We start from the raw sequence: 55,073 nt of genomic DNA, 5'->3' as shown, positions 1-55,073 counted from the left end.
GAGGGGCGCGCCGTCGTGTTCGACGGGCCGGAGGACTACCACGCCCGCATCGACGACCCGGCGCTGTCCATCGACGAGACCTGCGTGCTGTTCATGCGCGGGGCCGGCCCCATCGGCTATCCGGGCGCGGCCGAGGTGGTGAACATGCGCGCACCCGACTATCTGCTGAAGGCGGGGATCGCGGCGCTGCCCTGCATCGGCGACGGGCGGCAGTCGGGCACCTCCGGCTCGCCCTCGATCCTCAACGCCTCGCCGGAGGCGGCGGCCGGAGGCGGGCTCGCCCTGCTGCGCAGCGGCGACCGGGTGCGCATCGACCTGAGGGCGGGCCGTGTCGACATGCTCGTCCCTGACGAGGAGCTGACGGAGCGCCGCAACGCGCTGGAGGCGGCAGGCGGCTACCCCTACCCCGACCACCAGACCCCGTGGCAGGAGATCCAGCGCAGCCTCGTCGGACAGCTCGAGACCGGGGCGGTTCTGGAGCCCGCGGTGCGCTACCGGCGCATCGCCCAGACCAAGGGGATCCCCCGTGACAACCATTGAGCGGGTCCCGGTGGCGGTCCTCGGGGAGCACCGCTGCCACCTGGGGGAGGGGCCGGCCTACGACGCGGCGAGCGACACGGCCTGGTGGTTCGACATCCTGGAGCGCCGCCTGTTCGAGGCGCGGCTCGGCTCCGGCGGGGTGGTCGTCCACACCCTGCCGGTGATGGCGAGCGCGCTCGCCTATGTGGACGATGGGAGCCAGCTTCTGGTGGCGGAGGACGGGCTGTACCGGCGCGATGTCGCCGGCGGTCGCCTGACCCTGTTCCTTCCGCTGGAGGCCGACAACCCCGCCACCCGCTCCAACGATGCCCGGGTCCATCCCTCCGGCACATTCTGGATCGGCACCATGGGGCGGCAGGCGGAGGCGGGGGCCGGCACCATCCACGCCTTGCAGGGCGGGGTGCTGCACCGCCTCTACGACCGGATCACCATCCCCAACGCCATCTGTTTCGCGCCCGACGGCGCCACCGCCTATTTCACGGACTCGCCGACGAACCGGCTGTTCCGGGTGGCGGTCGATCCGTCCACCGGGCTTCCGGTGGGCGAGCCGGCGACGCTCCACCAACACGACGGTGCGGGTGGCCTGGATGGCGCCGTGGTCGACGCAGAGGGGCTGATCTGGTGCGCCCGCTGGGGCGCGGCCTGCGTCGATGCCTACACGCCGGTGGGCGACCGGGTGCGGACGCTGGCGGTGCCGGCGCTCCAGGCGAGCTGCCCGGTCTTTGTCGGGCGCGACTTCGGCCGCCTGCTGGTCACCTCCGCCTACGAGGGCATGGACGCGGCGGCGCGCGAGGCCGACCCGCAGCACGGCCTGACCTTTCTTCTCGACCCCGGCGTCCGGGGCCGACCGGAACCGCGGGTCCGCCTGGGCGACGGCTGACCCAGGCCACCCGGCAAAAACGACAGCACAACGCCATCATAAGAAAATCGGGAGCAGAACCATGCGCACGCTCAAGACGCTGTTTTCCGTATTCCTGGTCGGCACCGCCCTTGCCGGCAGCGCGCTGGCCCAGGACAAGGGGACCATCGGCATCGCCATGCCGACCAAATCCTCGGCCCGCTGGATCGCCGACGGCGACAACATGGTCAAGGCGCTGAAGGAGCGCGGCTTCGCCGCCGACCTGCAATACGCCGAGGACGACATCCCCAACCAGCTCTCGCAGATCGAGAACATGGTGACCAAGGGGGTGAAGGCGCTGGTGATCGCCTCGATCGACGGCACCACCCTGTCCGACGTGCTGCGCCAGGCGTCCTCGCGCGGGATCAAGGTCATCGCCTACGACCGGCTGATCCGCGACACGCCCAACGTCGATTACTACGCCACCTTCGACAATTTCCAGGTCGGGGTGCAGCAGGCGGAATCCATCGTCAAGGCGCTGGGGCTGCCGGACGCCAAGGGGCCGTTCACCATCGAGCTGTTCGGCGGCTCGCCCGACGACAACAACGCCTATTTCTTCTACAACGGCGCCATGTCGGTGCTGAAGCCGCTGATCGACGGCGGCAAGCTGGTGGTGCGCAGCGGCCAGATGGGCATGGACAAGGTGTCCACCCTGCGCTGGGACGGCGCCACCGCGCAGGCCCGCATGGACAATCTGCTGAGCGCCTATTACAGCAACGCCAAGCTCGACGCCGTGCTGTCGCCCTACGACGGGCTGTCGATCGGCATCCTGTCCTCCCTCAAGGGCGTAGGCTACGGCAGCGGCGGCATGAAGATGCCGGTGGTCAGCGGCCAGGACGCCGAGGTCCCCTCGGTCAAGTCGATCCTCGCCGGCGAGCAGTCCACGACGATCTTCAAGGACACCCGCGAACTCGCCCGCGTCGCGGCCGACATGGTCGATGCGATGATGAGCGGCAAGCCGGTGCCGGTCAACGACACCACGACCTACAACAACGGGGTCAAGGTTGTCCCCTCCTACCTGCTGAAGCCGGTGGTCGTGGACAAGTCGAACTGGGAATCGGTGCTGATCGGCAGCGGCTACTACAAGAAGAGCCAGATCAACTGAATCCAGCCGCCGCGGCCGGCCGGTGCGGGTGCCGGCCGCGGCGGATCGCCGGAGAGGGGCCGACCGGAATGAACGCCATTCTGGAAATGCGCGGCATCAGCAAGAGCTTCACGGGCGTGAAGGCGCTGGCGGACGTCAGCTTCACCGTCGAGCGCGGGGAGATCCACGCGCTGGTGGGGGAGAACGGCGCCGGCAAATCGACCCTGATGAAGGTGCTGAGCGGCGTCTATCCGCACGGGAGCTACGAGGGGGCCATCGTCTTCGACGGGCAGGAGCGGCGCTTCCGCGACATCGTGGATTCGGAGGCTCTGGGCATCGTCATCATCCACCAGGAGCTGGCGCTGATCCCGCTCCTGTCCATCGCCGAGAACATCTTCATCGCCAACCCGCCGGCGCGCCGGGGGGTGATCGACCGCGGGGAGGTGCACCGGCGCACCAAGTCCCTGCTCGCCAAGGTCGGGCTGGACGAGGCGCCCGACACGCTGGTCACCGACCTCGGCGTCGGCAAGCAGCAGCTTGTCGAGATCGCCAAGGCGCTCGCCAAGGACGTCCGCCTGCTGATCCTGGACGAGCCGACCGCCAGCCTGAACGAGAAGGACAGCGCCGCCCTGCTGGATCTGCTGGCCGAGTTCCGCGCCCAGGGCATCGCCTCGATCCTCATCACCCACAAGCTGAACGAGGTGAGCCGGATCGCCGACCGCATCACCGTGCTGCGCGACGGCCGCACGGTGGACCGGCTGGACTGCCGCGCCGGGCCGGTCGAGGAGGACCGGATCATCACCAGCATGGTCAACCGCGACATGGAGCACCGCTACCCCAAGCGCAATCCAACCGCCGGGGCCACTATGGGCGACACCATCCTCGAGGTGTCGGGCTGGTCGGTGCACCACCCGGAACACGCCGACCGTCCGGTGATCCGGAACGTGGATTTCCGGGTGCGCCGTGGCGAGATCGTCGGCATCGCCGGGTTGATGGGGGCCGGGCGCACGGAATTCGCCATGAGCCTGTTCGGCCGCTCCTGGGGGCGGAGGATCAGCGGCGAGGTGCGGCTGGAAGGCCGCCCGGCGGATCTGTCCACCGTCCGCCGCGCCATCGACGCCGGTCTCGCCTACGTCACCGAGGATCGCAAGCAGCTCGGCCTGTTGCTGGAGGAGGACGTGCGGGCCAACGTGACGCTCGCCAACCTGCGCGGCGTCTCGTCCAACAGCGTCATCGACGACATGAAGGAGCTGAAGGTCGCCAGCGGCTACCGCGGGCGCATGCGCATCCGCTGCGCCAGCGTCTACCAGCCGGTCGGCCTGCTGTCGGGCGGCAACCAGCAGAAGGTCGTGCTGTCCAAGTGGCTGTTCACCGACCCCAAGGTGCTGATCCTCGACGAGCCGACGCGCGGCATCGACGTCGGGGCCAAGTATGAGATTTACTGCATCATCCAGGAGCTGGCCGACGCCGGGAAGGGGGTGATCGTCATCTCCTCCGAGATGCCGGAACTGCTCGGCATCTGCGACCGCATCTGCGTGATGCACGATGGCGTGTTCGTGGCCGATTTCCCCGCCGCCGAGGCCACCCAGGAAAGGATCATGCGCGCCATCATGCGCAAGGAGGAGCGACGGCCATGAGCGACAAGACCCTTCCCCTGCCCGAGACGCGGCAGCACGCCGGCCTTCTCAAGAGCAGCCTGCGCGAATACGGCATGCTGCTGTCGCTGTTCGCCATCATGATCTTCTTCCAGGTTGCCACCGACGGCACGCTGCTGCGGCCGCTGAACCTGACCAATCTGGTGCTGCAGAACAGCTACATCGTCATCATGGCACTGGGCATGCTGCTGGTGATCGTCACCGGGCACATCGACCTGTCGGTGGGGTCGGTCGCCGGTTTCATCGGGGCGGTGGCGGCGGTGCTGATGGTGCGCATGGGGCTGCACTTCGTCCCGGCGGCGCTGATCTGCCTGGCCGTCGGCGGCCTGATCGGGGCGGCGCAAGGTTACTGGGTGGCCTATTTCCGCATCCCGTCCTTCATCGTCACGCTGGCCGGCATGCTGGTGTTCAAGGGGCTGGCGCTGGCGCTGCTCCAGGGGCAGTCGGTGGGGCCGTTCCCGCCGACCTTCCAGAAGCTGTCGTCCGGCTTCATCCCGGAACTGCTGCCGGGGTTCGAAGGGCTCTACCCCACCTCGCTGGCCATCGGCGCGCTGCTGGCGCTTGCCCTGGTGTACCTCAACCACCGCGCGCGCGCGCTTCGGGAAAGCCATGGCGTGGAGACCGAGCCCTACGGCTTCTTTCTGGGCAAGAACCTGCTGGTGTTCGCCGTCGTCGTGTACTTCGCGTATCTCATCGCGTCGCACCGCGGGCTGCCCAACGTGCTGGTCATCATGACGGCGCTGATCGCGCTGTACGCCTTCGTCACCGCGCGTACGGTGGTCGGCCGGCAGATCTACGCGGTGGGCGGCAACGCCAAGGCGGCGCGGCTTTCCGGCATCAAGGCGGAGCGGCTGACCTTCCTCACCTTCGTCAACATGGGTGTGCTGGCGGCCCTCGCCGGACTGGTCTTCGCGGCCCGGCTCAACACCGCGACGCCGAAGGCGGGGCTGGGCTTCGAGCTGGACGTCATCGCCGCCTGCTTCATCGGCGGCGCCTCGGCCTATGGCGGCGTCGGCAAGGTCGGCGGTGCGGTGATCGGCGCCCTGATCATGGGCGTGATGAACAACGGCATGTCGATCCTCGGCATCGGCATCGACTACCAGCAGGTCATCAAGGGCCTCGTGCTTCTGGGCGCCGTCTGCCTCGACGTCTACAACCAGCGGCGGACTTGAGGAGGGCAGGGCGGCGGCCGGTCAGGGGGTCCCCGCCGGCCCGCCGGTCATCAGGGCGCGGCGCAGGCGCTCGTTTTCCTGGCGCAGCCCGTCCATCTCGGCCCGCACCGGCTCCAGCGCGGCCGCCAGTTCGCCCTCGGTGAAGCGCGGCGTGATGTGCTGCGGGCAGTTCCAGTCGAACGCCTCGACCGTGATCAGGACAATGCGTTCGATGTGCCCCGCATAGCCGGGCACCGCGAGCCGTTCCTTCAAGGCCGGATCATCGACCGGATCGACCACCCGCATGCGGCCGAAGATCTTCAGGCGGTGCCGGTGCGCGTAGTCCATCAGGAACAGCGACACGCGGTCGTTCGCCTGGACATTGCCGGTCGTGATGTACTGCCGGTTGCCGCGGAAATCGGCGAAGCCGAGCGTGCGGTCGTCGATCACCCGCAGAAAGCCGGCCGGCCCGCCGCGATACTGGACATAGGGCCAGCCGGTCTCCGAGACGCTGGCCAGATAGAAGCCGTCCCGCTCGCCGATGAAGGCCTGTTCGGGCGCGCCGAGCCGCAGGTTCCGGACGCTCTCATCCGGTGCCGGCGGTTCCTGCGCCTGTGTCCAACGGGCCGCGCTGCCATACCGCTCGCGCGCCGCCATCACCGAGGGGGTCGTCGCGATGTCGAGGTATCCGTGACGCATGATGGTGCATGCTCCTCGTGTTCAGGACCCGGCATGGCAGCCGGTTCGGTTCAGGTCTGCATCGCCCAGTCCGCGACCTGCCAGCGCAACTGCCCCCGGTCGGACACGATGCGGCCCAGCCCCGGGAAGGGCATATGGGTCGCCGCGATCAGCGCGCCCTCCGACGCGGCGGCCGGCAGGAAGCGGTCGCGCATGGCCTTCGCCGCCGCCGGGTCCTGTTCGAACAGGAAGCCGACGTCGGTGGCGGCCGGATGCACCACCGGGAAGAGCATGTCCGACACCATGATGAGGCTCTGGCCGGCATCCTCGATCCGCACGCCGATGTGGCCGGGCGTATGGCCGGTCAGGTCGACGATGGAGATGCCGCGAACGATCTCGCGTTCCCCGTCGATCGCCTGCAGCCGGGGATAGAGGCGGACCACCTCCGACGACATGCGGAAGCTGGTCTGGAGGTAGTCGGGCGCTCCCGCGCGCTTGGCCGGGTCGGTCCAGTGGGTGACGTCGCGGCGGTCGATGTAGAGCTCGGCGTTGGGGTAGTTGTTCTGCCCGCCGATCACCAGACCGCCCATGTGGTCCTGGTGCATGTGGGTGACGATCACCGCGTCGATCTGGTCGCGGCGCAGGCCGAGTGCTGTGAACGCCTGCGGCAGCGCCCCCGTTTGGCCGATGGAGCCGGCCGGCCCGGTGTCGAGCAGGACGCGGCGTTCGCCGTCCTCGATCAGATACTGGTTGAACACGAAGCGCACACCGCTCGGCCGCGCCGTGTGCTGCGTCTTCGCGGCCTGCTCGACCTGGGCGGCCGTGCGGCCGGGGAAGAAATTGTAGGGCATGTCGGCATAGCCGTCCGTGAGCGCGGTCACGGTGAAGCGCCCGATCCGGATCTGCGCCAGCGGCGTCACGCGAGCCGGGGTGGCAGCGGCCGTCGCGGCCGCGGCGGCGCTTGCGGCCGGGCCGAGGAGCGGCATCAGGCCGCCCCCGATGATGCCGAGGGAAACACCGCCCGCAAAGGCACGGCGGGACAAATCAGTCATGACGTCCTCCATCCGGTCACCGACGGGCCGGGAGACCGCTTCCAACCGGTCCCCCCCGTCGCCGGGTAAAGCTAGGACATTCGTACCCGTGCCAGTATTCTGCGGTTCTGGGAGTCATCCTCTCGAATTGCGGAAGGCGGGATGGACCGGTTCGAGGCAATGTCGGTGCTGCTGGCCGTCGTCGAGGCCGGCAGTCTTTCGGCCGGCGCGCGGCGGTTGCGGTCCCCGCTGGCGACGGTCAGCCGCAAGGTGGCAGAGCTCGAACAGCATCTGGGCACGCGGCTGGTCGTCCGCACCAGCCGCGGACTGGCTTTGACCGATGCGGGGCGGGCCTATGTCGCCGCCTCCCGGATGATCCTCAAGCAGGTGGAGGATGCCGAGCGCGAGGCCGCCGGCGAACGCACCGCACCGCGTGGCGCCTTGCATGTCACCGCACCGGTCGCCTTCGGTCAACGCCATCTCCTGCCCGTGGCGCTCGGTTTCCTGGCGGAGCAGCCGGAAATCAATCTGCGGCTCATGCTGGCCGACCGGCAGATCAGTCTGGCGGAGGAGCACATCGATGTCGCCCTACGCATCGGGCATCTGGCGGACAGCGCGCTGATCGCCACGCGGGTCGGCGCCGTGCGGCGGATCATCTGCGCCAGCCCCGCCTATCTCGCCCGGCGCGGCGTGCCCCAGCGGCCGGAGGATCTGGCCGAGCATGACGGCATCAGCTTCCAGGGCTTCGCCAACGCCCCGGAATGGCGCTACCGGCGGGACAGCGCCGCCTTCGCCGTCGAACCGCGCGCGAGGATGGCCGTCAACACGACGGAGGCGGCCATCCAGGCGGCCCTGGCGGATGTCGGCATCATCCGCGTCCTGTCCTACCAGGTGGCGGACGAGGTGCGGTCGGGCCGGCTGCGGGAGTTGCTGCCGGACTTCGCGCCGGAACCGCTGCCGGTCAACCTCCTCTACCAGGAGGCCGAACTGCTGCCGCTGAAGGTCCGCTGCTTCATGGACTGGGCCGTGCCGCGCCTGCGGGCCCGGCTGGCCGGGCTCGCCGCGGAAGGGTGAGCGCCGGAAGCTATGCCCCCAGCAGGCCGCGCGCCGCCAGATTGCGCATCAGGTGCGACGTGCCGAAGGTCCAGGGCGCGCAATCCTGCGAATGGTGGACCCGGTTGGACAGGGCGCCGAGCGTCGCGGTGGAGATGGTCACCACATCTCCGATCTTGTGGGTGAAGCCGCCGCCCGGCTCGTCGCGGTCCTCGACCGGCGCGTACATCGTCCCCAGGAAGAGGACGAAGCCGTCCGGATACTGGTGGTTGGCGTTGATGGTCGCGGCCACCAGATCGGCCGGATCCCGGCTGATCTGGCTGATCGAGCTGCCCCCGTCCAGCACATAGCCCTCGGGCCCCTCGACCCGCAGCGCCACCTCGGCCTTGCGGACGTCGTCGAGCGTGAAGGTGCCGTCGAACAGCCGCAGGAAGGGGCCGACGGAGCAGCTGGCGTTGTTGTCCTTGGCCTTGCCGAGCAGCAGGGCTGAGCGCCCCTCCACATCCCGCAGGTTCACGTCGTTGCCGAGCGTGGCGCCGACCACCGTGCCCCGGCTGTTGACCGCCAACGCCACCTCCGGCTCGGGGTTGTTCCAGGTGGAGATCGGGTGGATGCCGATGCGCGCCCCCGTGCCCACCGACGACATCGGCTGTGCCTTGGTGAAGATCTCCGCGTCCGGGCCGATGCCGACCTCCAGATACTGGGACCAGACGCCGCGCGCGATCAGCCGTTCCTTGATCGCCATGGCCTCCGGCGATCCCGGCTTGAGGTTGGAGAGGTCGTCGCCGATCAGCCGGCCGATCTCGCCGCGGATCTCCGCGGCCTTCTCCGGCGCGCCCTTGGCCTGCTCCTCGATCACCCGCTCCAGCAGGCTGACCACGAAGGTGACGCCGGACGCCTTGACCGCCTGGAGGTCGATCGGCGCCAGCAGCCAGGGCTTGCCGGGATCGCGCGCGGCCTCGTCGGCGTTCGCGGCGAGATCCGCGAAGGACCCCAGCGCCTCGCCCGCCGCGTCCCGGACCCAGGCGGCTGGGTCGTCCATCTCGCAGACGTCCCGCACGGTGGGCGCTTGCGCCGAGGTGATGTCGTAGACGACGCCGTCACGCACGGTGACCACGGCGGGTCCGCCGACCCGCGGGTTCCAGGCGCGGCCCAGAAGGACGGCGCGCGCCGCGTCTTCCGGCAGCCGGGAGGAGAGAGGGAGGGTTGTCATCGCACACGGAATCCAGGTTCGATGGATGGGCCGGCCGGCGCGGGGCCGGCCGCGGGATCAGTGGGAATGGCGCGGCGCGCCGCGCCGCACGACGATGTCGAGATAGGCGGTCGCCGGCTCCAGGCAGCCGCCGGTGGAGAGCTGGCCGACGCTGGCGCGGTAGATCTCCTGCCACGGCGTCTGGTTGCGCAGCTCCGGCGGGGTGTGGGCGGCGCGGCGCCGCTCCAGCTCGCCATCCTCGACCAGCAGGTCGACGCGGCCTGCGTTCAGGTCGACGCGCAGCCGGTCGCCGGTGCGCAACAGCGCCAGATTGCCGCCGACCGCCGCCTCCGGCGAGATGTTCAGGATCGACGGGCTGGCCGAAGTACCGCTCTGGCGGCCATCGCCCATGGTCGGAAGCTGATCCACCCCCGCCCGCACCAGGGCGTCCGGGGGCAGCATGTTGACCACCTCCGCGGATCCCGGATAGCCCACCGGGCCGCAGCCGCGGATCACCAGCATGCAGCGGTCGTCGATGTCCAGCGCCGGGTCGTTGATGCGGGCGTGGTAGTCTTCCGGTCCTTCGAAGACGATGGCGCGCAGCTCCATCACATTCTCCGCACCCGGCGTCGACAGGTAGCGCTCGCGGAAGTCGGGGTCGATGACCGAGGTCTTCATGACCGCCGCGTCGAACAGGTTGCCCGACATCACGATGAAGCCCGCCGACGCCATCAGCGGATCGTCCACGCTGCGGATCACCCGACGGTCGGGGGTGGGTGCCTTCGCCAGCGTCCCGGCCATGGTGGCGCCGCTGACGGTGATCGCCTCGCCGCGCAGCAGCCCGGCCCGGTGAAGTTCGGCGAGCACGGCCGGAATGCCGCCGGCCCGGTAGAACGCCTCCCCCAGATACTCGCCGGCCGGCTGGCAGTTGACCAGCAGCGGCACGTCGCGGCCGACCCGCTGCCAGTCGTCGAGCGACAGGTCGACACCCATATGGCGGGCGATGGCGATGAGGTGCGGGGGGCAGTTGCTGGAAGCGCCGATCGCCGACGCGATGAGGATGGCGTTCTCGAAGGCCGCCTTGGTCATCACGTCGCTCGGTCGCAGATTCTCCTCGACCATGCCGACGATGCGCCGACCGGTCGCATGCGCCATCTGGCCGCGCTCGCGGTAGGGGGCGGGGATCGCCGCGCAGCCGGGCAGCGACATGCCCAAGGCTTCGGCCAGGCTGTTCATCGACAGCGCCGTGCCCATGGTGTTGCAATGACCGATCGACGGCGCCGACGCCGTGACCATGTCCATGAATTCGTCGTAGTCGGCCTCGCCCGCCGCGTGCAGCCGGCGCGCCTCCCAGATCGCGGTGCCGGACCCCGCCAGCTTGCCACGCCAGTAGCCGTCGAGCATCGGGCCGCCAGACAGCACGATGGCCGGGATGTTCACCGTCGCCGCCGCCATCAGGCAGGCCGGCGTGGTCTTGTCGCAGCCGGTGGTCAGCACCACGCCGTCGAGCGGGTAGCCGTACAGCACCTCGACCAGCGACAGATAGGCGAGGTTGCGGTCGAGCGCCGCCGTGGGGCGCTTGCCGGTTTCCTGGATAGGGTGGACGGGGAACTCCAGCGGCACGCCGCCGGCGTCGCGGATGCCCTCCTTGACGCGCACCGCCAAGTCGATGTGGTGGCGGTTGCAGGGGGCGAGGTCGCTGCCAGTCTGGGCAATGCCGATGATCGGCCGGCCGGATTGCAGCTCCTGCCGGGTCAGCCCGTAATTGAGGTAACGCTCGATGTAGAGCGCGGTCATGCCGGGGTCCGACACGTCGTCGAACCACTGTTGACTGCGCAGACGCCGAATCTTCGTGGACATGACCGGTCCTTGGGGAAGCGATGAAAGGTGCGGGCATCACGCCCGCACCGGGTCGTTGACGCGGGTCAGCCGCGTGCCTTCTTGATCTCGGCCATCAGCTCCTTGGTCAGCTCCTCGCCGTATTCCTTGGAGAAATGGTCGATGACCGGTTGCACCTTGGCCCGCATGCGGTCCAGCTCGGCGTCGGAAACGGCGTTGATCTTCATGCCGGCCTTCTTCAGGGCCTCCATGGACGCTTCGGAGCCGGCGCGGTTGTCCTTGCGCTCGAAGTCGCGCGACGCGATGGCGGCCTTGCGGATCACGTCCTTCTCGTCGTTGGTCAGCTTGTCCCACCACTTCTTCGACGCCATGACCACCCACGGGCTGTAGACGTGCTTGGTCAGGGTCAGGTAGGGCTGGACCTCGTAGAACTTCGAGCTCTGGATGGTGGCGACCGGGTTCTCCTGGCCGTCGACCACGCCGGTCTCCAGCGCCGAGAACAGCTCGGAGAAGGGCATCGGCACGGCGTTGGTGCCCAGCGACTTGAACACCTCCAGCGCCACCTGGTTCTGCATGACGCGCAGCTTGATGCCGGACAGATCCTCGACCTTCTCGACCGGACGGCGCTTGTTGGTCAGGTTGCGGAAGCCGTTCTCCCAATAGACGAGCGCCACGAGGCCCTTGTCCTCCAGCTTGTTCAGCAGCTTGGTGCCGAACGGGCCGTCGAGCACGGCGTCGGCTTCCTTCTCGTTGTTGAACAGGAAGGGGAAGTCGAAGACGCCGAATTCCTTGACGGTGCCGACCAGGGTGGCGGTCGAGCCGACCATCATCTCCTGCACACCGCCGACAAGCGCGGTCTGCATCTGCATGTCGGATCCCAGCGTGGAAGCGCCGAAGCCGGACACCTTCATCTTGCCGCCGCTGAGCTTCTTCACCTCCTCGGCGAAGAAGGCGGTGGCGCGGCCCTGCACGCTGTCCTCGTTCAGGCCATAGCCGAACCGGATGTTGCGGTTGCCGATGTCGGCCGCCTGGGCGGCGGAGCCGACGGTGAACAGTCCGGTGGTGCCGACGACACACAGGCCGGCGGCCAGGAGAAGGCTTTTCGCAGTCTCGAACATGTTTCCTCCGCTTCGAAGCAGGTTTTGGTTAGTGCAGCCACCGTGCGGGCACGGTGATGATCTCCGGGAACAGGATGAACAGGATCGCCAGGCCGGTGTAGGCGGTGACATAAGGCAGGACACCGACGATGGCGTCCTCCATGCGGATCTTCGCGACGCCGCAGGCGGTGTTGAGAACCGTGCCGACCGGCGGCGTCAGCAGGCCGATGCAGCCGACCAGCACGAACATCACGCCGAAATAGACCGGATCGATCCCCGCCTTCACCGCCAGCGGCGTCAGCACCGGCCCGAGGATGAGAATGGTCGGCGTCAGGTCGAGCGCGGTGCCGACCAGGGTCAGCAGGATGACGATCATGAACATCAGGAGCTTGGGCTGATCGATCAGCGGACCCATCATTTCGATGATCTGCTGCGGCAGCTGCGCCAGCGTGATCATGTAGGACGTGACCAGGGCCGCCGCGCACAGGAACAGCACGACCGCCGTCGTCTTCGCCGACGCGATGAACAGCGGCAGCAGGTCCCGCACCCTCAGCTCGCGGTAGATGAAGAGGCTGACGACCAGCGCGTACACGGCGGCGACCACAGCCGCCTCGGTGGGCGTGAAGATGCCGCCGCGCAAGCCGCCGATGATGATCACCGGCAGCAGCAACGCCCATCCGGCGTCGCGCAGCGCCGCCAGCCGGTCCGGCCAGGACTGCTTGGGCTGGGTCTTCACGGTCATCGCGGTGCGCGACTTCCACGACCAGATGGCCACCAGCGTCAATCCCATGCACAGCCCGGGCACGATGCCCGCGAAGAACAGTTTGGTGATCGACACGTTGGTCGCGACGCCGAACAGGATGAACGGCAGGGACGGCGGGATGATCGGGGCGATGATGCCTCCCGACGCGATCAGGCTGGTGGCGGTGCCCGCCTCGTAGCCGTTGTCGCGCATCATCGGCACCAGCAGGGCGGCGAGGGCCGCGGTGTCGGCGATGGCCGAGCCGGACAGGCTGGCCAGTACCACGGCGGCGGCGATCACCACATAGCCCAACCCACCCCGCAAATGGCCGACCATGCTGACGGCCAGCCGGACGATGCGCTGCGACAGGCCACCGGCGTTCATCAGCTCGCCCGCCAGCATGAAGAAGGGCACCGCCATCAGCGGGAAGTTGTCGGCCCCGCTGATCATGTTCTGCGCCAGGAGCTGCGCGTCGAAATAGTCGAGATAGGCCATCATCGCCATGCCGCTCAGCATCAGAGCGAAGGCGATGGGCATGCCGAGCACCATCAGGCCCAGCAGGGAAACAAGAAAAATGGCGACGATCACGGCTTCACTCCCCGTGGCCGGCCGACGCGCTCACGTCGACCAGGGTGCCGGCGCGCCCGCTCAGGACCGCCCAAACGTCTGCGATGAGGATCAGCGACATGGTCACTGCCAGGAACACGCCGGCGGCTCCGAACACCGCGGTCGAGATGCCGGTCACCGGCAGGACACTGTCCAGCCCGATCATCGTCATCGTCCAGCTTCCTTCGCCGAGCATCCACAGCGCCCAGAGGACGAGCGCGTGGTTGACCAGCAGGCAGACGCGCCGGACCGCCGGCGACATCCGGCGCACCACCATGTCCACCCCGATGTGCCCGTGCTCGCGCACCGCCAGCGTCGCGCCGATGAAGATGAGCCAGACGAAGCAGAGACGGGCGAGCTCCTCGCCCTCGGCGATGCCGGTCCCGAACAGATAACGCATCACCACGTTGGAAAAGACGAGCACGACCATGGCGGCGAGGCACGCCGCGATCACATACTCCAACGCTCGGAAGAAAAGGCCGACGACTTGGCCGGCCGCCGATTCGGGCCTGGGCGGTTTGTCGATGTGCACGCTGGTTCTCCCTGCCGCTTGGTCGTGCTACCGCTAACATTCCCAGCACATCCATCGGCCCCTCGGATCCCCCGACGATGCAAGCGCTGGCACGACAACAAGGCTTTTTGCTGTTGGCGCGCATGTTAGCGGTGACATATCGTGTTGTAAAGCATCAATTCGGTGTGCATATTGATGGAAAGGGGATCGATTGATGCAGACGCGCAAGAGCAGGGCATCCTTCACCGGACGGGTGACCATGGCCGACGTCGCCAAGGAGGTCGGGGTCAGCGCCATCACGGTGTCCCGCGCGTTCCGCGCCCCAGGAAAGGTTTCGCCGGAGCTCCACAGCCGCATCGTGGAGGTCAGCCGGCGGCTGGGCTATGTGCCGAGCCGGGCGGCGAGCGCCCTGGCCTCGGCCCGCTCGATGACGATCCTGGCGCTCATCCCGTCCCTGACCAACAACGTGTTCGTCGATGTGCTGGTCGGCATCAAGGAGGTGCTGGACGCCGCCGACTACCAGATGCTGATCGCGATCACCGGCTATGACCAGCCCGACGCCGAGGAGCGGATGCTGCGCGCCCATCTCGGCTATGTGCCCGACGGCATCCTCCTGACCGGGGTCGACCAGAGCGAGGCGGTGCGGACGATGATCGACGGCCAGGGGCTACCTACCGTCCATATGATGGACCACAGCGACCGCGAGGATCTGTGGTGGGTGGGCTACTCGAACGCCGAGGCGGGGCGGGCGGTCGCCCGTTACCTGCTGGGCCGCGGCCGCCGGCGCATCGGCATCATCGCGTCGCAGCTCGACCCGCGATCGCTGCGGCGCTGCGAGGGCTGCCGCGAGGTGCTGGCGGAGGCCGGGCTCTATGATCCCGGACTCGACCTGCGGGTTCCCGACCACTCGTCCATACCGCTCGGGGCGGAGCTGGTGGAGCGCCTGCTGAACCAGGCACCGGACTGCGATGCCGTGTTCGTGTGCAACGACGATCTGGCGCAGGGCGCGGTGTTCCAATGCAGCCAGCGCGGTGTCGCGGTGCCGGACCGTCTCGCCGTGGTGGGCTTCCACGATCTGAACGCTTCCGCCTGGGCATCGACACCGCTGACCACCGTGCGCACGCCCCGCTACCAGATCGGCCGCGAGGCGACCCGGCTCCTGCTCGCGCGGATCGAGGGCACCCCGACCAGCGCGCGCCGCATCGACTTGGGCTTCAGCTTGGTGCGGCGCGCCAGCGGCTGACGGAGCGACCGACCCTGTGGCGACCGACCGCGGCCCCCGTCGTTGACGCTTCGATGCCCCTTCGATAGCGTGAGTTGTGTTGTCCGGCTCAGGAAAGCCCCGAAAGGGCGCTGCCGCACAGCCGGTGTCCGCATCCCGTGCGTGGCAATCAAAAAGGCGGCAAGGGCAATGGGCAAGCGCATCGCGATCATCGGCGCCGGGGCGGTGGGGGGCTATCTCGGCGGGCATCTGGCGCGCACGGGCCAGGACGTCACGCTGATCGACCCCTGGCCCGAACATGTCGAGACCATCCGGCGCCAGGGGCTGCAACTCTCCGGCATGACGGAGGCGGAGGACTGCACGGTCGCGGTGCCGACGATGCACATCACCGAGGTGCAGGGCCTGTCCAAACAGCGCCCCATCGACATCGCCATCGTCGCTGCCAAGTCCTATGACACCGAATGGTCCACTGTCCTCATCCGGCCCTATCTGGCGGCCCAGGGCTACGTGGTGTCGGCGCAGAACTCCATCAACGAGGAGACCATCGCCGGCGTGGTCGGCTGGGGCCGCACGGTGGGCTGCATCCTCGCCAACAACTTCGCCGTCGACCTGTACGAGCCGGGCCGCATCCGCCGGACCATGCCGCTCGACCTCGACCACGCCTCGATCATCGTCGGCGAGGTGCATGGGCGGGTGACGCCCCGGGTGGAGGAGCTGCGCGCCCTGTTCGCCCCCATCGACGGCGCCGCGGCCACGACCAACCTGTGGGGCGTGCGCTGGTCCAAGCTGTGCGTGAACGGCATGCGCAACGGGGTCAGCGCCGCCACCGGCATGGGCGGCAACGCGCGCGACGCCCACCCCATCATCCGCCGCGTCGTCATCCGGCTGGGCGGCGAGGCGGTCAAGGTCGGGCGGGCGCTCGGCTACGATCTGGAGCGCATCACCGGCATCGAGCCCGGCCTGCTGCTCGCCGCGTCCGAAGGGGACGAGGCGGCGCTGGTGGCGGTCGAGGCGCACATGGTGAAGGGCACCAGCGCCCAGGCGCGCAGCAACCTGCAACGCCCGTCCATGGCGCAGGACATGGCGAAGGGCCGGCGCACGGAGATCGGCGAGCTGAACGGCTTCATCGTCGCCAAGGCCAAGGAAGCCGGCGTGACCGCACCCACCCACGAACGGCTGGTGGAGATCGTGCGCCGCGTCGAGCGCGGCGAGGTGGCGCCTTCCCCCGAGCTGCTGTACGACGTGTGACCGGCCGTGGCCGGGCCGGGGGAGAGGGAGTGGGAAGGGTGATGAACGCCTTGGTGCTGACCGAACGCATGGGATCCATCCTGCGCGTGACCATCAACCGGGCGGACAAGCGCAACGCGCTGAGCCGCGACACGCTGGTGGCGCTGAAGGCCGCGTTCGAGGCCCATGCCGGCGACAGGACGCTGACGGCGGCGGTGCTGACCGGGGCCGGCGACCGCGCCTTCGCCGCCGGCGGCGACCTGCACGAATTGCAGGGGCTGGTGACGGCGGAAGCCATCGAGGAGATGACCCTCCTGGCGCGCGCGGCACTCGACAGCGTGCGGCGCTTCCCGGTGCCGGTGGTGGCGGCGCTGAACGGCGACGCCTTCGGCGGCGGAGCGGAGCTGGCGATGGCCTGCGACCTGCGGCTCGCGGCTGCCCACATCCGCATCGCCTTCCTTCAGGGACGGCTCGCCATTCCCACCGCCTGGGGCGGCGGCATCGACCTGATGCGGCTGGTCGGCACGGCGCGGGCGATGGAGCTTCTGGCGTCCAGCCGCATGGTGCCGGCGGCCGAAGCCGTGGGCCTCGGGCTCGCCAGCGCCGTGGCGCCCGCCGACATCGCCTTCGACGCATTCATCATGGGCTGGCTGGAGGGCTGGAGCCACCAGCGGCCGCAGGTCATGCGCGCCTTCAAGGCGCAGGCCCTGGCCGAACGGCTGGGGTTGCCGCGTGCCGAGCGCGAGGCGGCCGAACTCGCCGGCTTCGTCGAGAGCTGGCTGCACGAGGATCATGTCGACGCCGCCGCGCGGGCGATCGCCGGAATGCGTTCGGCACCACGCTCCACCGGCTGACCCGCGCCCGACCCTGTTGACAGGGTGGCACCGCCCGACCAAGTTACATGAAACCCGGCGGAGGTTGTCATGGGCGCGGTGCGGAAGTCGTCACGCGAGAAGGTCAGGGCGCACCGCGCGCGGCTGCGGGCGCAAGGACTGCGTCCGGTGCAGATTTGGGTGCCGGACGTTCGGGCTCCGGGGTTCGCGGCCGAGGCCCGGCGGCAGTCCCTGGCCGTCGCCAACAGCCCGCAGGAGGCGGACGACCAAGCGTTCCTCGACTCCGTCGGGTGGGGTTCCCTGGGCGACGACGAATGAGGCGGGGGGACATCTGGACCCTTGCCGGGGGCCCGGACTACGCGGGGAAACCCCGCCCCGTCGTCATCCTGCAGGACGACCGTTTCAGCGGGACGGCATCGGTCACCGTCTGTCCGCTGACGAGCAACGAAACGCCCGCCCCCCTGTTCCGGCGCGTGGTGGAGCCGTCCGAGGCGAACGGCCTTGCCCGGCCGTCGCGCCTGATGGCCGACAAGCTGACGACGGTGCCACGCGCGAAGCTCGGGCGGCGGGTCGGTCGGCTCGAGGCCGAGCATGTGGCATGGATCGGGCAGGCGATGCTCGTCTTCCTCGGGTTCGCGGGAAGCCAGCCCGCCGACGACCCGGCCGGTGGGTGACCGACGCCGTATCGCCAATCCGTCAAGGCCACCCGGCATCACCCTGGACGCCGCTTCAGGTGCTCGACGAGGACGCGGAGCTTCGGCGCGACGTTGCGGCTGGGATAGTAGAGATAGAACCCGGCGAAGTATGGGCAGTAGTCCTCGAGGATGGCCACCAGTTCACCCCGGTCGATCAGGCGGCGGAAACTCTGTTCCATCCCGAAGGTGATGCCGACGCCGGCGGTGGCGAGCTTGATCATGAGCGCCATGTCGTTCGTCGTGATCTTCGGCGCGACGGCGACGCTGAACTCCTTCCCGCCTTCGGCGAATTCCCAGCGGTACGGGGCGGCCTTCGGCGACGGCCGCCAGCCGATGCAGACATGCGTCGCGAGTTGCGCCGGGTGTGACGGCACCCCGCAGCGGTCGCGGTAGGACGGCGCACAGACGGCCAGTTGCCGCTCGTCCCCCGCCACCGGCACCGCGATCATGTCCTGCTCGATCACCTCCCCCAGGCGCACGCCGGCGTCGAAGCCTTCCGCGACGATGTCGAACTCCTCGTCGGTCACGGTGATGTCGAGCTCCACCTCGGGGTTGCGCTCGATGAAGGCCGCGAGAAACGGCCCGGAGAGGAAGTGTTCGGCGATCGACGACACGGCGAGCCGCAACCGTCCACGCGGGCGTCCCTTCACCAGCTCCGTCCGTTCGAGCGCAGTGCGGATGTCGGCGACCGCCGGAGCGATCTCCGCATGCAGCCGTTCACCGGCCTCGGTCAGGCTGACGCTGCGCGTCGTACGCAGGACCAGGGCGATGCCGAGCTCCTCCTCCAGCCGCCGGATCGTCTGGCTGACGGCGGAGCGGGTCACGCCGAGCCGGTCGGCCGCGGCCCGGAAGCTCCGCTCCTCGGCGACCAGGGCGAAGGTGGCGAGTGCGTTGAGATCGGGTTCCATTAGTTAGAGCTGCTTACCAAGATGGTTATTGATTGTCGTCTTATCACGACAATGGCGCGGGTCCATCTTCGGGGCAAGCGTTTGCCCGTACCAACGGAACCTGCAAGGAGCCAGACCGATGACCATCGACAAAGTCGTCCTCATCACCGGCGCGTCCAGCGGCATCGGTGCCGGGATCGCCCGTGAGCTCGCCGCCGCCGGGGCGAGCGTCATGCTGGGCGCGCGGCGGGTGGAGCGGCTGGAGGCGCTCGCCGCCGAACTGAACGCCGCCGGGGGCAGGGTGCTGGCGCGCCCGCTCGACGTGACCGACCGGGCGAGCGTCGCCGCCTTCGCCGACGCGGCGCGCGAGGCCTGGGGGCGCGTGGACGTGATCGTCAACAACGCCGGTGTGATGCCCCTGTCCCTGATGGCCTCGATGAAGGTCGAGGAGTGGGAACGGATGGTCGATGTCAACATCAAGGGCGTGCTCTACGGCATCGCCGCCGTGCTGCCGGAGATGACCGCCCGTGGTTCGGGCCACATCATCAACATCGCGTCGATCGGCGCGCTCTCGGTCGTCCCGACGGCCGCCGTGTACTGCGCCACCAAACACGCCGTCCGCGCGATCTCCGACGGGCTGCGGCAGGAGAACAGGGCGCTGCGCGTCACCTGTGTCCATCCGGGCGTCGTGGAGAGCGAGCTTGCCGACACCATCACCGACCCGGTCGCCGCCGAGGCGATGCGGAGCTACCGCGCGATCGCGCTCAAGCCGGACGCCATCGCCCGCGCCGTCCGGTTCGCGATCGAGCAGCCCGACGACGTGGACGTGAACGAGATCGTCGTGCGTCCGACCGCCAGCACCTGAGGAGGTGATCATGACCTTGACCATGCCGGCATCCCTTCGCGATGCCGCCGCGGCCCTGCTCATCGCCGTGGCACCGGCCCCCGCCATCGCCGACAGCACGGAGGAGCGGCGCCAGCGCGGCGACGCCGTGATCCGCAGCCTCAACCACGGCCAGCCCCAGCCGGTGCTCGAAAGCATGCGGCGGGAGTTCCCCTTCCTGGCCGACGCTACGGAGGCCTACGCGCTCGGCGATGTCTGGTCGCGACCCGGCCTCGACAACCGGACGCGGCAGCTCTCCGCAGTGGCGGCCTTCGCCGCCACCGGACAGACGGCGCTGATGAAGGTCCACGCCGGCTACGCGCTCAACATCGGCGTCCCCGCGGATGAGCTGAAGGAAGTCGTCTACATGGTCACCGTGGTGGCCGGCTTCCCACGCGCCATCGAGGCGTCGCAGACGCTCTCCGAGCTTTTCGCCGAGCGGGCAGCCGCCCGGCCCGGGGGTGGGGGGACGACACCATGAGCCGTCTCCGACAACTCGCGCTCGTCGTCGCGCTCGCCCCCGCCGTCCTCATCCAACCGAAAGTCCAGGCCGCCATGAACACGCACCAGGCCTCCGCCGCCGACGCGCGGCAGAACCACCCCTACGTCGGCATGTGGGTCACCGCCGACTGGCATGTCCGTCACAATCTGCTGCCGAACGGCCGCTACGACGAGGCCCGCGGCGATCGGGAAAGCGCCTATCAGGGGCGCTACGAGGTCCGGGGCAACCACATCGACTATTGGGACGACACCGGCTTCACCGCCGACGGCACGTTCATCGACGGCGTGCTCCACCACGGCGGCATGATCCTGCATCGCCGGAAATGACGGAGCGGAGCATCGCCCTCATCCTCCGGCCGTAACCACCGTGCCGTCGGGACGCGTCAGGTACGCGGTCGCCTGGGGAGTCGCGGCGAGGAGGGCGGCGACCCGCGCGGGGGGCAGGACGCTGAGCGTCGTGGACAGCGCGTCCGCGGTGGTCGCGGTCGGTGCCACCACCGTCACCGAGCGCCAGTGGCCGGGGGAGGCGCCGGTTGCCGGATCGAACAGATGGGTGAACCGCCCACGCGGGCCGAAGCCGGTTCCATACCCGGCGGATGTGGCGACCGCCGCGTCCTCGATGGTCAGGGCAGGGGAGGGCGATCCCGGCCTGCCCACCCGTTCCAGCCCGACCGACCAGGGGCGCCCGTCCGGATGCCGGTCGAGCGCCCGCACCTCCCCCAGGTCCAACAGCACGTTGCGCATGCCATGCGCGCGCAGCAGGTCGGCAACCCGGTCGGTGATGCAGCCCTGGGCGATGCCGTTCAGGGTCACGGCCATGCCGCGCCGGTCGAACCACACCCGGTCCGACGCGATCCGCAGCCCGCGGTGTCCGACAAGGCGCAGGGTGGCGGTGACCGCGGACGGGGGCGGCCCCGCGGGATCGGCGCCCGGACGGCCGAAATGCGTGGCGTGGAGCTGCCAGAGCGGCTGCACCGTCACGTCGAAGGCGCCATCGCTTTGTTCGGACAGCATGGCGGCCTCAGACAGCAGGCGCACCAGATCGGCCGGCGGGTCGCGCAGCTCGCCGTCCCGGTTCAGGCGGGCGAGCGCGGAATCCGCGCGGTACAGGCTGAACACCCGCTCCAGCCGCGCGATCTCGTCGAGGCACAGGGCGATCAGCCGGTCGGCTTCCGCACTGTCGGGGTGGTGCAGGGTGATGCTGGCGGAGGCTCCCAGCGCGGTGCCTCGCCAGACCCGGAGCGCCGCTCCGGCCGCACGCGCGCCATTGGGCAGCAGCGCCAGACCGGCCGCCGCCGCACCGATGGCCAGCACGCGGCGGCGGGACAGGAGGCGTGTCATGACGCCCCCGGTGTCGGGTGCGCGCCGTGCTTCATCCCGCCGTCGTCCGCGGTGGCGGCCGGCTCCGCCTCCGGCCAGAGGATCGCGGTGTCCGGCACCTCGGCGAAGCGGACGACCCGGCCGCCATGCGACGCGGCGAAGCTTTGTGCCGCCGCCTCGTCGGCGAAGGGTGCGGGTTCGCTGGCCCCCATGCCGCCACGGAAGCGGCTGCCCAGCACGTACCACGCCTTGCGCGCTTCCACCCAGGCGGTCAGGTCGGGGTTGGCGGGGTCGGCGGCGCGGCCGAGGTCGGTGACGTAGATGGCGCGGACGTCCTTCGGCTCCTCCGGCAGCATGGTGAAGGCGAAGGTGTCGCGCACCGACGACATCCAGACCGGCCGGTCGCTGCCCTTCAGGATGATCTGACCCTTCGGGCCGGGATGGTCGACCAGGGTCATGCCGCAGTAATGACCGACCGCATCCTCCGTCACCACCTGCGGCAGCGGAAGCTCGTCGGACCCGCGGTCCTCCATGCAGGCGGACAGCGGGAGCAACAGCGTGGCGGCGAGCAGCGCCGCGGACAAGGGAGAGCGCATCAGATCTGCCTCCGGGAGAAGAGGAAGGACGCCAGCGCCAGCGGCCCGGCCACCCAGGCGGCGAGCACGGCCAGCAGGGCGGCGGGGGGCACCTGCACCTGCGCGGCGAGCCCCGCGGTGCCGGCGTACAGGCTGACGTTCTGGAAACCGGTCAGGTTGAACAGGCGGTAGGTGTCGGCGGGGTTGGCAAGCAGCAGCCAGTTGACGACCTCGGCCGTCACCGTACGCCCGCCGTCGGCGACCAGCAGCCCCAGCAGCCCCATGTCGTACAGCAGGACGAAGAGCAGCCAGATGGCGACGGCAAGGCCGGCCGCCGTGCCGCGGTCGCGCACGGCCGTGCTGGCGAGGTAGCCGAGGGCGGTGAAGGCGGCCCCCAGCAGCACGCTCGACCCGATCATCCCGCCGAGCGCCCGCCAGCCCTCCGCGTCGATTTCCGTGCCGGACAAGCGCAGCGCCAGCCCGGCGGCGCCGTAGCCCACCGTGGTGGCGATGGCGATGACCGTCGCGTGGCCCAGGAACTTGCCGAGCAGCACCTGCCACCGGGCCACCGGGTAGGACAGCAGCAGCGTCATCGTCCCGCGGTCGATCTCTCCCACCACGGCGTCGAAGGACAGCAGCAGGGCGATCAGGGGCAGCAGGAAGATGGTCAGGCTGGACAGGCTGACGATCGTCACCTCCAGCCGCCCGACCCCCACGGTGCCGGTGGGGGCGGCACCCAGGAAGGCCAGCGTCAGGGCCAGCGCCGCCATCAGCAGCGTGGTCGCCACGACCCAGCGGTTGCGGAGCGATTCGCGCAGCTCCTTGCCGGCGATGATGAGCATGCTGTGCATGGGTCTACTCCGCCGCGTCCTGACGCAGGAAATGGGCGTACATGTCGTCCAGGCTGGGCTGGACGATGTCGATGTCGGTCAGGGCCACCCCGGTGCAGGTGACGCGGCGGACCACATCCACCTTGTCGTCGTTGGCACAGACCAGCTCCACCACCCCGCCGGGCAGGCGGGTCAAGCCACCGGCCGCGGCGGCCAGCGCGCCGTACGCCTCCTCCGCCACCGTCAGGCGGATGCGTACGGGAAGCCGGGCGAGCGTGCGCAACGTGGAAAGCGAGCCTTCGGCCACCTTGCGGCCGCGGTTCATCACCACCACGCGGTCGGCCTGCCCCTCCAGCTCGGTCAACGCGTGGCTGCACAGCAGCACGGTCGCCCCGCCGTCGCGCCGCTCGCGCACGATGTCGTAGAAGCCCTGGCGCAGGGCGGGGTCGAGGCCGGTGGTCGGCTCGTCCAGGAACAGCACGCGCGGATCGCCGAGCAGCGCCTGGGCGAGACCGAGGCGCTGGCGCATGCCCTTGGAGTAGGTGCCGACGCGGCGCTTCGCGGCGGCGGGCTCCAGCCCCACCCGCTCCAGCAGGGCGTCGTTGCCGGCCCGCGCCAACCCTTTCAGGCGGGCGTAGAAGTCCAGGCACTCCCGCCCGGTCATGGCGGGGTGGAAGGCGACATTCTCCGGCAGGAAGCCGACGCGCCGCCGCACCTCCGCCGCCGCGGCGCTCGACGGGTCCGCCCCCAGCACGCGCAGGCTGCCCTCGGTCGGGGTGGTCAGGCCCAGCATCAGCTTGATCAGCGAGCTCTTGCCGGCACCGTTGTGGCCGACCATGGCGACGCACTCGCCGGCCCGCAGCGTCAGATCCACGTCGCGGACGGCGATCTGCCGGCCGTAGCGTTTGGTGAGGCCGGCGACGTCGATGGTGGTGTCGGTTGCGGTCATGGCTGGACCTTTCGTGTGGCGACCTGGACACCGGCGGCAGGCGGATTCATCAGGGGGGCGCTGTCGATGACGCCGCCGGGGTGCAGGGCGGGGAACTGCTTCTGCGCCCAGCGCACCACCTGCACGCCGGGACCGTTCATCAGCAGCTTGGCGGCGGGGTAGGCCCACATCACGCGGTCGATCACATCGTTGGGACGGTACGCCTCGTCCGCGATGCCGTCGCCGTTCAGGTCGAAGGCGGCGTTGTCGCTCCAGTAGTTGCCGCGCCCGCCGTACGACCAGTCGAGGTGACGGGTGCCGACGTATTTGACCTGGGTGCGGTTGTCGATGAAGGCGTTGCCGGTCAGGGTGTTGCGCTCGGACCCGGCGGTGAAGTGCACGCCGATCTCGCAGCCCTCGAACCGGTTGCCGGCGAAGCGGTTCTTGTTGGCGTTGTAGATGAAGACGCATTTCCAGGTGCCGAAGCGCCGGCCGCGGTCGGGGCCGTCCAGATCGCGCGGCATGTCCTTGTCGGCGACCGTCTCCCGCTCCGCCATGTCCCCGGCCTGGAAGCGGCCGGCGACCGTGTTGCCCTCGATCAGCGCGCTGTTGGCGTAGTTGAAAAGGAAGCCGTGCTCGCGGTCGCGCTCGGACCGGTTGTTCCGGATCGTCAGCTCGTTGGAGTACATGATGGCGTAGCCGACATCGTTGCCGACGGAGACGTTGTCCGACACCTCGCTCTGGTTCGTGTACATGTAGTGGACGGCGAAGCGCACCCGCTCGAACCGGTTGCCCTGGAACAGGTTGCGCTTGCTGGTGGTGACGAAGATGCCGTCGCGCCCGTCGCGCACCGTGTTGCCGATCACCCGCGTGCCCGGCGCGTTCCAGAGCTGGATGCCGTTGCCGCGCTCGCTGACCCGCAGATCCCTGCGCCCCTGCACGAGGTTGCCACGGACGAGGCTGTCCTTGGCGCCCCAGACATACACCCCGATCAGGTTGCCGGTGATGCGGTTGTCTTCGACCACCGCACCCTCGGCCTCCTTGCCCAGGAAGACGCCGGCGTGCTGGTCGAACAGGCTGGTGCCGGAGCCTTTGATCTCCAGCCCCCGGATGGTGACGCCGGGGGCGGTGACGTGGACGACGTGCCCCGTACCCGTACCGGCGACCACCGCACCCGGCTCGCCCGCCAGCGTCACCGGGACGGTGACGCGCACCGGGCCGTCGTGGGTGCCGGGGCGCAGCACCAGCACGTCGCCCGGGGACGCCGCCTCAAGCGCCGCCGCCAGCCCGCCGGGCGCCACCGGAACGGTGGCGGCCAGCGCCGGCGTGGCGAGGAGGAGAGGGGCGAGGAGGGGGAGGCGGTTGAGCACGGGGGTGTGTCCGCGGTTGGGGGGCGTGTTGGAGTTGGGCCCCCACCCAAACCCTCTCCCACTTCGCGGGGTAGGGTCGGGGTGGGGGCGCGACGCGACGACGTCCCTCGTCAGGTGTTGCGCGGCTCGACGATCATGCGGCCGCCCATTTCCATGTGCAGCGCGTGGCAGAACCACTGGCAGTAGTACCAGTGCACGCCCGGCCGGTCGGCGGTGAAGGTGACCGAGCTGGTCTGCTGCGGCCCGATCTCCATGGCGATGCCGTGGTTGGTCAGGGTGAAGCCGTGCGTCAGGTCGTCCACATCGTCCATGTTGGTGAGGTAGAGGGTGACCTCGTCGCCCTGCTTCACCGTGAACTCCTCCAGCCCGAAGGCGGGTGCGCGCTGCCACATGTAGACGCGGACCTTGTTGCCGTCGCGGATGACCGTGGCGTCGTCCTCAAGCGACACGCCGTCGGCCTTGGCCTGTTTGCGGGCGTCCTCCCACATCGGGTCGTTGCGGTCGAAGACGCTCTTCGGGTTCACCTTGGAACGGTGGACGATCAGCGTGTCGTGCGGCTCGGCGTAGGTCGGGCCGTCGTGCACCAGCTTCATCTCGTCGCCGGAGATGTCGATGAGCTGGTCGTTCTCCGGCTTGCTGGGACCCACGTTGAGGAAGCGGTCCTTGGAGAACTTGTTGAGCACGATCAGCCACTTGCCGTCGGCCTCCCTGGTCTGGCCCATGGAGCTGTGCAGATGGCCCGGCTGGTAGTGGACGTCGAGCTTCTGGACGATGGGATCGACCTTCTCGCCCTTGAAGGCGCGGCGCGCCTTGTCGATGTTCCACTTCACCACCTGGCTGTCCAGGAACAGGGTGGTGTAGGCGTTGCCGCGCCCGTCATAGGCGGTGTGCAGAGGCCCGAGGCCGAGCTGCGGCTCCGCCACGATCACGTCGCGGGGCTTGAGCTTGTCGTCGAAAAGGTCGTCCAGCAGACGCACGTCCATCACCGACACGGTCGGCGACAGCTTGCCGTTGACGGTCACGTGGATGCCGTCGGGGGCGGCGTTGATGCCGTGCGGGCTGTTGGGGATCGGGACGTAGCGGGTGAAGGGCGAGCCCTTGCGGCCATCGACGACCGGCACGCCGTTCATCATGGTGGCCTTGCCGGCCTTCACCGCCTCCTCGATGCGCTTGATGTTGAAGATGACGATCCAGTCCTGCTCGTTCGCCGTCATCTCCGCGGTCGTCACGCCGCCCTCGGAGTTGTAGCAGGTGGAATAGGCGTATTTGCCCTGGTAGTCGGCCTCGGTGTTGTCGAGGTTGCCGTCGACCCAGACCTGCCAGGCGACGGTCATGCTGTCGCCGTCGATGGCGGTGAAGTGGGTGCGGTACTTGCGGCGGTCATCCAGCACCTTGCCGTCGTTCGGCATGGGGATGAGCTGCTCGGCGTTGGCGAAGACGTAGCCGGTGCGCGGGTATTTCTGGAGGCGCAGGCCGTGGATCGCCGAGACGTTGGGAACCTCGATGATCTTGTCCGCCTTCATGATGTCGCAGCGCACGCGCACCACGCGGGTGTTCGCCTTGTCGTTGGCGAAGATGTAGCGCCCGTCGTAGGTGCCGTTGGTGAAGGACATGTGCGGGTGGTGCAGGTCACCGTTGAGATAGTTGCCGCCGCGGCTCTGCAGGAACTTCCGCGTGTCCTCGCCGAGCCCGCCGGTGAGGATCTTCAGGCTCTCGTTGGTCTGTCCCCAGCCGGACGCGCTGCAGCGGTTGAACACCGCGATGCGGTGCAGCTCGCGCATGCTGGGCAGGCCGAGGATGCGGATCTCGCCGGAATGGCCGCCGGAATGGAAGACGTAATATTCGTCCAGGTCGCCCGGCTTCACCTCGTAAGTCTGCTTGCCGGCCCCGGCCGCCTGCGCTTCGGTCGCGGTCAGGCCGCCGATGGTCAGCGCGCTGCCGCCGACCGCGCCCGTAAGGCCGGCCAGCGCCGCGGCCTTGGCGGTGCCGCCCAGAAGGTCGCGACGGTTGACGCCCGCCGGCTTGTCGTTGTGGTCCGTCATGGACTGCTCCTTCGCTCGTATCGTCTCAGGAAGAGGGGGTGTTCAGCGCGTGGCCCGGGCGGGCGGTCAAGGTGCCCGTCGCGGGGTCCGTCGACAGGACCGCCGCGCGGGGCTTGGCCGCCGAGGGGTCCGTCGCGTTCACGGCATCGCGGCGCTCGCGCTTCAGGCGCTTCTGGATCACCACCGGGCATTTGCGGTCGTGGTGGTAGAGCACCTGGCAGTGGAGGCACTGGATGCATTCGTTGGGGTTGATCCGGCCGTCGGGATGGATGGCCTGGACCGGGCATTCGTTGGCGCAGCGCCGGCACGGGTTGCCGCATTCCCGGTAGCGGTGCAGCCAGTCGAACATGCGCAGCCGGGCGGGAATGGCCAGTGCCGCACCCAGCGGGCACAGGTAGCGGCAGAAGAAGCGCTCGATGAACAGGCCGGCCGCCAGCAGCGCCACCGCGAACAGCACGAACCACCAGTCGCGCATGAAGTGCAGGATGATGGCCGTCTTGAACGGCTCCACCTCCGCCGCCCGCTCCGCCGTCGCCAGCGAATGCAGCGACAGGCCGAACAGCACGAGGAAGATCATGTACTTGATCGGCCACAGCCGCTGGTGGAGGCCGAAGGGCACGGTGACCTGCGGGATGCGCAGGGCCTTGGCGGCCTTGGTCGCCAGCTCCTGCAGGGCGCCGAACGGGCACAGCCAGCCGCAGAACGCCCCCCGCCCCCAGAACAGCAGCGACGCCGCCACCGAGAACCAGAGGATGAAGACCAGCGGGTCCATGAGGAAATAGTCCCACTGGAAGTCGGTGCGCAGCGCGCTGGCGAAGGTGAGGATGTTGACGACCGAAAGCTGGGCGTTCGCGTACCAGCCGAGCCACAACAGCGTGAAGAGCAGGAAGCCCGTGCGCACACGCTGGTACAGCACCGGGCGGCGAACCAGCGGATCCTGGAAGAAGAAGATCAGGGTCAGCACGCCGATGGCGGTGAGGACGACGGCGATGTCGGCCAGCCGGTTCTCCCAAATCCGCTGCCACAGCGGGATCTCGGCCGGTTCTTCGGCCGGCACCGCGGCGACGACGGCGGGCGGCGGCGGCACCACGGCAGCGACCGGTTCGGCCTTCAGGTACTTTTCGGGCGGGTTGTAACCCAGATCGACCGTCACGAAGGCCTTGTCGAGCGCCGCCACCGCCCGCTGGACGAGGAGCTGGAGGCGCCAGGGTGCGGCCGGGTCGAACTCCATCTCCTTGGGCAGGACGAACAGCCCGACCTCGGCGAAGTCCGGCGCGCCTGCGGCAGCGAAGGAACCCAGCCGCGTGTGGGTGCGGTCGCGGAAGCGGGTGCTGGCGTCGCCCTGGATCAGCTCGAACCGGTCGAAGATGCCGCCGCGCACATAGCCCGATCCCTTGAAGGAATAGCGCCCGTTGCCCGCCACCGCGATGGCGTGGCGACCCGGTTCCAGCCGCGCCACGAGCGCGTCGTACCCCGCGTCGCCCAGCAGGCTGCGGCCGATGGTGGGGATGGTGACGAGGGCTGCGTACAGATCGATGAAGCCGTCGTCCGGGCCGCCCGCTTCCGGCCGCGCAATGGCGTCGGCCCGGCCCGTGCGCTCGAAGGCGGCGTTCACGTCACCGACGGTCAGGTGCAGCCGCCGGACGGAGCCGTCGCCGACCAGCGTCTCCCAATCGGCCGTGCCGGTCTTCGTCGTGTCGATCGTCTTGCGGACCGTGGGCCCGGCATCGGTCGTGGCACCACCGAGCCCGAAGGCCTGGGCCACCCGTTTGCCGGAGCGCACGATGGAATCGCCGATGACCAGCACGGTCACGGTGGCGCCGGACACCACGTCCACCGGCGGACTGCTGGCGCTCTGGGCCGTCAGCTCCAGCACGCTGCGGCCGACATAGCCGTTGATGAAGGTGGTGATCTTGTCGAGCGGGATGCCGATGAGGACGATGGGCTCGTGATGGTCCACCAGCTTCGCCCCGGTGATGCGGGCGTCCGGCCCGATGCCGACCACCACATGGATCGGCCGGCCCGAATAGCCGGTGCTGTTGACGAAGTCGGCGTTGAGGAAGGCGTAGCCCAGCCGCCGGTCTCCGGCATACACCGCCACCGCCGGCGCGTTCGGCTCCAGAGGGCCGAAGCGGTCGGCACCGGGGAACAGCTCGGCCGGCGCAACCCTCGCCAGGAAGGTCGCCAGCTTCGGCTCCGCCGCTTGGACCGGCACGCACGGGAGTGCCGCCGCCAACACCGCCGCCAGCAGGGCGGCGATGACGGGAAGGCGGTGAAGGCGCCGAAGGATGGGGTGGATCGGAAGCGTCATGGGTGTGGGCCGGGTTCCGGTCGCCCCGGACCCGCCCATGGACGGGCGCCGATCGGGCGTAAACGCAGTAGACCGCATTCGGACCGCCCGGTTCTTGACTGCGGTCAAGTCGGCAGCAGGCGTCCCAATGGATGGTGGCGGCGTCTTCCGAACGGTGGGAACGGCAATGAGACAGCTTCTGAGACACGAGCCTTCCGTCCGCGCCACGACGCCGGCCGAACTCCTCGCCTTCGCAGCGGCGCTGGAGGCGGAGGCGGTGCGGCGCTACGGCCAATTGGCCGACCTGATGCACCGCCGCGGCATGGCCGCCCCCGCGGCGACATTCCGTGCGCTGGCGGAGGTGGAGCGGGATCATGTCGATGGCGTCGCCGCCTGGGCGCGGTCTCTCGGCCAGCCCCTTTCGGACCCGCAGGCCTTCACCTGGGCGCTGCCGCGGGAGATCGCGGAGTCCTGGGACGAGTTGACCGACCGCACGCGGATCACGCCCTATCAGGCGCTGGCGGTCGCCGTTCTCAACGAGATGCGGGCGTTCGCCGTCTACAGCTACATCGCGGGCACGACCGCCGATGCGGCGGCCCGCCGGGCCGCCGAACGGTTGGCGCTGGAGGAACTCGGCCACGCGGCCCTGCTCCGGCGCCAGCGACGGCGCGCGTTCCGGGACGGGTGGCGGGACAAGGAAGCGGGCGCAGTGCCGCTGGATGCCGCGGCGCTGCGGGCGCGGCTGTGCACCCTTGCCTCGACCGCGGCGTCACGGCACCGGTCCATCGCTATGGCGCTGGAGGCTGCCGGCGACGGAGAAAGCGCCGCACTGCTCAACACGGTGGCCGCGGAAGAGGCGGCGCTGGCGGGGGTCGACCCGATCCCCGATGCCGGCCCCGCCCGCGGTTCCGTGCCGGAACTCCTGCGCGAAGCACTGGGCCCCGGCGAGGTGCTGTCCGAGGCCATGGGCGATGCCGCCATGGCCGCCGGGGACGAGGCTGTCCTGGAGGAGGCCCAACGCGTCCAGGAGATCGCCGTCGGCCACCTCGCACGGCTGTCCGCGCGGCTGGTTGCCGTGGAAAGGGGGGACGCTATGCCTTCAGGTAGCGCAGGATCATGTCGGCCGCGTGCCGGCGCCGCTGTTCCAGACGGGCCGGGGTCATCAGCTCGGTCTTGAAGATCGCCTCGAAGGTGTGGCGGTGGGAGATGTAATGGGCTGACAGGGCGGTGATGGAGATGTAGAGGTCCACCGGGTCGATGCCGCCACGGAAGACGCCGGCCTCCTCCCCCCGCTTCAGCAGTTCGCAGATGGTCGCCAGCAGCGGGTTGTACATGGGCACGATGCGTTCGGACTGGCGGACGTGGCGGGCCTCGTGCAGGTTCTCGCTGGCGAGCAGGCGATTGTACTCCGGCACCTCCTCCCAGATGCGGGCGGTGAACTCCACCAGCGTGCGCATGCCCTCCTCCGGCGACATGCTGCGGATGGACAGGTCGCTCTGCCGGGCGCGGATGTTCTCGTAGACGCGCTCCAGCACCGCCGTGAAGAGCTGCTCCTTGCTGCCGAAATAATGGTAGAGCGAGTTCTTGTTCACCTGCGACACACGGATGATCTCGTCCACCCGCGCGCCGTCGTAACCCTTGTCGGCGAACTCCTGCGTCGCGGCCACCAGGATGCGCTCGCGGGTCGCCGCGGCGTCGCGCTTGGTCTCAGCCGCCGGCGCCGCTTCCGTCTCGGCCGCCTTCGCCTTGCTTCGTGATGCTGCCATCGTCGCCTTCCGTTCTCCCGCCAGACTACGCACCGACGACGATGTCGGCGGCCTGATCCCGCAGCCAGCGCAGCGCCGCGAAGGGCGTGATGCGGCTGGTGCGCGGGTTGTCCGCCGAGATCCGGTTTTCGACAACCATCGTGATGCGGGAGTCGGCCCCCTCCGCCTCTATCCGGTGACGCTTCGCCGTCGCCTGTGGATCGCCTACCAATTGCACCGTCACCCGGTCAAGCCCGACCGAGGCCAGGGCGATGGCGGCCGAGACGTTGGCCGAGGCGGGGAACAGCCGGCACGCCTCCCGCGCCGTGCCTTCGAACACCGGGACGGGGGCGGTGGCGTCGCGCAACGCGGCCTGCTGCCGTTCGTCCATCCAGGGCCGCAGCAGCGCGCCGCAGGTGGTGGTGGAGTGCAGGCGCACGCTGTCGATCGCGCCCGCCTCCCGCAGCGCCTTCAGCGCGTCGAGCCCACCGACCGCCCCGGTGCTGAGCAGCAGCCGGCCACCGCCGCGCGCGGCCCCGTGCAGGACGGCCTCGAGCTCCGCGTCGGCGAGCGCGCCGATGGAGAAGACCAGCAGGTCGATGCCGGCGCGCAGCACCGCCTCCCCATGCTGGCGCAACGCGTCCTGGCCCGCCGCCTCGATCACCAGCGACGGGCGGGCGGCGAGAAGGGCCTCAAGACGGTCGGTCTCGTACTCCTTGGCCGGGCTCCGCACGAGGACGGATCCCAGCCGGTGGCCGGGCACCGAACCGGCGGCCAGCGCCTCGATGATGGGGCCACCGATCGCCCCGCGGCCGATCAGCCCGACCGTCGCCATGTCCCGGCGCATCCTTGATTCTCCCCCGACTTTCCGCAGCGCGCGGGCGTGCGCCCGGCGCCGGCCGTTTCCGTTTGACACCGATTATCTAACTGGTTAGTTATAAACAAGCAAGACAATCAGCCCGCGGCCGCATGCGCCAGCGGGTCGCAGGGACACCGGAGGGTCAGAGGCGCATGGCGCAGCACGCGCGCAGCATACCACGCCTGCATTCGGCGGTCGCCGGTTCCCCGTTCCAGGGCGCGTCCGCCGGCGACGACATCATGGTCATCGACCCCTGGCGGGACGAGCCCGTCCACCGCCTTGCCCGTGGCGGGGCGGACGCGGTGAACGCCGCCGTCGCGCGGGCGCGGGAAGCCTTCCTGGCGAGCCGCTGGGAGAGCCGGGCGACGCGCGCCGGCTGGCTGCTGGCCGCCGCCGACGCCATCGCCGCCGCAGCCCCCGCGCTGACCGACCTGATGGTGCGCGCCATCGGCAAACCGCGACGCGCCGCCGGTTTCGAGGTCGGCCGTTCGGCGGCCTTCATCCGGGCCTGCGCCGGTGCCATCCATCATCTGCATGGGGAAACGGTGCCGCTCGACGGCACGCCCGCCGGTGCCGGCCGCTTCGGCTTTGCCGAACGGGTGCCGCTGGGCGTCGTCGCCGCCGTCACGCCCTTCAACGCGCCGGCCAACCTGTTGGTCCAGAAGGTGGCGCCGGCCATCGTCACCGGCAACGCCGTGGTCGTCAAGCCGGCGCCCGAGGGCGCCGCCGTGGCGCTGGAGATCGCCCGGCTGTTCGCCGAAGCCGGCCTGCCGGCGGGCTTGTTCTCGGTCGTGCTCGGCGGGGCGGAGGAGGCGCTGGCGCTCGCCGCCCATCCCGACGTGGCGGTGGTGACGGTCACCGGCGGCACCGCCGCCGGCGAGGCGCTGGCGCGGGCCGCCGGTGCCAAGCGCTTCCTGGGCGAGCTGGGTGGCAACTCCCCCAATATCGTCTGCGCCGACGCCGACCTGCCCGACGCGGTCGCCCGCATCCTTCCCTCCGCCTTCGAGGCGAGCGGCCAGCAGTGCATCTCCACCCAGCGCATCATCGTGGAGGAGCCGCTGTTCGACGCCTTCGCCGAGGCCTTCGTGGAAGGCGCCCGACGCCTGAAGGCCGGCGATCCCGACGACCCCGACACCGACCTCGGGCCCGTGGTGCACGCGCGCGCCGCCGACCGCATCTGCGGGATGATCGACGCCGCCGTCGCCGACGGCGCCCGGCTGCTGACCGGTCCCGACCGCCGCGGCTGCCTGATCGCGCCGACGGTGGTAAGCCGCGCGCCGCAAGCCTCCGTCCTGGTCCGCGAGGAGATCTTCGGGCCGGTGGCCGTGCTGCTGCCGGTGCCCGACGTGGATGCGGCGCTGGCGCTCGCCAACGACTGCGAGTACGGGCTCCAGGGCGCCTGCTTCACCCGCTCCCTCGACACCGCCATGCGGATGAGCCGCGAGCTTCAGGTCGGCTCGGTCTGGATCAACGAGGCCAGCCGCTTCCGGCTCGACAGCTACCCGTTCGGCGGCTTCGGCAAAAGCGGCACCGGGCGCGAGGGCGTGACCTACGCGATGGAAGAATGCACGACCTGGAAGTTCACCGGCATGCGCCTGTCGGCGGGCCGATGAGCGCCGCCGTGACCTCCCGCAACACGGTGACGGGCGCCGTCGTCACCGCCGCGGTGCCCGCCGCCGCCGAGGCCGGCATCGCGGCGCTGGCCGACGGCGGCAACGCCTTCGACGCCGCCGTCGCCGCGGCCATGGTGGAAACGGTCTGGCTGCCGATGAAGTGCGGGCTGGCCGGCGACGTGGTGGCGCTGGTCCAGGCGGCCGGCGGGCCGGTTCAGGCGCTGCTCTCCATCGGCCCCGGCCCGGCGGCGCTCGACGACCCCGGCGCCCCGCGGCTCACTCCGACGGGCCCGGCATCCGTCGGAGCTCCCGGCGCGCCGGCCGGTTACGCGTGGCTGGCGGAGCGCGGGATGCTGCCGCTCGACCGGTTGGTCGCGCCGGCCATCGGTATGGCGCGGCGGGGGGTGACGTGGCTGCCCATCGCCGTGACCCTCACCAAAGAGGCCGAGCCGCTGCTGCGGCGCTGGAACGGAGCGATGCCCTTCCTGCCCGACGGCCGGCTGCCGGCTGCGGGCGAGGCGCTGCACCTGCCACGGGCTGCGGACCTGCTGGACGCCTTCGCCGTCGAGCGCGGCGCGCTGTTCCACGGCGCCATCGGCGACGCGCTGCTGGCGCGGCTGGGTCCGGCCGGCGGGTTGCTGAGCGCAGCCGACCTGCGCGCGCCCGCCGCCGAACCGGAGGAGCCTCTGCGCGTGGTGTTGGCGCCGGGCGTGGAGCTGTGGGCGACGCCGCACCCCACCCACGGTGCGGTGCTCGCCAACGCCCTGGCGGGCGCCCTCGCCGAAGGCATGGCCCCGCTCGACGCGCTGCACGCCGCCCGCGCCCGCTTCGACGCGCGGGCGACCGGCGGCACCAGCGTGGTCACCGCCGCCGACACGCTGGGCAACCGGGTGGTGCTGGTCCATTCCAACTCCTTCCCGCAATACGGGGCGGGGGTTGTCGTGGACGAGTTCGACCTCGTGCTCAACAACCGGCCCGGCCGCGGCTTCGCGCTCGACGCCCCGGCCGGCCACTGGAACGCGCCGCGCGCCGGCCGCCGTCCGGCGACGACGCTGCACGCCTGGCACCTGCGCACCGGAGCCGCGTCCTTCTGGGGCGGTACACCGGGCGGGGAGAACCAGGCCGGCTGGAACCTCCAGTCCATCCTCGCCCTGCTCGACAACGGCGGTGACCCGCTGGACGCCGTGCTGCGCCCGCGCTGGGGCTTCGCCAAGGACGGCGGGCTGATGGTCGAGGAGGACCACCCGCAGGCCGCGGCGCTGGGTGGAAAGCCTGTCCCCCATCTCGGCCTGCGGTCCGTCGAACAGGTCATCGCCGATCGGCCGGACGGCCTGTCGGCCGCCGCCGACCCGCGCACCGGCGCCCTGGCCCTCGCCTTCGGCGACGCCGCGGCGCTCCGCTGACGCGGACCGGCACCACCGGACAAACACCGGCCGGACAAACACCGGCCAAACAAACACCGAAAGGAATCACCATGTCCGTCGCCCGCCATCCCCGCCCGAAGGAGCTGGAGAACGCCAGCCTGCAGGAGATCATGGACCGTTACGTCGGGCGCTTCCGCGACAAGACCCCCGACTGGGCCGCCTTCGAGGATGCCAGGATCGAAGGCTACAAGCGTGCCCAGCACCGCTTCATCGGGGCCGGCGGGTCCGGCAAGCACGGCGACACCAGTGTGATCCCGGCGCGCGGCTTCACCCTGTCCATCATGTTCGTGCCGCCCGGCCAGGGCAACGCCGCCCACACCCACGAGGTGGAGGAGGTGTTCTTCGTGCTCCAGGGCTTCCTGACCGTCTTCATCGAGGACGAGCAGGGCAACCGGCTGACCAGCCGGCTCGGCCAGTGGGAGACCATCTCCTGCCCGCCGGGCGTCATCCATGGCTACGTCAACGACAGCTTGGAGCCGGTGTACTTCCAGGTCATGCTGGGCCGCGCGAAGCCGGAGACCATGGGCTACGCCGACGCGTCGCTGTACGAGCGCCGCGACGCGCACCTGACGCCGTCGTCCTGATCCCGCGGGGACCGCCGGGCCCGGCGCCCGGACGGTCCCAAGGCACCGGTGGAGCGCCATGAAGCCAGCACCCTTCCGCTACCACGCCCCACGCAGCGTCGCCGACGCGGTCGGGCTCCTGGCCGAGCGGCCGGGTGCGCGCCTGCTGTCCGGTGGCCAGTCGCTGATGCCGATGCTGAACCTGCGCTACGTGATGCCCGACGACGTGATCGACCTCAACCGGATCGACACGCTCGCCGGCATCGCGGAGGAGGGCGGTCGCGTGCGCATCGGCGGCATGACCCGCCAGCGCGACCTCGAACGCTCCCCCGTCGTCGCCCGCCACCTGCCGGTGATGCGCGAGGCGCTGCGCTGGGTCGGGCACATCCAGACCCGCAACCGCGGCACCATCGGCGGCAGCCTCTGCCACCTCGACCCGGCGGCGGAGCTGCCCGCCATCGCCATGCTGTACGACGCCGAGGTGTCGGCGATCTCCGTCCGCGGCGAGCGCAGCATCGCGATGGCCGAGTTTCCCGCCTTCTACATGACCCCGGCGCTGGAGCCGGACGAGGCGTTGACGGCGGTGACCTTCACGCCCTGGACCGGGCGCACCGCCTTCGGCTTCGTGGAGTTCTCGCGCCGGCACGGCGATTTCGCCGTGGTGTCCGCCGCCTGCCTGCTTGGTTACGGGCCGGACGGCCGCATCGACCGCGCGGCGCTGGTGCTGGGCGGAGTCGGTGCGGCACCGCTGCGCTTGCCCGACGCCGAGGCTCGGCTGACCGGCAGCCGCGGCACTTCGGAGGACTTCACCGAGGCCGCCGCCTTCGCCGAGAGGATCGAGGCGATGGACGACGCGCACGCCGGCGCCGATTACCGCCGGCATCTGGCCCGGGTGCTGACCGGCCGGGCGCTCGCCCAGGCCGTGGCGCGGCCGGCCGCCTGACCAGGGGACGAGGGATCAGAATGGACGACACCATCGCCGTGGCCCTGCGGGTGAACGGCCGTACGTTCCAGGGGCGTTGCGAGCCGCGCACGCATCTGGCCGACTTCCTGCGCCACGAGCTTGGGCTGACCGGCACCCATGTGGGGTGCGAGCACGGCGTCTGCGGCGCCTGCACCGTGCTGGTGGACGGCCGCGCCGTGCGCGGCTGCCTGATGCTGGCCGCCCAGGCGGACGGCGCCGAGGTGCGCACCGTGGAAGGGCTGGCGGCGGCCGACGGCACGCTGCACCCGCTCCAGGCCGCCTTCGTGGAGGCGCACGCGCTGCAATGCGGCTTCTGCACCCCCGGCATCCTGATGACGTTGGTGGAGGTGCTGAACGACACGCCCGACGCCGACGAGGCGGAGATGCGCGAGGCGCTGTCCGGCAACCTCTGCCGCTGCACCGGCTACCAGAACATCGTCAAGGCCGCCCTGACCGCCGCGAAGGCTGTGTCGGGCGTCCGCGGCGCCTGACCAGGACAAGGACCCGCCATGCCCGACGCCAAGCCCGAGGCGATGATCGGCCGTTCCGTCCGTCGCCTGGAAGACCCGGCGCTGATCCGCGGCCAGGGCCGCTTCCTGGACGACCTGTCCCTGCCCGGCCAGACGCACGCCGCCTTCCTGCGCTCACCCGTCGCGCACGGGCGCATCCGCCGCATCGACACCGAGACCGCGCGCACCCTGCCCGGCGTGCGCGCCGTGCTGACGCTGGCCGACCTGCGGCCGGTGCTGACCGCCGACCGGCTGCCGCTGCAGTTCCGCAGCGCCACCCTGCCGACCGGCATCACCCCCTTCGTCCTCAACGAGGGCGAGGTGGTGTATGTGGGCGAGACCATCGCGCTGGTGGTCGCCGACAGCCGCGCCATCGCCGAGGACGCCGCCGCCCTCATCGACCTCGACATCGAGGAGCTGGACCCCGTCGCCGACTGCCGCGATGCGCTGGACGAAGCGGGCCCTCGGGTGTACGCGGGCCGTGCCGACAACGTGTTCAGCCGCTTCCGACAGGCGTACGGCGATGCCGACGCCGGCTTCGCCGCCGCCGCGCACCGGCTGTCCCTGTCGCTGAAGCAGCACCGTGGCGGCGCGCACCCCATCGAGGGGCGCGGGGTCGTCGCCTCCTTCGACCGTTTCGCAGACCAGCTCACCGTCTGGTCCTCCACCCAGCTCGCGCACGAGGCGCGCGGTTTCCTGGTGGAGCTGCTGGGCCGCGACGAGAACGGCGTGCGCGTGGTGACGCCCGACGTGGGCGGCGGCTTCGGCGCCAAATATCTGTTCTACCCCGAGGAGATCGCGGTCGCCGCGGCCTCCCTGCTGACCGGCCTGCCCATCAAATGGGTGGAGGACCGGCGGGAGCATTTCCTGGCCGCCATCCAGGAGCGCGACCAGTATTGGGATTTCGAGGCGGCGGTGGACGCGGACGGGCGGCTGCTGGCGGTGCGCGGGCGCATGGTGAGCGACGCCGGGGCCTATGTGCCGCAGGGGATCAACCTCGCCTACAACGCGTCCACCGCCTTCCCCGGCCCGTACGTGCTGCCGGCCTACGATCTCGACGTGTTCGTGACGGCCACCAACAAGGTGCCGACCATCCCCGTGCGCGGGGCCGGCTATCCGGAGGGCACCTTCGCGATGGAACGGCTGCTCGACGCCATCGCGCGCGAGCTGGGGCTCGACCGGGCGGAGGTGCGGCGGCGCAACCTCGTGCCAGGGGAGGCGATGCCCTACCGCACACCGATGGCGTCCCGCTCCGGCTCCGCCATCCTCTACGACAGCGGCGACTTCCCGGCGATCTTCGCCCAGGCGCTGGAACGGATCGATTACGCCGGGTTCGAGGCGCGCCGCGCCGCGGCGGCAGAGGAGGGGCGGACGCTCGGCATCGGCATCGCCTGCGGCATCAAGGGCACGGGACGCGGGCCCTACGAATCCGGTCTCGTTCGCATCGGCAAGTCGGGCCGGGTGTCGGTCTACACCGGCGCCATGCCGATGGGGCAGGGGCTGAAGACGGCGCTCGCCCAGATCACCGCCGACCAGCTCGGCGTGGCGCCCGACCAGATCACCGTCATCTGCGGCGACACCGGCACCATCCCGCTGGGGCTGGGCGGCTTCGCGAGCCGGCAGACGGTCACCGCCGGCTCGTCCGTCCATCAGGCGGCGGCGGTCGTCCGCCGCAAGGTGCTGACGGTCGCCTCGGAGCTGCTGGAAGCGCCGGAAGGCGACCTGGAGCTGGTGAACGGCGAGGTGCGGGTGAAGGGCACCGACCGCGCGATCACCCTGAAGGCGGTGGCGGAGGTCGTCTCGGGCGTGCCCGGCTACGCCCTGCCCAAGGGCGCCGAGCCGGGGCTGGAGGGGCAGGACCCCTTCCTTCCCACCGGCCTCACCTACGGCATGGCCGCCCATGCGGTGGAGGCGGAGGTCGACACCGGCACCGGCAACGTCAAGCTGCTGCGCTACGTGGTCGTCAACGACTGCGGCCGGGCGATCAACCCGATGCTGGTGGAGGGGCAGATCGTCGGTGGCGTGGTGCACGGGATCGGCAACGCGCTGTTCGAGTGGATGGGCTACGACGACCGCGCCCAGCCCATCACCACCACGCTGGCCGAGTATCTGCTGCCCACCTGCACCGAGATCCCGCCGATCGAGGTCCATCTCGTCGAGTATCCCAGCCCGCTCAACCCGCTGGGCGTCAAGGGGGTTGGGGAGGCCGGCACCGTGCCGGCCGCCGCCGCCATCATCTCCGCGGTGGAGGACGCGCTGCGGGAGCCGGGCATCCGGCTGGGGGAGGTGCCGCTCTCCCCCCACCGGCTCTACCAGATCATGCGGGATTGCGGCCGATCAGCCTGAGAAACTGGCGCCACGCCAGCCACAGGCCGAGCCGGAAGCCGGAGATGGGGCTGGCTTCCGGCTGGGCCTGGGCGGGTGCGACGGCGGGCGCCGCGGCTGCCACCTGAGCGGTTTCACCCGTCACCGGTTCCGCGACAACGGCCGGTGTCTCCACGGGCGCCGGCCGTGCCGCGTCCAGCTCCTTGCGCAGGTTGCCGGCGAACTGGCCGATCAGGTGGTTGGCGAGGTCGTTGATCATGCCGGCACCGCGCCCGTACTGCGCGACCGAGCCGGACAGGGTGAGCGCGGTGTCGATCTCGACGGCCGTGCCGGCGCCGGCCGGCACCATCCGGAAGGTCACGTCGGCGGTTGCCCCGCCGCGCCCCTTCTGGTCACGCCCTTCCGCCCGCACAGTGGCGCTGCGGTTCGCCTCGTCCTTGGAGGTGATGCGCGCCTGCCCGCGGAAGCTCATCACCACCGGCCCCAAACGCACCTGCACCTCCCCGGTGTAGGCGTCGTCGCCGTCTACGGAGATGAGCCTGGCGCCCGGCATGCAGGGCGCGATCCGCGGGATGTCCAGCAGGACGGCCCAGGCCTGATCCGGCGGAAGCGGCACCTCGAAACGGTTGTGGATGTTCATAACCCTCTGGTCCCCGATCGCTCAGAAGCGGATGTTGACGTTCTTCACCTGCGTGCAGGCGTACAGCTCCTCGATGCTCTCCTCGCGGCCCATGCCGGACTGCTTGTAGCCACCGAAGGGCACGCCGACGAAATGAGGGCCGGCGTGGTTCACCCAGACATAGCCGGCCTGGACGCGCGCCGCGGCGCGGTGGGCGGTGTCGAGGTCGCGGGTGAAGATGGCGGCGCTGAGGCCGTAGTCGGTGGCGTTCACCTGCCGGTACAGCTCCTCCTCGTCGCGCCAGCGGAACACCGACAGCACGGGGCCGAAGATTTCCTCGCGCGCGATGCGCATCCCCATGGTCACGTCGGCGAAGACGGTCGGCTCGACGAAGAAACCACCCTCCAGCCCCGGCGCCGTGATGGGGCCGCCGCCGGTGACGAGGCGCGCACCCTCCTCCCGGCCGTAGCCGATGTAGCGCAGCACCTTGTCGTACTGGGCGCGGCTGATCAGCGGGCCCATGGTGGTGGCGGGGTCGGCGGGATCGCCCGGCCGGTAGTGGGCGCAGCCGGCGACGATCCGCTCCAGCACGGCGTCGTGGTGGCTGTCGTGCAGGAAGACGCGGCTGGTCGAGCCGCAGGACTGGCCCGACCAGGTCAGGTTCATGCCGGCGACCGCACCCGCCGCCAGCTTGTCCAGGTCGGCGTCGGGGAAGGCGATCAGCGCGTTCTTGCCGCCCATCTCCAGCCCGACGCTCTTCACCGTGTCGGCGGCGGCGCGCAGGATCGCCTTGCCGGTCGGAACGCTGCCGATCAGCGCGACGCGGGCGATGCCGGGATGGGTGGACAGCGCCTCCCCGCAGGCACGGCCGCCGGTCAGCACGTTGTAGACGCCGGGCGGCAGCAGGTCGCGGTCGCGGATCAGCTCGGCCAGCCGCAGGGCGGACAGGGGTGCCTGCTCCGCCGGCTTGACGATCAGCGTGTTGCCGGCGGCGAGCGGGGCCGCGCAGCGCATCGTCGCGAACATGATCGGGTGGTTGTAGGCGATGACGCGGGCGACCACGCCCAGCGGCTCCCGCAGCGTGTAGTTCAGGAAGCCGGGGCCGACCGGGATCGTCTCGCCCTTCACCTCAGTCACCAGCCCGGCGAAGAACTCCAGCCCGCGTGCCCCCATCTCCACGTCGCGCAGCATCTCGGCGACCGGGTTGCCGCAGTCGATGGCGTCGATCAGCGCGAACTCCTCCGCATGCTCGCGCAGCGCCGCGGCCAACGCCCGCAGCCGGTCGGCGCGCTCCAGCGGCTTCAGGTCGCGCCATACGGGAAAGGCCGCGGCGGCGGCGGCCACGGCCGCCTCGACGTCGGCCGCCGCGGCCTCCTCCACTTCGCCCAGCCCAGCGCCGGTGGCGGGGTTGAGCAAGGCCATGCGGCCGCCGCCGGCGGCGGAATGGAAGGCGCCGCCGTAGAACAGCCGGCGCTCGGCCGGCAGCACATCCGCCGGCGCGCGGGCGCGCCCGGATACCTGGGTCCCGGATACCTGGGTCATGGTCTTTTTTCCTTCGTGTCTCCAACCCCGCCACCGCGGCGTTGCCAAAGCCGGGCGGTAAAGCTAACTAACAAGTTAGTACAGATCATCAAGGACGGGAAGTGCCATGGACGGCCGGTGGGGGAGCGATCTGGTGGCGGAGGCCATCGAGCGGCTGGGATTCCGATTCGCCGCGTACAATCCCGGTGCAAGCTGGCGCGGGCTGCACGACAGCCTGGTCAACCATCTCGGCGGGCGGGTCGAGCTGGTGCTGTCGCTGCACGAGGAGCACGCGGTGGCTCTGGCGCACGGCTGGACCAAGGTGACGGGAGAACCCGCGCTGGCGTTGGTGCACAGCAACGTCGGGCTGCTGCACGCGTCGATGGCCATCTACAACGCCTGGGTCGACCGGGCACCGGTGGTGGTGATGGGTGCCACCGGCGCCATGGACGCCGCCAGCCGCCGCCCCTGGATCGAGTGGATCCACACGGTGCAGGATCAGGCGCAGATCGTGCGTCCCTTCACCAAGTGGGACGACCAGCCGGCATCGGCCGCGGCGGCGGTCGAGTCACTGGCGCACGGGGTGGCGCTGGCCCGGCTGGCGCCGAAGGGCCCCGTGTATGTATGCCTGGAGGTGTCCGACCAGGAGACCCCGATCCCGTCGGACCTGACGCTCGACCGTACGTTGCCAGTCGCGACCCCCGCGCTGCCACAGGCGCCGGAGCCGGATGTCGTGACCCTCGCCGCCGCGCTGGAGCGTGCCCAACGTCCGCTCCTGCTGGTCGGACGTACGGGACGCGACAAGGCGGGCTGGGCGGCCCGCGTGGCTCTGGCCGAACGGACGGGGGCGCGGGTCCTGACCGACATCCGCACCGCCGCGGCTTTTCCCACCGACCACCCCGCCCACCTCGGCGCCCCCGGTTTCGGCTTCGACGCGGCACAGACGGCGGCACTCCAGGCCGCGGACCTGATCCTGGCGCTGGACTGGATCGATCCGGCGACGGCGCTGGGGATCGCGGCACGGCGCACGGGGGCGGCCCCCGACGCGCGCATCGTGTCACTCGACCATCTCGCGCACCGTGGCTGGGTCAAGGACGGCTTCGCCCTGCCGCCCTACGGCCGCTGGATCGCCGGCACGCCGGAGGACGTGGTGGGGCGGCTGCTCGATCGGCTGCCGCAGGGGACACGTACGCCCTGGACGGTCGAAGCCACCAACCCGGCCGCTTCCGACGAGGCGTACAGCCTCGGCACTCCGGCGGCCTATGCTGCCGTCGCCGCCGCCATCGAGGCGCTGCGCCGCGACACCCCGGTGGCGTTGACCCGGCTGCCGCTCGGCTGGCCGTCCGGGGCCTTGCACTTCCGCCATCCGCTCGACCATCTCGGCCGCGACGGGGGGGAGGGGCTGGCGTCCGGTCCCGGCATGGCGGTGGGGGCGGCGCTGGCGTTGAAGGGGAGCGGCCGGCTGCCGGTCGCGCTGATTGGTGACGGCGACCTGCTGATGGGGCTGTCAGCGCTGTGGACCGCGGCCAGCCACCGGCTGCCGTTGCTGGTTCTGGTGGCCGCCAACGGCGTCTACGGCAACGACGTGGTGCACCAGGAACGCGTCGCCCGCGACCGCGGCCGGCCGGTGGAGAACAAGTGGGTGGGCCAGACCTTCACCGACCCGGCACCGGACTTCACCAAACTGGCGGCAGGGCAGGGTGCTCTGTTCACGGCGAAGGCAGATGCGTTCGATGCCGGTCTTCCCGGCATCCTGCGGCAGGCGGCGGACGCGGCGCTCGCCGGGCCGGGGCTGGCGCTGGTGGAAATCGCGGTGCCCGCGGCGTGAACGGCGGGGGCGGCCCGTTCGCGGGGCCGCCCCCGGATCAACTCCGGATCAGACCGGGCAGCCAGGTCGCCAGTTCCGGGACCAGGATGATCAGGGCCAGCAGAGACATCTCGATGATCACGAACGGATAGATGGAGCGGTAGATCATCGCCGTCGTGGTGTCCGGCGGCGCCACGCTCTTCATCGCGAACAGCACCATCCCGAAGGGTGGCGTCATGCCGCTGATCTCGATGGCGAACAGCACGAGGATGCCGAACCAGATCAGGTCGAAGCCCAGCGCCGTCGCCATCGGCATGAAGAACGGGATGGTCAGCAGGATCATGCTGAGCGAGTCCATGAACATGCCCAGCAGCAGCAGGATCGCCAGCATCCCCAGCAGCACCACCATGGGATCCGGGTTGGTCGCCGACACCAGCGCCACCAGTTCCCGCGTGGCCCCGGAAAAGGCCAGGATCTGCGAGAAGGTGGAGGATCCGGCGATGATGAACAGCATCATCGCACTGATGACGGCCGACTGCTTCAGCGACTTCACCAGCATGCCGACGCTGAAGGCCCGGTAGATGACGGTGAACAGCACGGCACCGGCCGCACCCAGCGCCGCGGATTCGGTCGGCGTGGCGATGCCGCCGAGGATGCTGCCGACCACCACCACGAACAGCGAGAGCAGTGGCACGACATAGACAAGGAAGGGCCGCACCCGCTCCGCGAAGGGCATGTCGGCCACCTCGTAGGGCGGGGCCAGCGACGGGTTGAGCACGCAACGCACGAACACGAAGCTGGCGTGCGCCGCCCCGATCATCAGGCCGGGAATGATGCCGCCCAGCAGGATGTAGCTGATCGGGATCTGCGACACGGTGCCGAGCAGCACCGCCATGTTGGACGGCGGGATCAGCATGGCAACGCCGCCCACCGCCATGATCGGCCCCATCGACACGCTGGGGTGATAGCCGCGCCGCCGCATCTCCGGCAGCAGCGTGCTGCCCAGAAGCGCCGTGTTGGCCATGCTCGACCCCGACAGGGCGGAGAACAGCACGCCGCCGCCGACCGCGGCCAGGCTGAGGCGTCCGGGCAGGCGCTTGAACAGCCGCTCCACCGCGTCGATGGCCTTCAGCGCCACGCCGGAGTGGAACAGCACCTCGCCCATCAGGATGAACATGAGCAGCGGGGCCAGCGTGAAGCTGGCGACCGAATCCACGGTGTTGCGGCCGACCTGCACCAGCCCGTTCCCGCCGCCCAGAAAGATCCAGGCGCCCACGATGTTCGCCCCGAAGAAGGCGAAGGCGACCGGAAGGCCGAGCAGCATCAGGGACAGCGTGCCCCCGACCAGCAGGGCCAGCACCCAATACCATTCCATGCTGTCCGTCCCCTCAGAAAAGGTCCGACCGGCTCATGCCGGCGGTGCGCCGCTCGGTCCAGCGGCGGGCGAGTTGGCGGGCGCATTCCACCGATAGGAGCGCGAACATCAGCGCCACCGCGGCGAAGGGCAGCCATTCCGGGATGAGGACGTAGCGGAAGATCACGGAGTCATCGACCCAGGACCGCCGCGCCGCCTCCCCCGCCGCGATGGCGAGCACCAGGCTGAACAGCAGGCACAGCGCCGCGCCCGCGACCCGCATGGACCTCTGCAGACCTGCCGGCACCAGGGAGATGAGCAGGTCGACCTCGACATGCCGGTTTCCGCGCAGGACGTAGGCCGCCATCAGCGCGGTGATGAAGAGCATCCCGTACTCGACGAGATCGAAGACCCAGGGCAGCCCGCCACCGGCGGCCGTCCTGAGGATGATGTCGGCGCACACGCCGACGGTGAGCAGGACGGTCAGCACCGCCGCCACGACGCCGCAGGCGTCCAGGACCCCGTCCCAGACGCGCCAGAAGGCCCGCATGTGGATATCCCTCCGCAGACATCCGGGCGGCGACGCCCCCGCTGGAGCGTGCCGGCCGGAGGGCGATGACGATGGCTTACTTGCCGATGAGGAGCGGCTTCAGCTTGGTGGCGAAGGCGGGGGCGCGCTGGCCGATCTCCGTCCAGGTGCTCTCGTAGGCCATGTCGAGAAATTTCTCCCGGTCGGCGGGGGACAGGTCGATCACCGTGAAGTTCTTCTCCTTCACGGCGCGCGCGATGGCGTCTTCCTCCTCCTTGACCATGGCCTGGGTGGGCGCACCCTCCACATACAGGCCGGCTTCGTCCAGCACCGCCTTCTGGGCAGCGTTGAGCCCGTCGTAGCGCTTGGCGTTCATGAAAATGGCGATGTTGGGGGAGTAGAAGCCCGGCCCGATCCGGTACTTCACCACCTCGACCCAACCGGAGGTGAACAGCTCCGAATTGATGTTGGAATAGCCGTTGACCACGCCGCGCTCCAGCGCCGTGTAAATCTCGCCGCGGCCGACCTGGAGCGGCTGGGCGCCGAGCGATTCGAAGAAGGCCTTCACCGTGTTGGTGGTGCGCAGGCGCAGGTTCTTGAAGCCCTGGAGGTCGCGCACCTCGCGGTTGGAGAAGATGTAGAAGGGGATGTCGCCGGCGTACAGCCCGATCATGCGGGCGTTGGCCGGACCCTTCAGCATCTCGTTGACGGCTTCGAAGGTGCCGTTCTGGCGCATCTGCTGGGTGGTCACCCGCGCGGCCGATAGTCCGCCCAGACCCTGAACCAGGTTCTCGAAATAGCTGGGAGGAGCGGCGACGATGTCGACCAGGCCGTCCTTCAGCGCGCGCGGCTGCTGGTTGGCGGGCACCGCCTCCGGCCCGACGACGGCGCCGATGCGAACCTGACCCTTGCCACGCTCGTTCACGTGCTGCACGAAGGCATCGAAGGCCACGCGGAACGGCGAGCTGGCATTGTCGGTGTAGATCATCGCGCGCAGGTTCACCTCCTGCGCGGTCACGGGGGTCGTTCCGGCAAGCGCGAACAGACCGGCGGCCACCGCCGCCTTCCATGAAACGGACAGTCTCATCGAACCACCTCCTCTGTATTTTTTGTTGAACTAACTACTTAGTTAAGTAGCATACCGAACACGCTGTCAAGCGATGACGCTGCGCCGCCGCACGCGATCAGGGAAGGAAGGGACCCCCACATGAGCCGCCTGGAACTCAGTTTGGCCGTCTGCGACTACGACCGCTGCCGGGCCGTCCTCGACGGCCGGGTGGCCGTGGACGGCTGCCGGATCATCCCGACCGCCATCGAGCCGGAGGAGGCGTTCCACCGCGCCTTCAAATTCCAGGAGTTCGACGTCACCGAGCTGTCGCTCAGCAGCCTGACGATGCTGACCTCGCGCGGCGAGTCCCCGTACGTGGCGATTCCCGCGTACGTGTCGCGGCTGTTCCGCCATTCCGGCATCTACATCCGCACCGACCGCGGCATCGACCGGCCGGAGGATCTGAAGGGCCGGGTCATCGGTCTGCCCGAATACCAGATCACGGCGACCGTCTGGATCCGCGGCATCCTGGAGGACGAATACGGGGTGGATGTGCGCTCGGTGAAATGGCGCCAGGGCGGGCTGGAGGAGGCCGGGCGCACCGAGCGTTCACGTCTCGACCTGCCGCCGGACATCGACCTCAAGCCGATCCCGTCCGACCGCACTTTGTCGGACATGCTGGCGGCCGGCGAGATCAATGCGATGATCTCCGCCCGCGCGCCGTCCTGCTTCCTCAAGGGGGTGCCGAACGTCGCCCGCCTGTTCCCGGATTACCGCGCCGCCGAGCAGGACTATTTCCGGCGCACCGGCATCTTCCCGATCATGCATGTGATGGGGGTGCGCCGGAGCATCTACGAGCGGCATCCCTGGGTCGCGGTCAACCTGCTGAAGGCCTTCATGGAGGCCAAGGCGGTCGCGATGTACGAGCTGGGGCAGATCGGCCATCTGTTCGCCAGCCTGCCCTGGTCGGTGTACGAGCGCGACCAGACGGTGGCGCTGATGGGCGAAGATTTCTGGAGTTACGGCTTCGCCGAGAACCGCAAGGTGCTCGACACCTTCCTGCGCTACCACCACGAGCAGGGGCTGTCGAAGCGGCTGGTGTCGGCGGAGGAGCTGTTCGCGCCGTCCACCCATGAGCTGACCCGGATCTGATCGGACCCTGATCTGATCGGACCCGGATCTGGGCGGACGCGTCCGGTCCGTCATGAAAACGCTGCGGTCCTGGAGCCGTCGCCGTGCGTGGCTCCAGGACCGCGGGCGCTTCGGTGACCTCAACGCTTCGCTTGAGCGGCCTGCCGGGCGGCGCGGTCGATCACGTCAGCGACGGCCTTGGGTTGCGTCAGGAAGACGACGTGGCTGCCCTTGACCTCGGTGGTGTCCGCCCCGATGCGGCGCGCCGTGCTGCGCAGAAGCTTCGGATCGATCGCGCCGTCCTCCGTCGCCACCACGAACCAGCTCGGCTTGGTCCGCCACGCCGCCTGCGTCACCTTGGCCGTGAAGGCCGACATCGCGATCGGCACCTGGGAGTCGCGCATGAAGGCCGCGTCGGCGTCGCTGGTGTCGGCGGCGAAACCTTCCTTGAACGTCGGACCGTTCACGAAGCCGAACCCATCCTTCTGCTCCTCGATGATGAAGCCCGGGGGCGGCGGGATCTGGGCGAACTGATCGGCCGTCGTTTCCCCGGAGTCGGGTGCCAGGGCCGCGACATAGACCAGACCGGCCACATCCGGACCCGATCCCGCCTCGGTGATCACGGTGCCGCCGTAGGAGTGGCCGACCAGGATGGCCGGGCCGTCCTGACGGCCGAGGACGCGGCGCGTGGCGGCCACGTCGTCGGCCAGCGAGGTGAGCGGGTTCTGGACGACGCTGACCCGGTAGCCACGGGCGGTGAGTTCGTCATAGACGCCCCGCCAGCCGGAGCCATCCGCGAAGGCGCCATGCACCAGCACGACGTTCCGGACGGCCTGCGCCGGAGCGGCGGGCGTCGCGGTCTGCGCCTGTGCGGCGCCGGCGATGCACGCCGCGGCGGCGATCGTGACGATGAAGCGGCTGATTTTGCCAGTCATGGGATGTCTCCTTCGGGATTTCGGGCCGAGTGCCGGTGAGGGCCGCCGCCGGGGCGGACGCGGCTCCAATGTGGCACTGGTGTATGTTGCGATAATGTTTACTGCGATAAGTAACGTCTTTACCCTGGCATCCGGAGGCGGTCAAGGGTAAAATTTATCGCGATAAGCATCCCCGCTTCGGCCGGATGCGAGGAGCCAGCCATGACCGCCAGACCGAGCCGCCCGCCGCCTCTCGAGGATCAGCTCTGCTACGCCGTCTATTCGGCCGGCATCGCCATCCAGCGCGCGTACAAGCCGCTGCTCGACGCGTTGGGGCTGACCTACCCGCAGTACCTCGCGCTCAACGTCCTGTGGCGCGAGGACGGTCAGACCGTCGGCGCCCTGGCCGAGCGGCTCGCCTTGGAGCCGAGCACGCTCACCCCGCTCATCAAGAGGCTGGAAGCCGCCGGGCTGGTGCGGCGGACCCGCAACCCCGACGACGAGCGCCAGGTGCTCGTGGCGCTGACCGACCAGGGACGTGCACTGGAGGCGAGGGCCGGTTGCCTTGGCGAGGCCCTGCTCGACGCGTCCGGCCAGTCTCCCGCGGATCTGGGAGACCTCAACCGGACGATCAAAGGGCTGCGGGATGCGATCTACGGCCGGATCGGACACCGAGGCCTCGGGCGCTCCTGAATTCCGGCACCCGGTCCCGCCGAGTGCCGTTTGCACGAGGCGGTTTGGATGGCGGAGCGGGAGCGCCGCGGGGCTAGACCGTCGGCACCGTGCCGCCGTCGATGACGTGTTCCGCGCCGTGGATGGCCGAGGCCCGCTCGGAGGCCAGGAAGGCGATGAGTTCCGCCACCTCCTCGGGCCGGGCCGGGCGGCCCAGGGGAATGCCACCGAGCGCATCGAGGATGCTCTGGCGTGCCGCCTCCAGAGTGCCTCCGGTGCTGGCGGCGATCCGTTCCATCAGGGCGTCGGCGGCCTCCGTGTGGATCCAGCCGGGAGAGACGACGTTGACCCGCAAGCCCTTGGGTCCGACCTCCTTCGACAGCGCCTTGCTGTAGGTCGTCAAGGCGGCCTTGGCCGCCGCGTAGGCGGTGGTGGAGTCGTGCAGCGGCAGCCGCCGCTGGATCGACGAGACGTGGACGACCACCCCTCCGCCCCGCGCGATCATCCCCGGCAGCAGGGCATGATCGAGCCTCACCGCCGCAAGCAGGTTGAGGTTGAGCTCGGCCTGCCAGTGATCGTCGGTCAGAGCGGCGAAGCCCCCGCCCGGCGAGGCGGAGCCCCCCAGCATGTGGACCAGCACGTCGACACCGCCGAGCTGCTCCGTGGCCGCGTCGGCGAGCCTCCGGATCCCCTCGGGCGTGGTCAGGTCGGCCTCGACGATCCGCACGTCCTCCAGGCCGTCGACGGTCTGGCGCGCAGCGGTCATCACCCGGGCGCCGCCCGCCACGAACCTTTGGACCGTTGCCCGGCCGGCGCCCTTGGTGCCGCCGGTGACGACGACGCGGCGCCCCGCGAATTCGACGGGGTCGATGCGGGCGGCCATCACGCGATCTCCAGGGCGGCGATCGCCCCGTCCTCCAGCGTGAACCGCAGGGTGAACCGGATGGGGCTGCCGCGGAACGTGCCGGCGGTCAGGCCGGCCACCACGACGCGGCCGTCCTCCTCGCGCCAGGTGTCGGGGGTGAAGACCGCCCGGTTGTCGATGGTCGCCGTGCGGATCCAGGCTTCGAGGTCGTCGTGCCCCTGATGACGCCCGCCATCATCGAGGACGACCGCGTCCGGGGCGAAGGCCGCGAGCATTCCCTGGGCATCGAGCCGGGCGTTCGCCGCGACATAGGCCGCGATCGGGGAGGGCAGATCCGTTATCATTCGCGTCTCTCCGGTGTTGGGTTGTGCCGGAGACACGCTGCACTTGAGCTTTCGAAATGACAAGAACGGACGGAAAAGTAAGGTACTCACCGGAAAGTAAGCGCGTGTCCCACACGCCTCACACGGCGGCCGAGAGCGTGCAGAACGTGATCCGGATCCTCGAGGGTCGGTGGAAGCTCGTGATCCTGTTCCAGCTGTTCGGCGGCCATGTGCGGCGCTTCTCCGATCTGGAGCGCGCCATTCCCGGCATTTCCCAGAAGATGCTGATCCAGCAGTTGCGCCAGCTCGAGAACGATGGAGTGGTCGGGCGCATCGTCCACCACCAGGTTCCGCCGAAGGTCGAGTACCACCTGACGGACTGGGGCCAGTCCCTGTGCCCGGCACTGGACGCCCTGCTGCTGTGGGCGGAAGGCGCACCCGCCGAGCTCCGCTCGCGACTGATCCAGGAAGCGCCGGGCGCTTCGGCGCCAGGGGCCGAGGCCGGCGACGTGTAGGTGGGGCCGGCCCCGGTCCACGGCCCGTGCCGATAGCGCGCTCAGACGCTCGACGCCATCCAGGCGGTGCCGCCCTGTTCGGCGGATCGCTGTTTTCCCGTCGCCACGTCGCGGTTGACGATCTCACCCTCCAGGTTGACGAAGTACTTCGCGGTGCGCGCGAGCTGGTCGGGGTGCAGGCCGTTGGCCCTCAGCTCCTCCCACATCTTTTCCATCTCGTGCGCCGGCCGGCCGAGGTAGGAGTCGGTGATGCCGTCCATCCGCTTTTGCTGGTCGGCCGTGACATACGGCATGTAACCGCGGTCGTTGACGGGCAGGGCGATCTGGTACGCCGGCGGATCCATCTTGCGGCCTTGCACGACCTTGTCCCGTTCGCGCTTGTAGGAGTCCAGCTCCTTCTGCATCCGCGCGATCTCTTCGGCCTCGCCCTGTTCGGCCGGCGCCGCCGTTGCGTCCTGCGCTTTGGAGACGTCCGACAGCAGGTCCGAGAAGTTGGTGGAGCCCGCTGGTTGGCCGGTGCCCGACGTCCGACCCTGTGGCGGCACGACGGCGGGCCCGATCGATGCAGGGTTTCCTACGACTTGCACGTACCACCTCCATTGCCGCTTTTGTGACGCTTGGTATTCGCAGGCGAACGGAAGCAACGGTCGTGCCAAGCCCTGCGGTGCCGACGAACGCCATTCCCGGCGCGCGGGGCGGCGACGCACGTCGCCTTTCACCCGGCAGCTTCTGCCGATGGGCACATGTCGCCAAGCGGAGCCCGCCCGTACCGCCGATGCCACGCCCCCCCGACAAGGCCGGCCGAGTCGGTCCACACTCGCGCTCCATCGTCTCGTCACGACAGAATGCGCGGCTGGTGGCGCTGCGACCGGTTGGGCAGCGGTGCACATGATCGACGGTCCAAAGAATATCATATGGGTTGTACTTATCCTCCGTCAGAAGGGCTTCTTCCCTTAAGCGCATCGATCCGCGGAAAGCTTCCGCATTGGTCGCAGACATGTAACAGATACTACCACTTAATTGCGATCTTGAGGAAATTGGCTCACCTTTGCCCCAACTGTCCTGGCCATCGTGGCGCCGGATCGCAATCGCAAGGGACAGGGATCAATGGCAACGACCTCCGGGACATCGACCATCACCGTGACCGCCAAGGGCACCGACAAGGCCCATTTCAAGCTGCTGGTCGACGGCAAGACGATCGGCGAGGGCACCACCGGTGGCTCGGCCAAGGACTTCGTGTTCAAGACGAATCTCGCGGCGAACCAGGCCCACAAGGTGCAGGTCCAGTTCGACAACGACCGGGTCCAGAACGGCGTCGACCGCAACCTGACGGTCGATAAGATCACCATCAACGGCAAGTCGGTCCTGCCGGGCGACGACAACGTCTCCTACGACCGCTACGCTCTGGACGGCCGCGATGTGCTCGACGGGCGGGCCCTGATGAAGTGGAACGGCACGCTGGTCGTCGATGCGGACAAGAGCTACTTCCCCGGAAGCGTCGCGACGACTCCCCCGGCACCGGACACCGATACGCCCGGCGTCCCCAAACCGACCGGTCCCGGCTTCTACGTGGCCAAGAACGGCAACGACAGCTGGTCCGGCAAGCTGGCCGCCCCCAACGCCGCCGGCACCGACGGGCCCTTCGCGTCCCTGGAGAAGGCCCAGGCCGCCATGCGGTCGAGCGACATCGACACGACCTATGTGCGCGGTGGCGACTATTACCAGAAGCACGTGCTGTGGCTGGACGGCCAGGACTCCGGCGTGACCTTCACCGGCTACGGCAACGAGAAGGCGGTGATCCACAGCGGCCCGCAGGCTTCGGTGTCGATCGGCCTCGGTGGTGCCAAGGACGTGACCATCGAAGGCCTGACCTTCACCGGCGGCCGTGCGGACGGACATTACGTCTTCGCCGACAAGGCCGCCGGCCTCGTCTTCGCGAACAACGTCGTGAAGGGCGGCGGCTACGGCATCACGGTGCAGAACAGCGCCAACAGCAAGGTCGTGGACAACCTGTTCGACCGCACCGGCGCCGAGTCCGTCTTCGTGAAGGCCGGGTCCAACGGCACGGTGGTGTCCGACAACCTCATCAAGCATCCGAACGCGGCCGACCGCGGCGACGCCGGGATCTGGATCAACGGCAGTTCCGACGTCAAGGTGACGCACAACCAGATCGAGAATTCGCCGGAGAAGGCCATCGCCGTCGGTTCGGTCGAAACCAATGGCAGCGACGCGACCTACCGCGCGACCATTGCCTACAACAAGGTGATCAACGCCAATCTGGAGTCCGACGACGGCGGCGGCATCTACCTGATCAGCCGTCAGCAGGATTTGACCGGTCACACGGTCATCAACAACGAGGTGACCGGCACGACGGCGGTCCATCCGTCGGGCGACGTCGCAAGCTGGGGGATCTACCTCGACGACTGGACCAGCGGCGCCACGGTGAAGGGCAACCTCGTCCATGGCAACATCGGCGGTGTGTTCCTGCACGGTGGCTGGAACAACAAGGTCACGGAGAACATCATCGCCGACAACAGCGGCGCCCAGATCGGCCTGCAGCAGGAGGTCGGCTGGGGAGGCTGGAAGGGCAAGGTGATGAGCGGCAACGACATCTCTGGCAACATCGTCGATGTCCGCGACGGCACTGCCGTGCACATCTACGGGCCGGCCGGTGTCGGGAACATCCACAACAACGTCTACAGCAAACTGGACGTGTCGAAGGATCTGTTCGACGTCTGGCCGCGGGTGATGTCGAGCGGCGCCACGGGAGACCTGTCGGACTGGCAGGCAGCGGGCTACGACAAGGGCTCCGTGAGGCTGGACCCGGGCTTCGTCAACCCGGGTGCGGAGGACTACAGTCTGGCGGCGCATTCGCCCGTCTACGCGCTGGGCTTCGACCACATCGCCTACGATGACATCGGGCTGCTGGGCTGACCGGCCCCGCAGGTCCCGACCGCGTGCCTTGAATGCGGACCGCCCGGCGGCGGGCGGTCCCATCACGCGCGTGTTCGTGAGCCTGTGATCGCACGGGAGCGGAGACGTTCACCTCGCGCCTTACCGGTGTCACGCGAGAGGAACTCCGGGTTGATCAGGCGGATCCTGGCATTATTTTTCATAATTCTGATTATCACACTTTTTTTGGTGTGGGCGGGGTGGATTCAAATTTGAAGTGCTGCTCTCGTTTGATATCAGTGGCTTACGACACGAGGGCCGCATGGGAACGCAGTATTCTCACATGGATATGGCCGAACATCGGTTGGGCCGGCACCGCTCGACGATCCATCGGGAGGCGGGAGCGGCTGTTCGAGACCTTGGCCCTGGTCCGCCGACGGCGTCGGCCGCGCTTCGGGCGTCGGCCGCGCTTCGGGCGCCGGCCGCGGCGTGGCCCCTTCCCGGCCGAGCGCACCATCGTCCGGCGGCCGGCGGAGGTCACCGACCGGGCGGTGTTCGGGCACTGGGAAGGTGACCGGATGATCGTCGCGCGCACGACCGGGAAGGACAACGTGACCACCCCGGTGGAGCGGCGGAGCCGCTATGTGATCCTGCTGGCCAATCCCGACCGGCGGTCGCCAAGGCCCAGTGGCGCCGGGACCAGGGCCGTGATCCTGGAGAACAGCCGTTCGAATTCGTCGGCGGTTCCACGCCAGGGGTCGGCGTTGGCGGCGAAGGCGGCGTCGATCTCCGCCCAGGCGGCGGGTGCCAGCCGGTCGGAAAGGAGCGGCAGCAATTGGCGCTCCTCCATTTCGATGTGGGTCCAGCTGAACGCGACATAACGTTCGGCGGCAGCGCAGAAGCTTTCCTGGGCCGCTGCCCCGACGGCCTGGAAATGGATCAGGCTCATGGCGAGTTGGAGGACATGCTCCCGCCCGCGGTGATGCTGGTGCTCCAGCTCGTCGATGATTGGCACCGCGTCCGGGCAGGCCGCCCGGATATGGGGAAAGAAGACCCCGTCCTCCTTGGGATGGTGGACCTCCTCCGGAACGCGCACGATGTAGTCGATCATGGCGGCGAGCAGCCGGAAGTCCGGTGGCCGGCGGCCGTCGCGCAGATCGGCGATGGTGGCTTCCAGAGCGCGGAGCACCGCGGCCAGCGC

General features: G+C 69.7%; 53 protein-coding genes (2 of these 53 cut by a window edge). 26 read left to right on the top strand and 27 right to left on the bottom strand.

Annotated elements, in window-relative coordinates:
- The 5 genes from HL658_RS14380 to mmsB form a co-directional block, all read left to right on the top strand.
- Positions 1-540: the 3' portion of an IlvD/Edd family dehydratase gene (locus tag HL658_RS14380; RefSeq protein WP_211109737.1), read on the top strand. The gene continues 1,254 nt to the left of window position 1, outside the view; 540 of the gene's 1,794 nt are visible here — the last part of the coding sequence; the start codon falls outside the window, past its left edge; it ends in the stop codon at positions 538-540.
- Positions 527-1,420, top strand: a complete 894-nt coding sequence (locus HL658_RS14375; RefSeq protein ID WP_211109736.1) for an SMP-30/gluconolactonase/LRE family protein — start codon at positions 527-529, stop codon at positions 1,418-1,420. Before HL658_RS14380 ends, HL658_RS14375 begins: the two co-directional genes overlap by 14 nt.
- 61 nt (positions 1,421-1,481) lie before the next feature.
- Entirely contained in the window at positions 1,482-2,543 is a 1,062-nt protein-coding gene (gene chvE, locus HL658_RS14370; RefSeq protein ID WP_180282782.1) for a multiple monosaccharide ABC transporter substrate-binding protein, read from the top strand.
- 68 nt (positions 2,544-2,611) lie between these two features.
- Positions 2,612-4,159 carry a multiple monosaccharide ABC transporter ATP-binding protein gene (gene mmsA / locus HL658_RS14365; protein WP_180282781.1) on the top strand — a complete coding sequence of 516 codons (1,548 nt, stop codon included), beginning with the start codon at positions 2,612-2,614 and terminating at the stop codon, positions 4,157-4,159.
- Positions 4,156-5,349 carry a multiple monosaccharide ABC transporter permease gene (mmsB, locus tag HL658_RS14360; protein WP_180282780.1) on the top strand — a complete coding sequence of 398 codons (1,194 nt, stop codon included), beginning with the start codon at positions 4,156-4,158 and terminating at the stop codon, positions 5,347-5,349. Before mmsA ends, mmsB begins: the two co-directional genes overlap by 4 nt.
- A gap of 21 nt (positions 5,350-5,370) precedes the next feature.
- Here mmsB and HL658_RS14355 read toward each other — a convergent pair whose 3' ends face one another.
- Together HL658_RS14355 and HL658_RS14350 are read right to left on the bottom strand one after the other, a co-directional pair.
- Positions 5,371-6,027, bottom strand: a complete 657-nt coding sequence (locus HL658_RS14355; protein WP_180282779.1) for a pyridoxamine 5'-phosphate oxidase family protein — start codon at positions 6,025-6,027, stop codon at positions 5,371-5,373.
- A 50-nt stretch (positions 6,028-6,077) separates the two neighbouring features.
- Positions 6,078-7,058 (bottom strand): MBL fold metallo-hydrolase, encoded by a 981-nt coding sequence (locus tag HL658_RS14350; RefSeq protein ID WP_180282778.1) that lies wholly within the window; start codon positions 7,056-7,058, stop codon positions 6,078-6,080.
- Positions 7,059-7,199: 141 nt separating this feature from the next.
- Between HL658_RS14350 and HL658_RS14345 the strand changes: the two genes are divergently transcribed.
- Positions 7,200-8,111, top strand: a complete 912-nt coding sequence (locus HL658_RS14345; RefSeq protein WP_180282777.1) for a LysR family transcriptional regulator — start codon at positions 7,200-7,202, stop codon at positions 8,109-8,111.
- Positions 8,112-8,121: 10 nt separating this feature from the next.
- Here HL658_RS14345 and HL658_RS14340 read toward each other — a convergent pair whose 3' ends face one another.
- The 5 genes from HL658_RS14340 to HL658_RS14320 all read right to left on the bottom strand — a co-directional run bounded on the left by HL658_RS14340 (position 8,122) and on the right by HL658_RS14320 (position 14,098).
- Positions 8,122-9,303, bottom strand: a complete 1,182-nt coding sequence (locus HL658_RS14340; protein WP_180282776.1) for a fumarylacetoacetate hydrolase family protein — start codon at positions 9,301-9,303, stop codon at positions 8,122-8,124.
- Between the two features lie 57 nt (positions 9,304-9,360).
- Positions 9,361-11,142 carry an IlvD/Edd family dehydratase gene (locus HL658_RS14335; protein ID WP_180282775.1) on the bottom strand — a complete coding sequence of 594 codons (1,782 nt, stop codon included), beginning with the start codon at positions 11,140-11,142 and terminating at the stop codon, positions 9,361-9,363.
- A gap of 65 nt (positions 11,143-11,207) precedes the next feature.
- Complete coding sequence (locus tag HL658_RS14330; RefSeq protein WP_180282774.1) at positions 11,208-12,239, bottom strand: TRAP transporter substrate-binding protein; 1,032 nt, start codon at positions 12,237-12,239, stop codon at positions 11,208-11,210.
- 28 nt (positions 12,240-12,267) lie between these two features.
- A complete protein-coding gene (locus HL658_RS14325; protein WP_180282773.1) occupies positions 12,268-13,548 on the bottom strand; it encodes a TRAP transporter large permease subunit in 1,281 nt (426 codons plus the stop codon).
- Positions 13,549-13,552: 4 nt separating this feature from the next.
- The gene (locus HL658_RS14320; protein ID WP_211109735.1) at positions 13,553-14,098 is read right to left on the bottom strand and encodes a TRAP transporter small permease; all 546 of its coding nucleotides are present in this window, start codon (positions 14,096-14,098) and stop codon (positions 13,553-13,555) included.
- 193 nt (positions 14,099-14,291) lie between these two features.
- Between HL658_RS14320 and gntR the strand changes: the two genes are divergently transcribed.
- The 5 genes from gntR (at position 14,292) to HL658_RS14295 (ending at position 18,033) form a co-directional block, all read left to right on the top strand.
- On the top strand, positions 14,292-15,320 hold the full coding sequence (gntR, locus tag HL658_RS14315; protein WP_180282772.1) for an HTH-type transcriptional regulator GntR: 1,029 nt from the start codon (positions 14,292-14,294) through the stop codon (positions 15,318-15,320).
- A gap of 168 nt (positions 15,321-15,488) precedes the next feature.
- A complete protein-coding gene (locus HL658_RS14310; protein ID WP_180282771.1) occupies positions 15,489-16,547 on the top strand; it encodes a ketopantoate reductase family protein in 1,059 nt (352 codons plus the stop codon).
- Between the two features lie 41 nt (positions 16,548-16,588).
- Positions 16,589-17,380 (top strand): enoyl-CoA hydratase/isomerase family protein, encoded by a 792-nt coding sequence (locus tag HL658_RS14305; RefSeq protein ID WP_246337613.1) that lies wholly within the window; start codon positions 16,589-16,591, stop codon positions 17,378-17,380.
- Between the two features lie 69 nt (positions 17,381-17,449).
- The gene (locus tag HL658_RS14300; protein WP_180282769.1) at positions 17,450-17,677 is read left to right on the top strand and encodes an antitoxin MazE family protein; all 228 of its coding nucleotides are present in this window, start codon (positions 17,450-17,452) and stop codon (positions 17,675-17,677) included.
- Positions 17,674-18,033, top strand: coding sequence for a type II toxin-antitoxin system PemK/MazF family toxin (locus HL658_RS14295; protein ID WP_180282768.1), 360 nt, complete (start codon positions 17,674-17,676; stop codon positions 18,031-18,033). The genes HL658_RS14300 and HL658_RS14295 overlap by 4 nt, the downstream gene beginning before the upstream one ends.
- A gap of 38 nt (positions 18,034-18,071) precedes the next feature.
- Here HL658_RS14295 and HL658_RS14290 read toward each other — a convergent pair whose 3' ends face one another.
- Positions 18,072-18,962, bottom strand: coding sequence for a LysR family transcriptional regulator (locus tag HL658_RS14290; protein ID WP_180282767.1), 891 nt, complete (start codon positions 18,960-18,962; stop codon positions 18,072-18,074).
- Between the two features lie 118 nt (positions 18,963-19,080).
- Between HL658_RS14290 and HL658_RS14285 the strand changes: the two genes are divergently transcribed.
- From HL658_RS14285 to HL658_RS37095, 3 genes are read left to right on the top strand one after another with little or no spacing between them, the layout of a single operon-like run.
- On the top strand, positions 19,081-19,806 hold the full coding sequence (locus tag HL658_RS14285; protein ID WP_180282766.1) for an SDR family oxidoreductase: 726 nt from the start codon (positions 19,081-19,083) through the stop codon (positions 19,804-19,806).
- A gap of 10 nt (positions 19,807-19,816) precedes the next feature.
- Positions 19,817-20,305, top strand: coding sequence for a carboxymuconolactone decarboxylase family protein (locus tag HL658_RS14280; RefSeq protein WP_180282765.1), 489 nt, complete (start codon positions 19,817-19,819; stop codon positions 20,303-20,305).
- Positions 20,302-20,652, top strand: coding sequence for an Atu4866 domain-containing protein (locus tag HL658_RS37095; protein WP_180282764.1), 351 nt, complete (start codon positions 20,302-20,304; stop codon positions 20,650-20,652). The genes HL658_RS14280 and HL658_RS37095 overlap by 4 nt, the downstream gene beginning before the upstream one ends.
- Before the next feature lie 18 nt (positions 20,653-20,670).
- Here the strand turns inward: HL658_RS37095 and HL658_RS14270 are convergent, their stop codons facing one another.
- From HL658_RS14270 to HL658_RS14240, 7 genes are all read right to left on the bottom strand, one after another.
- Entirely contained in the window at positions 20,671-21,666 is a 996-nt protein-coding gene (locus HL658_RS14270) for an FAD:protein FMN transferase (protein WP_180282763.1), read from the bottom strand.
- Positions 21,663-22,241, bottom strand: coding sequence for a nitrous oxide reductase accessory protein NosL (locus HL658_RS14265; protein WP_180282762.1), 579 nt, complete (start codon positions 22,239-22,241; stop codon positions 21,663-21,665). Before HL658_RS14265 ends, HL658_RS14270 begins: the two co-directional genes overlap by 4 nt.
- The gene (locus HL658_RS14260) at positions 22,241-23,071 is read right to left on the bottom strand and encodes an ABC transporter permease (protein WP_180282761.1); all 831 of its coding nucleotides are present in this window, start codon (positions 23,069-23,071) and stop codon (positions 22,241-22,243) included. Before HL658_RS14260 ends, HL658_RS14265 begins: the two co-directional genes overlap by 1 nt.
- 4 nt (positions 23,072-23,075) lie before the next feature.
- On the bottom strand, positions 23,076-23,999 hold the full coding sequence (locus tag HL658_RS14255; RefSeq protein ID WP_180282760.1) for an ABC transporter ATP-binding protein: 924 nt from the start codon (positions 23,997-23,999) through the stop codon (positions 23,076-23,078).
- Positions 23,996-25,348, bottom strand: a complete 1,353-nt coding sequence (locus tag HL658_RS14250; RefSeq protein ID WP_343055106.1) for a nitrous oxide reductase family maturation protein NosD — start codon at positions 25,346-25,348, stop codon at positions 23,996-23,998. Before HL658_RS14250 ends, HL658_RS14255 begins: the two co-directional genes overlap by 4 nt.
- Before the next feature lie 110 nt (positions 25,349-25,458).
- Positions 25,459-27,390 carry a TAT-dependent nitrous-oxide reductase gene (gene nosZ, locus HL658_RS14245; RefSeq protein WP_180282759.1) on the bottom strand — a complete coding sequence of 644 codons (1,932 nt, stop codon included), beginning with the start codon at positions 27,388-27,390 and terminating at the stop codon, positions 25,459-25,461.
- 25 nt (positions 27,391-27,415) lie between these two features.
- Positions 27,416-29,701: a NosR/NirI family protein gene (locus tag HL658_RS14240; protein ID WP_180282758.1), complete on the bottom strand. Its 2,286-nt coding sequence runs from the start codon at positions 29,699-29,701 to the stop codon at positions 27,416-27,418.
- 166 nt (positions 29,702-29,867) lie between these two features.
- Between HL658_RS14240 and HL658_RS14235 the strand changes: the two genes are divergently transcribed.
- Positions 29,868-30,857 (top strand): ferritin family protein, encoded by a 990-nt coding sequence (locus tag HL658_RS14235; RefSeq protein ID WP_180282757.1) that lies wholly within the window; start codon positions 29,868-29,870, stop codon positions 30,855-30,857.
- On the opposite strand, the gene HL658_RS14230 is transcribed toward HL658_RS14235, so the two are convergent.
- Both HL658_RS14230 and HL658_RS14225 read right to left on the bottom strand, forming a co-directional pair.
- Positions 30,772-31,446 carry a TetR/AcrR family transcriptional regulator gene (locus HL658_RS14230; protein WP_180282756.1) on the bottom strand — a complete coding sequence of 225 codons (675 nt, stop codon included), beginning with the start codon at positions 31,444-31,446 and terminating at the stop codon, positions 30,772-30,774. The two genes, HL658_RS14235 and HL658_RS14230, sit on opposite strands and share 86 nt — an antisense overlap.
- Positions 31,447-31,471: 25 nt before the next feature.
- Positions 31,472-32,272, bottom strand: coding sequence for an aspartate dehydrogenase domain-containing protein (locus tag HL658_RS14225; RefSeq protein WP_180282755.1), 801 nt, complete (start codon positions 32,270-32,272; stop codon positions 31,472-31,474).
- 164 nt (positions 32,273-32,436) lie between these two features.
- On the opposite strand from HL658_RS14225, the gene HL658_RS14220 reads away from it, so the two are divergent.
- The 6 genes from HL658_RS14220 (at position 32,437) to HL658_RS14195 (ending at position 39,703) form a co-directional block, all read left to right on the top strand.
- Positions 32,437-33,897, top strand: coding sequence for an aldehyde dehydrogenase family protein (locus HL658_RS14220; RefSeq protein WP_180282754.1), 1,461 nt, complete (start codon positions 32,437-32,439; stop codon positions 33,895-33,897).
- Positions 33,894-35,300: a gamma-glutamyltransferase gene (locus HL658_RS14215; RefSeq protein WP_180282753.1), complete on the top strand. Its 1,407-nt coding sequence runs from the start codon at positions 33,894-33,896 to the stop codon at positions 35,298-35,300. Before HL658_RS14220 ends, HL658_RS14215 begins: the two co-directional genes overlap by 4 nt.
- A 71-nt stretch (positions 35,301-35,371) precedes the next feature.
- Entirely contained in the window at positions 35,372-35,905 is a 534-nt protein-coding gene (locus HL658_RS14210) for a cupin domain-containing protein (protein ID WP_180282752.1), read from the top strand.
- A 58-nt stretch (positions 35,906-35,963) separates the two neighbouring features.
- A complete protein-coding gene (locus tag HL658_RS14205; protein WP_180282751.1) occupies positions 35,964-36,827 on the top strand; it encodes an FAD binding domain-containing protein in 864 nt (287 codons plus the stop codon).
- A gap of 20 nt (positions 36,828-36,847) precedes the next feature.
- On the top strand, positions 36,848-37,339 hold the full coding sequence (locus tag HL658_RS14200) for a (2Fe-2S)-binding protein (RefSeq protein WP_180282750.1): 492 nt from the start codon (positions 36,848-36,850) through the stop codon (positions 37,337-37,339).
- A gap of 18 nt (positions 37,340-37,357) precedes the next feature.
- On the top strand, positions 37,358-39,703 hold the full coding sequence (locus HL658_RS14195) for a xanthine dehydrogenase family protein molybdopterin-binding subunit (RefSeq protein WP_180282749.1): 2,346 nt from the start codon (positions 37,358-37,360) through the stop codon (positions 39,701-39,703).
- Here the strand turns inward: HL658_RS14195 and HL658_RS14190 are convergent.
- Positions 39,675-40,322 carry an SRPBCC family protein gene (locus HL658_RS14190; protein ID WP_180282748.1) on the bottom strand — a complete coding sequence of 216 codons (648 nt, stop codon included), beginning with the start codon at positions 40,320-40,322 and terminating at the stop codon, positions 39,675-39,677. The genes HL658_RS14195 and HL658_RS14190 overlap by 29 nt on opposite strands.
- A gap of 21 nt (positions 40,323-40,343) precedes the next feature.
- The gene (locus HL658_RS14185; RefSeq protein WP_180282747.1) at positions 40,344-41,843 is read right to left on the bottom strand and encodes an aldehyde dehydrogenase family protein; all 1,500 of its coding nucleotides are present in this window, start codon (positions 41,841-41,843) and stop codon (positions 40,344-40,346) included.
- Between the two features lie 106 nt (positions 41,844-41,949).
- Between HL658_RS14185 and HL658_RS14180 the strand changes: the two genes are divergently transcribed.
- Entirely contained in the window at positions 41,950-43,650 is a 1,701-nt protein-coding gene (locus HL658_RS14180) for a thiamine pyrophosphate-binding protein (protein ID WP_180282746.1), read from the top strand.
- Between the two features lie 37 nt (positions 43,651-43,687).
- Here the strand turns inward: HL658_RS14180 and HL658_RS14175 are convergent, their stop codons facing one another.
- The 3 genes from HL658_RS14175 to dctP all read right to left on the bottom strand — a co-directional run bounded on the left by HL658_RS14175 (position 43,688) and on the right by dctP (position 46,599).
- A complete protein-coding gene (locus HL658_RS14175) occupies positions 43,688-45,004 on the bottom strand; it encodes a TRAP transporter large permease (RefSeq protein ID WP_180282745.1) in 1,317 nt (438 codons plus the stop codon).
- Between the two features lie 13 nt (positions 45,005-45,017).
- Positions 45,018-45,533, bottom strand: coding sequence for a TRAP transporter small permease (locus tag HL658_RS14170; RefSeq protein ID WP_180282744.1), 516 nt, complete (start codon positions 45,531-45,533; stop codon positions 45,018-45,020).
- A gap of 76 nt (positions 45,534-45,609) precedes the next feature.
- Positions 45,610-46,599: a TRAP transporter substrate-binding protein DctP gene (gene dctP / locus HL658_RS14165; protein WP_180282743.1), complete on the bottom strand. Its 990-nt coding sequence runs from the start codon at positions 46,597-46,599 to the stop codon at positions 45,610-45,612.
- A gap of 120 nt (positions 46,600-46,719) precedes the next feature.
- On the opposite strand from dctP, the gene HL658_RS14160 reads away from it, so the two are divergent.
- Positions 46,720-47,712 carry a substrate-binding domain-containing protein gene (locus HL658_RS14160; protein WP_180282742.1) on the top strand — a complete coding sequence of 331 codons (993 nt, stop codon included), beginning with the start codon at positions 46,720-46,722 and terminating at the stop codon, positions 47,710-47,712.
- Positions 47,713-47,831: 119 nt separating this feature from the next.
- Here the strand turns inward: HL658_RS14160 and HL658_RS14155 are convergent, their stop codons facing one another.
- Positions 47,832-48,626, bottom strand: coding sequence for an alpha/beta fold hydrolase (locus HL658_RS14155; protein WP_180282741.1), 795 nt, complete (start codon positions 48,624-48,626; stop codon positions 47,832-47,834).
- 201 nt (positions 48,627-48,827) lie between these two features.
- Here HL658_RS14155 and HL658_RS14150 point away from each other — a divergent pair, with 201 nt between their 5' ends.
- The gene (locus HL658_RS14150) at positions 48,828-49,298 is read left to right on the top strand and encodes a MarR family winged helix-turn-helix transcriptional regulator (protein WP_180282740.1); all 471 of its coding nucleotides are present in this window, start codon (positions 48,828-48,830) and stop codon (positions 49,296-49,298) included.
- 73 nt (positions 49,299-49,371) lie between these two features.
- Here HL658_RS14150 and HL658_RS14145 read toward each other — a convergent pair whose 3' ends face one another.
- Entirely contained in the window at positions 49,372-50,160 is a 789-nt protein-coding gene (locus tag HL658_RS14145) for an SDR family oxidoreductase (protein WP_180282739.1), read from the bottom strand.
- On the bottom strand, positions 50,160-50,486 hold the full coding sequence (locus HL658_RS14140) for a nuclear transport factor 2 family protein (RefSeq protein ID WP_180282738.1): 327 nt from the start codon (positions 50,484-50,486) through the stop codon (positions 50,160-50,162). Before HL658_RS14140 ends, HL658_RS14145 begins: the two co-directional genes overlap by 1 nt.
- A gap of 104 nt (positions 50,487-50,590) precedes the next feature.
- Here HL658_RS14140 and HL658_RS14135 point away from each other — a divergent pair, with 104 nt between their 5' ends.
- Complete coding sequence (locus HL658_RS14135) at positions 50,591-50,980, top strand: winged helix-turn-helix transcriptional regulator (RefSeq protein WP_425485338.1); 390 nt, start codon at positions 50,591-50,593, stop codon at positions 50,978-50,980.
- Between the two features lie 41 nt (positions 50,981-51,021).
- On the opposite strand, the gene HL658_RS14130 is transcribed toward HL658_RS14135, so the two are convergent.
- A complete protein-coding gene (locus tag HL658_RS14130; protein ID WP_343055104.1) occupies positions 51,022-51,699 on the bottom strand; it encodes a hypothetical protein in 678 nt (225 codons plus the stop codon).
- A gap of 388 nt (positions 51,700-52,087) precedes the next feature.
- On the opposite strand from HL658_RS14130, the gene HL658_RS14125 reads away from it, so the two are divergent.
- Positions 52,088-53,914 carry a right-handed parallel beta-helix repeat-containing protein gene (locus HL658_RS14125; RefSeq protein WP_180282736.1) on the top strand — a complete coding sequence of 609 codons (1,827 nt, stop codon included), beginning with the start codon at positions 52,088-52,090 and terminating at the stop codon, positions 53,912-53,914.
- A gap of 598 nt (positions 53,915-54,512) precedes the next feature.
- Here the strand turns inward: HL658_RS14125 and HL658_RS14120 are convergent.
- Positions 54,513-55,073, bottom strand: the 3' portion of a protein-coding gene (locus HL658_RS14120; RefSeq protein WP_180282735.1) for a hemerythrin domain-containing protein. 36 nt of this gene lie beyond the right edge of the window; only the last 561 of its 597 coding nucleotides appear in the window; its start codon lies off the right edge, out of view — the gene reads right to left on this strand; its stop codon occupies positions 54,513-54,515.

Source organism: Azospirillum oleiclasticum (genome assembly GCF_013423485.1).
In the GTDB taxonomy this organism is placed as follows: Bacteria; Pseudomonadota; Alphaproteobacteria; order Azospirillales; family Azospirillaceae; genus Azospirillum; species Azospirillum oleiclasticum.
Note: the sequence above shows the minus strand (reverse complement) of the source record. Positions and strands in the feature narration are given on the sequence as shown.

What these genes read in the sequence shown, in the direction of transcription:
- chvE (WP_180282782.1), top strand. Translation starts at nt 1,482, where the DNA reads ATGCGCACGCTCAAGACGCTGTTTTCCGTATTCCTGGTCGGCACCGCC.
- mmsA (WP_180282781.1), top strand. Translation starts at nt 2,612, where the DNA reads ATGAACGCCATTCTGGAAATGCGCGGCATCAGCAAGAGCTTCACGGGC.
- mmsB (WP_180282780.1), top strand. Translation starts at nt 4,156, where the DNA reads ATGAGCGACAAGACCCTTCCCCTGCCCGAGACGCGGCAGCACGCCGGC.
- HL658_RS14355 (WP_180282779.1), bottom strand. Translation starts at nt 6,027, where the DNA reads ATGCGTCACGGATACCTCGACATCGCGACGACCCCCTCGGTGATGGCG.
- HL658_RS14350 (WP_180282778.1), bottom strand. Translation starts at nt 7,058, where the DNA reads ATGACTGATTTGTCCCGCCGTGCCTTTGCGGGCGGTGTTTCCCTCGGC.
- HL658_RS14345 (WP_180282777.1), top strand. Translation starts at nt 7,200, where the DNA reads ATGGACCGGTTCGAGGCAATGTCGGTGCTGCTGGCCGTCGTCGAGGCC.
- HL658_RS14340 (WP_180282776.1), bottom strand. Translation starts at nt 9,303, where the DNA reads ATGACAACCCTCCCTCTCTCCTCCCGGCTGCCGGAAGACGCGGCGCGC.
- HL658_RS14335 (WP_180282775.1), bottom strand. Translation starts at nt 11,142, where the DNA reads ATGTCCACGAAGATTCGGCGTCTGCGCAGTCAACAGTGGTTCGACGAC.
- HL658_RS14330 (WP_180282774.1), bottom strand. Translation starts at nt 12,239, where the DNA reads ATGTTCGAGACTGCGAAAAGCCTTCTCCTGGCCGCCGGCCTGTGTGTC.
- gntR (WP_180282772.1), top strand. Translation starts at nt 14,292, where the DNA reads ATGCAGACGCGCAAGAGCAGGGCATCCTTCACCGGACGGGTGACCATG.
- HL658_RS14310 (WP_180282771.1), top strand. Translation starts at nt 15,489, where the DNA reads ATGGGCAAGCGCATCGCGATCATCGGCGCCGGGGCGGTGGGGGGCTAT.
- HL658_RS14305 (WP_246337613.1), top strand. Translation starts at nt 16,589, where the DNA reads ATGAACGCCTTGGTGCTGACCGAACGCATGGGATCCATCCTGCGCGTG.
- HL658_RS14300 (WP_180282769.1), top strand. Translation starts at nt 17,450, where the DNA reads ATGGGCGCGGTGCGGAAGTCGTCACGCGAGAAGGTCAGGGCGCACCGC.
- HL658_RS14295 (WP_180282768.1), top strand. Translation starts at nt 17,674, where the DNA reads ATGAGGCGGGGGGACATCTGGACCCTTGCCGGGGGCCCGGACTACGCG.
- HL658_RS14290 (WP_180282767.1), bottom strand. Translation starts at nt 18,962, where the DNA reads ATGGAACCCGATCTCAACGCACTCGCCACCTTCGCCCTGGTCGCCGAG.
- HL658_RS14285 (WP_180282766.1), top strand. Translation starts at nt 19,081, where the DNA reads ATGACCATCGACAAAGTCGTCCTCATCACCGGCGCGTCCAGCGGCATC.
- HL658_RS14280 (WP_180282765.1), top strand. Translation starts at nt 19,817, where the DNA reads ATGACCTTGACCATGCCGGCATCCCTTCGCGATGCCGCCGCGGCCCTG.
- HL658_RS37095 (WP_180282764.1), top strand. Translation starts at nt 20,302, where the DNA reads ATGAGCCGTCTCCGACAACTCGCGCTCGTCGTCGCGCTCGCCCCCGCC.
- HL658_RS14270 (WP_180282763.1), bottom strand. Translation starts at nt 21,666, where the DNA reads ATGACACGCCTCCTGTCCCGCCGCCGCGTGCTGGCCATCGGTGCGGCG.
- HL658_RS14265 (WP_180282762.1), bottom strand. Translation starts at nt 22,241, where the DNA reads ATGCGCTCTCCCTTGTCCGCGGCGCTGCTCGCCGCCACGCTGTTGCTC.
- HL658_RS14260 (WP_180282761.1), bottom strand. Translation starts at nt 23,071, where the DNA reads ATGCACAGCATGCTCATCATCGCCGGCAAGGAGCTGCGCGAATCGCTC.
- HL658_RS14255 (WP_180282760.1), bottom strand. Translation starts at nt 23,999, where the DNA reads ATGACCGCAACCGACACCACCATCGACGTCGCCGGCCTCACCAAACGC.
- nosZ (WP_180282759.1), bottom strand. Translation starts at nt 27,390, where the DNA reads ATGACGGACCACAACGACAAGCCGGCGGGCGTCAACCGTCGCGACCTT.
- HL658_RS14240 (WP_180282758.1), bottom strand. Translation starts at nt 29,701, where the DNA reads ATGACGCTTCCGATCCACCCCATCCTTCGGCGCCTTCACCGCCTTCCC.
- HL658_RS14235 (WP_180282757.1), top strand. Translation starts at nt 29,868, where the DNA reads ATGAGACAGCTTCTGAGACACGAGCCTTCCGTCCGCGCCACGACGCCG.
- HL658_RS14230 (WP_180282756.1), bottom strand. Translation starts at nt 31,446, where the DNA reads ATGGCAGCATCACGAAGCAAGGCGAAGGCGGCCGAGACGGAAGCGGCG.
- HL658_RS14225 (WP_180282755.1), bottom strand. Translation starts at nt 32,272, where the DNA reads ATGCGCCGGGACATGGCGACGGTCGGGCTGATCGGCCGCGGGGCGATC.
- HL658_RS14220 (WP_180282754.1), top strand. Translation starts at nt 32,437, where the DNA reads ATGGCGCAGCACGCGCGCAGCATACCACGCCTGCATTCGGCGGTCGCC.
- HL658_RS14215 (WP_180282753.1), top strand. Translation starts at nt 33,894, where the DNA reads ATGAGCGCCGCCGTGACCTCCCGCAACACGGTGACGGGCGCCGTCGTC.
- HL658_RS14210 (WP_180282752.1), top strand. Translation starts at nt 35,372, where the DNA reads ATGTCCGTCGCCCGCCATCCCCGCCCGAAGGAGCTGGAGAACGCCAGC.
- HL658_RS14205 (WP_180282751.1), top strand. Translation starts at nt 35,964, where the DNA reads ATGAAGCCAGCACCCTTCCGCTACCACGCCCCACGCAGCGTCGCCGAC.
- HL658_RS14200 (WP_180282750.1), top strand. Translation starts at nt 36,848, where the DNA reads ATGGACGACACCATCGCCGTGGCCCTGCGGGTGAACGGCCGTACGTTC.
- HL658_RS14195 (WP_180282749.1), top strand. Translation starts at nt 37,358, where the DNA reads ATGCCCGACGCCAAGCCCGAGGCGATGATCGGCCGTTCCGTCCGTCGC.
- HL658_RS14190 (WP_180282748.1), bottom strand. Translation starts at nt 40,322, where the DNA reads ATGAACATCCACAACCGTTTCGAGGTGCCGCTTCCGCCGGATCAGGCC.
- HL658_RS14185 (WP_180282747.1), bottom strand. Translation starts at nt 41,843, where the DNA reads ATGACCCAGGTATCCGGGACCCAGGTATCCGGGCGCGCCCGCGCGCCG.
- HL658_RS14180 (WP_180282746.1), top strand. Translation starts at nt 41,950, where the DNA reads ATGGACGGCCGGTGGGGGAGCGATCTGGTGGCGGAGGCCATCGAGCGG.
- HL658_RS14175 (WP_180282745.1), bottom strand. Translation starts at nt 45,004, where the DNA reads ATGGAATGGTATTGGGTGCTGGCCCTGCTGGTCGGGGGCACGCTGTCC.
- HL658_RS14170 (WP_180282744.1), bottom strand. Translation starts at nt 45,533, where the DNA reads ATGCGGGCCTTCTGGCGCGTCTGGGACGGGGTCCTGGACGCCTGCGGC.
- dctP (WP_180282743.1), bottom strand. Translation starts at nt 46,599, where the DNA reads ATGAGACTGTCCGTTTCATGGAAGGCGGCGGTGGCCGCCGGTCTGTTC.
- HL658_RS14160 (WP_180282742.1), top strand. Translation starts at nt 46,720, where the DNA reads ATGAGCCGCCTGGAACTCAGTTTGGCCGTCTGCGACTACGACCGCTGC.
- HL658_RS14155 (WP_180282741.1), bottom strand. Translation starts at nt 48,626, where the DNA reads ATGACTGGCAAAATCAGCCGCTTCATCGTCACGATCGCCGCCGCGGCG.
- HL658_RS14150 (WP_180282740.1), top strand. Translation starts at nt 48,828, where the DNA reads ATGACCGCCAGACCGAGCCGCCCGCCGCCTCTCGAGGATCAGCTCTGC.
- HL658_RS14145 (WP_180282739.1), bottom strand. Translation starts at nt 50,160, where the DNA reads ATGGCCGCCCGCATCGACCCCGTCGAATTCGCGGGGCGCCGCGTCGTC.
- HL658_RS14140 (WP_180282738.1), bottom strand. Translation starts at nt 50,486, where the DNA reads ATGATAACGGATCTGCCCTCCCCGATCGCGGCCTATGTCGCGGCGAAC.
- HL658_RS14125 (WP_180282736.1), top strand. Translation starts at nt 52,088, where the DNA reads ATGGCAACGACCTCCGGGACATCGACCATCACCGTGACCGCCAAGGGC.